This is a genomic window from Streptomyces sp. NPDC047453, assembly GCF_040643155.1.
Taxonomy (GTDB): Bacteria; Actinomycetota; Actinomycetes; order Streptomycetales; family Streptomycetaceae; genus Streptomyces.
This window is the reverse complement of the sequence record NZ_JBEYTS010000015.1, coordinates 116,619-160,299: the sequence shown is the minus strand read 5'-3', so window position 1 is coordinate 160,299 and position 43,681 is coordinate 116,619. Positions and strand designations below refer to the sequence as shown.

Sequence of the window (43,681 nt, the reverse complement as noted above, 5' to 3'; positions counted from 1 at the left end):
GTTGATAGGCCGGATCTGGAAGCACCGTGAGGTGTGGAGGTGACCGGTACTAATAGGCCGAGGGCTTGTCCTCAGTTGCTCGCGTCCACTGTGTTGGTTCTGAAACCACGAACAACCCCACGCATTCGTGTGTGGTGCGGTTGATTGTTTCATAGTGTTTCGGTGGTCATAGCGTGAGGGAAACGCCCGGTTACATTCCGAACCCGGAAGCTAAGCCTTACAGCGCCGATGGTACTGCAGGGGGGACCCTGTGGGAGAGTAGGACGCCGCCGAACTACCTTTAGAGCTCCGGCTCCTGGGAAAACAACCCGGGAGCCGGAGCTTTTTTGCGTTGGGGTAAAGTCAGGAGGCATCGTCGGTATCTTTCCCACAGGAGGCCCCCGGGTGGAGGTCCAGGAGACCCGTGTCCAGACGGACCGGGTCCTCACCATCCCGAATATCCTCAGCATGGCTCGGCTCGTCGGCGTACCCCTCTTCCTGTGGCTGATCCTCCGGCCGGAGTTCGGTGGCCCCAAGAGTGACGGCTGGGCACTGCTGGTGCTGGCGTTGAGCGGGGTCAGCGACTACCTCGACGGCAAGCTCGCACGCCGGTGGAACCAGGTGAGCAGCCTCGGCCGGCTACTCGACCCGGCCGCCGACCGGCTCTATGTTCTCTCCACCCTCCTCGGTCTCACCTGGCGTGAGATTCTGCCGCTGTGGCTGACCGCTCTGCTTGTGGCACGCGAATTGATGCTCCTGGTGGCCGTGGGCGTCCTCAGACGGCACGGCTACCCGCCGCCGCAGGTGAACTTCCTGGGGAAGGCGGCGACGTTCAACCTGATGTATGCGTTCCCCTTGTTGCTGCTCAGTGACGGCAGCGGATGGATCGCGTCACTCGCGGCCATTTTCGGATGGGCGTTCGCAGGTTGGGGTACAACGCTCTATTGGTGGGCAGGAGTCCTCTACGTGGTACAAGTCCGCCGTCTGGTCCGTGCGGACGCCATGGCCGACTGAGTTCCCATCATCGAGGCAACTGCGGGGACTCCGATGGCCCGCCTGGGAAAAGTGCGGGACAATCAGGATGGGTGCAGTCGGCTAGATCGTCGTCTCTTGGAGGAGGACGCTTCCGACATGAAGGCCGTCGTGATGGCCGGAGGCGAAGGCACGCGCCTTCGACCGATGACCTCGAGCATGCCCAAGCCGCTCCTGCCGGTGGCCAACCGGCCGATCATGGAGCATGTGCTGCGGCTGCTCAAAAGGCATGGGCTGAATGAGACCGTCGTCACAGTCCAGTTCCTGGCCTCGTTGGTCAAGAACTACTTTGGTGATGGTGAAGAGCTCGGAATGGAGCTCACCTATGCCAACGAGGAGAAGCCACTCGGAACCGCCGGAAGCGTCAAGAACGCCGAGGAGGCGTTGAAGGACGACGCGTTTCTCGTCATCTCCGGTGATGCCCTGACCGACTTCGACCTCACCCGGCTGATTGAATTCCACAAGGAAAAGGGCGCGATGGTGACCGTGTGTCTCACGCGCGTGCCCAATCCGCTGGAATTCGGTATCACCATCGTCGACGAAGAGGGCAAGGTCGAGCGCTTCCTGGAGAAGCCGACCTGGGGCCAGGTCTTCTCCGACACCGTGAACACGGGCATCTACGTGATGGAGCCCGAGGTGTTCAACTATGTCGACCCCGACGTTCCGGTCGACTGGTCCGGCGATGTCTTCCCGCAGCTGATGAAGGAAGGCAAGCCCATTTACGGCTACATCGCCGAGGGCTACTGGGAGGACGTCGGCACCCACGAGAGCTATGTGAAGGCGCAGGCCGACGTCCTGGAGGGCAAGGTCGACGTCGAGATCGACGGCTTCGAGATCTCCCCGGGAGTCTGGGTCGCCGAGGGCGCCGAGGTGCACCCCGACGCCGCGCTGCGCGGGCCGCTCTACATCGGTGACTACGCCAAGGTGGAGGCCGGCGCCGAGATCCGCGAGCACACCGTCGTCGGCTCCAACGTCGTCGTGAAGAGCGGAGCCTTCCTGCACAAGGCCGTCGTGCACGACAATGTGTACATAGGCCAGCACAGCAACCTGCGCGGCTGTGTCGTCGGCAAGAACACCGACATCATGCGCGCGGCGCGGATCGAGGACGGCGCGGTCATCGGAGACGAGTGCCTGATCGGTGAAGAATCGATCGTGCAGGGCAACGTCCGGGTGTACCCGTTCAAGACCATCGAGGCCGGCGCCTTCGTCAACACCTCGGTCATCTGGGAGTCGCGGGGCCAGGCTCACCTCTTCGGTGCCCGCGGAGTGTCCGGGATCCTGAACGTGGAGATCACCCCGGAACTCGCCGTACGGCTCGCCGGCGCCTACGCGACCACGCTCAAGAAGGGGTCCACGGTCACCACGGCCCGCGACCACTCCCGGGGTGCCCGCGCGCTCAAGCGAGCGGTCATCTCGGCTCTCCAGGCCAGCGCCATCGACGTACGGGACCTGGAGAACGTACCGCTGCCGGTCGCGCGGCAGCAGACCGCGCGGGGCAGCGCAGGCGGCATCATGATCCGGACCACGCCCGGGGTGCCCGACTCGGTCGACATCATGTTCTTCGACGGACAGGGCGCCGACCTGTCCCAGGGCAGCCAGCGCAAGCTGGACCGGGTCTTCGCGCGCCAGGAGTACCGGCGTGCGTTCCCGGGCGAGATCGGTGACCTGTACTTCCCGTCCAGCGTCTTCGACTCGTACACGGGGTCGTTGCTGCGCAACGTCGACACCACCGGGATCGCCGAGTCGGGGCTCAAGGTCGTCGTGGACGCCTCGAACGGCAGCGCCGGACTCGTGCTGCCCAGCCTGCTCGGCAAGCTCGGGGTGGACTCGCTGACGATCAACCCCGGGCTGAACGAGGCCCGGCCGACGGAGACCGCCGACATTCGGCGTTCGGGTCTGGTGCGGCTCGGCGAGATCGTGGCGTCCTCCGGGGCCGCCTTCGGTGTGCGGTTCGACCCGGTGGGCGAGCGGCTGTCGCTCGTCGACGAGAGGGGCCGCATCATCGAGGACGACCGGGCGCTGCTGGTGATGCTCGACCTCATCGCAGCCGAGCGGCGCAGCGGCCGGGTGGCGCTGCCCGTCACGACCACGCGCATCGCCGAGCAGGTGGCCGCCTACCACGGCACCCAGGTGGAGTGGACGACGACCTCGCCCGACGACCTCACACGGGTCGGCGGCGAGGAAGGGACGATCTTCGGCGGCGACGGCAAGGGCGGGTTCATCGTCCCGGAGTTCAGCAGCGTCTACGACGGCACGGCGGCCTTCGTGCGGCTCATCGGGCTGGTCGCGCGCACTCAGCTCACCCTGAGCCAGATCGACGCCCGGATTCCGCGTGCGCACGTCCTCAAGCGCGACCTGGCGACGCCGTGGGCCGTCAAGGGCCTGGTGATGCGCCGGGTCGTCGAGGCGGCCGGAGACCGCTTCGTGGACACCACGGACGGTGTGCGGGTGGTGGAGACCGACGGCCGCTGGGTGATGGTCCTGCCCGACCCGGCCGAGGCGGTCACCCATCTGTGGGCCGAGGGGCCCGACGACGCCTCCGCTCAGACGCTGCTGGACGAGTGGGCGGCGGTCGTGGACAGCGCCGGCCGGTAGAACGCCGGCCGCTGGAACAGGGCGTCGGCCGGTAAAACGGACAGCACGCGCGCGTGCCGGACAAGTGTTCCCCAAGGGGGCCTGTCCGGCACGCCGGTGGGGCCATTCGGAGGTCACGGCCACGTCGTGCGACGATGTGCGGCATGCCGCAGCAACCCCCCATTCGGAGCAACCCCGCGCGGCCCTCCCGACCGGACGCCTCCATGTCGTTGATCACCAACGTCATGGACCACAGCCTCGACGACGGTTATGCCGAGGCCGCCGCTCGGAAGAAGGCCGTGGGTGAGAGAGGCATGCCGAAAACCGTCCGGGCGAAGCTCGGTCTGGCGGGCGGGCTGGTGCTGGCCGGGCTCGTGGTGACCGTGGGAGCGGCACAGGCGCGTGTGGCGGCCCCGGTCGTCGCCAAGGAGCGCCAGGAGCTGATCGATCGCATCGACAAGGAGACCGCGGCGGCCGACGAGCTCGAGGGCACCGTCGACAAGCTGCGGGACGACGTGAACGCGCGGCAGCGCCAAGCGCTGCGGCACACCGGTGGCAACCCGCAGGCCGACCTGGTGAGCATGCTGGCGGGCGCCAGCGAGGTGTACGGCCCCGGTATGAGGCTCGTGGTGGACGACGCCAAGGAGGCCGGCACGGGCGGCGGCGGCAATCCGCGCGGGGCGTCGGGTTTCTCCGACACGGGCCGGGTGCGTGACCGGGACATGCAGCGGGTGGTGAACGGGCTGTGGCAGTCGGGCGCCGAGGCGGTCTCCATCAACGGGCAGCGGCTGACGGCCCTGTCGGCGATCAGGGCCGCGGGTGACGCGATACTGGTCGACAACAAGCCGCTGGTGCCGCCGTACACGGTGCTCGCCGTGGGGGACGGGAAGGGGCTGAGCGCCCGGTTCCAGGACAGCTCCGACGGGCTGTACCTCCAGGCCCTGAAGGACAACTACGGCATCCGGACCGGCATCTCCGTGGAGAGCGACCTCCGGCTGGCCGCCGCACCGAGTGTGATCGTACGTACAGCACAGCCGAGCACTGAGAAGGGCACATCGTGATCGCCGTACTGGGCCTCGTCGTGGGAGTGGTGGCCGGCCTGTTGGTCCGGCCGGAGGTTCCGGCGGTCGTCGAGCCTTATCTGCCGATCGCCGTCGTCGCGGCGCTGGACGCCGTCTTCGGTGGCCTGCGGGCCATGCTGGACGGCATCTTCGACGACAAGGTCTTCGTCGTGTCGTTCCTGTCCAACGTGGTCGTGGCCGCGCTGATCGTCTTCCTCGGCGACAAGTTGGGCGTGGGCGCCCAGCTGTCCACGGGTGTCGTGGTCGTCCTCGGCATCCGCATCTTCTCCAATGCCGCGGCGATCCGACGGCACGTGTTCCGAGCGTGAGAGTCATGACCCACCAGGACGAACAGCCCGGGAACGGGCAGCAGGACACACAGCCCGAGCAGCAGCGGCTGCGCCAGGAGTTGCCCGAGGAGGTGCCCGCGCAGGCGGCCGCCGGTGAGGGCCCGAGCGCCGAGGCGAGTTCCGAGCCCGCGCTGACCGGTCGCCAGCGGCTGGCCCAGGGGCTGTGGCCGCCGCGCTTCACCCGGGCCCAACTCGTTGTCGCGCTGCTGCTGTTCGGCCTCGGCTTCGGACTCGCCGTCCAGGTCGCCTCCAACAGCAGCGGCGACAACGCGCTGCGCGGCGCCCGGCAGGAGGATCTCGTTCGCATCCTCGATGAACTGGACGACCGTACTCAGCGTCTTGAAGACGAGAAGCAGGGTCTGGAGAAGCAGCGCCAGGAGCTGGAGAACAGCTCGGACCAGGCCGAGGAGGCCCGCAGGCAGACGGCCGAGAAGGAGAAGCAACTCGGCATCCTCGCGGGCACGGTGGCCGCGCAGGGACCAGGCATCACGGTGACGATCGAGGACACGAAGAGGACGGTCCGGGCGGACATGCTGCTCGACGCGATACAGGAGCTGCGCGCGGCCGGTGCGGAGGCGATCGAGGTGAACGGTGTACGCGTGGTGGCGAACACTTATCTCACCAACGCCGCCAAGAGCGTGGACGTCGACGGGAACAAGATCAACGCCCCGTATCGTTTCAAGGTCATCGGCAAGCCGCAGGACCTCGAACCGGCGCTCAACATTCCTGGAGGCGTGGTGCAGACCCTGGAGAAGGAGCAGGCCACCGTGACCATCGACCGTTCGGACAAGATCGTCGTGGACGCCTTGCGGGCGGCGAAGAGGCCTGACTACGCTCGGTCGTCCTCGCGGTGAACCGGCGGTGCATGGCGGTCGTCCGGCAGGGGCATGAGGTTGCGGGGGGTCGGCGCACCGATTGGGTGGTGCGTGGTGGAAACTGTCTGGTGGATACGGACGTTGTGAAGATGTCCGGGTCGACCGGTGTATGCAGTCAGGGTTCGTCCTGCCCCACGGGCGGGTCTGTTTCGGTCAAGGGGAATCGCCCGTGAAGTTGTTTGCGAAGTTGTTCGGCAAGAGCGCGCGAGAGGGCGGCGAGAACGCGACGGCCCGTCATCGCGCACAGCCTGACGCCGAGGGTCGGCGTCCGCTGTTCAGGGACCAGGTGGCCGGTCAGGACGCGTCGTCGGTTGACCCTGCCCAGTCGGGCGGCATAGGTTTCGGGCAACCGTCGACCTCAGGTACGGCTGGAGGGTTTGCCGCCGGCCCGTACGCGTCCGATGCCCCCGCGGGGCAGCCGCGGCAGGAGGATCCGTCCATGTCGGCCCTGGTGTGTACGAGGTGCGGTAACCGCAACGCGGAGAACAGCCGCTTCTGTTCCAACTGCGGTGCGCCGCTGCGGCCCGGTGCGACGCCGGAGCGCTCGTCGGAGACGACCTCGACGATCTCCATCTCCGGTCTCGAGGCGTACGACGCCGAGGCCACCGGCCAGACGCCGATGCTGTCTCCGGAGGCGCAGGCGGCCGTCGACGCGCTGCCGCTGGGCTCGGCCCTGCTGGTGGTGCGCCGCGGCCCGAACTCCGGCAGCCGCTTCCTCCTGGACGGCGAGCTGACCACGGCGGGGCGTCATCCGCAGAGCGACATCTTCCTGGACGACGTGACGGTCTCGCGTCGCCATGTGGAGTTCCGCCGCAGCCCGGACGGCTCGTTCACGGTGGCCGACGTCGGCAGTCTGAACGGCACGTACGTCAACCGGGAGCCGATCGACCAGGTCGCTCTGTCCAACGGTGACGAGGTGCAGATCGGCAAGTACCGGCTGGTCTTCTACTCGAGCCGGCAGGGCGTCTGACCTGTCAGGGAAGGTCCATGCGTCAATCACCGAGCGGCGGCGCCGGGCACGGCGCCGCCGCCACGGACAGTGGGCTGAAGAGCATCGGCACGGTGCTGAACGTGCTGCGCGACGAGTTCCCCGAGGTCACCGTCTCCAAGATCCGTTTCCTGGAGTCGGAAGGGCTCGTCGAGCCGCGGCGCACCCCCTCGGGGTACCGCAAGTTCAGCACCGGCGACGTCGAGCGGCTGGCCCTGGTCCTGCGGATGCAGCGGGACCACTACCTGCCGTTGAAGGTGATCCGCGAGTACCTGGACGCGATGGAGCGCGGCGAGGCGGTCCACCTGCCGGCGGTCGGCCGGCAGCGTGAGGGCGCGGCCGTACCGGCATCGGCAGAGGCGCCAGTGGCCCGGATCGAGCGGGCCGAGCTGCTCGTCGCCGTCGGTATCGAGGAGGGGGAGCTGCAGGAGTGGGAGTCGTACGGGCTGCTCACTCCGTTGGCGGACGGGGCCTACGGCGCCGAGGCGGTGACCGTGGCCTCGCTCGTGTCCGAGCTGGGGCGTTTCGGGATCGAGCCCCGGCATCTGCGCGTGATGAAGGCGGCCGCCGACCGGGAGGCCGGGCTCGTCGAGCAGGTGGTGGCCCCGCTCAAGCGGCATCGCAACCCGCAGACCAGGGCACATGCGGAGGCCCGCGCCAAGGAGCTCGCGGAGCTCACGGTCCGGCTGCACACGGTGCTCGTCCAGACCGCGCTGGGGGTGCGGCTGCCGTGAGCGGGCCCAGGGAGGCGGCTGGATCCTCCTCCCATGCCCGGCCCGACTACCCAAACGGTCGGGGCACCGCCTAGGGTTGCTGTGTGAACGAGCTCGATGTCGTAGGTGTCCGGGTCGAGATGCCCTCCAACCAGCCGATCGTGCTCCTGCGTGAAGTGGGAGGCGACCGTTACCTCCCCATCTGGATCGGGCCAGGGGAGGCGACGGCGATCGCCTTCGCCCAACAGGGCATGGCCCCTGCGCGACCGCTGACCCACGACCTGTTCAAGGACGTGCTGGAAGCGGTCGGCCAGGAACTCACGGAAGTGCGCATCACGGACCTGCGTGAAGGCGTCTTCTACGCCGAGCTGGTGTTCGCCAGCGGTGTCGAGGTGAGCGCCCGGCCGTCCGATGCCATAGCGCTGGCCCTGCGTACCGGGACGCCGATCTTCGGCAGCGACACGGTGCTCGACGACGCGGGCATCGCGATCCCGGACGAGCAGGAGGACGAGGTGGAGAAGTTCCGCGAGTTCCTCGACCAGATCTCGCCTGAGGACTTCGGCACCAGCAGCCAGTGAAGCGCCCGCAGGGGCCACGGGAGACGGTCCTGCGGCCTCCCTCCGTGGCATTCGGATAGCCTTTCCCAGCGATGGGGTACGCGAAACCACTCTTAGGGTGATTATCACTCGGCGTGCCGAGTGTGGCGATCGTTGACGCACCCCTGGTGACTGCCTACCGTCGAGGAGGCAGGTCAAGGACGGAGGTCGGCGTGAGAAGCAGCGGCGACGGTACGGCTGGGGGTGCCCCCGGACGCAATGCCGGGGGAAGCGGTCCGTACCCTCCCCCGAGCTCTCGGCTCCGACCGAGCGGGGGGTATCCCCCTGTCAGGGGCGTGGCCGGTCGTGCTCCGCAGCGACCGACGGCGGTGCCGAGCAGCGGAGGGGCGGCGGCCATGGCGACCGAGCAGATCGGCTACCGCGGTCCGACGGCCTGCGCGGCCGCGGGCATCACCTACCGGCAACTGGACTACTGGGCGCGCACCGGGCTGGTCGAGCCGAGCGTGCGTCCCGCCCACGGGTCCGGCACCCAGCGTCTCTACAGCTTCCGGGACGTCGTCGTCCTGAAGATCGTCAAGCGGTTCCTCGACACCGGCGTGTCGCTGCAGAACATCCGTAGCGCCGTCCAGCATCTGCGCGAGTGCGGTCTGCGTGACCTGGAGCGCATGACGCTGATGAGCGATGGTGCCACGGTGTACGAGTGCACGTCGCCCGACGAGGTGCACGCCCTGCTCCAGGGGGGCCAGGGAATCTTCGGCATCGCCGTCGGTGTGGTGTGGCGCGATGTGGAGAGCGCGCTGTCGCAGTTGCACGGTGAGCGCATCGACACCGGGGAGACGCTCGTGGGGCACAACCCGGGCGACGAGCTCGCCCGGCGGCGCAACCGGGCCGTCTGAGCCGCCCCTCGGCCGGCTTCGGTCGTTTCGGCCACCGACCTGGTCCCATCGGCCCGATCAGCCCGCTCGGCCCCCGGACCGGCTTCGAGAGCCCGTACGGGTGCCGCCGGAACCGGGGCATTGTCAGTGGCGTGGTGCAGCATCGTAGATGTGAGAACCGCACCCACGATCCTCCATCTCGACATGGATGCCTTCTTCGCCTCCGCGGAGCAGGCGTCCAAGCCGAGTCTGCGCGGGAAGGCCGTGGTCGTGGGCGGGCTGGGGCCGCGCGGGGTGGTGGCCACGGCGTCGTACGAGGCGCGCGTCTTCGGCGTCCACTCCGCGATGCCCATGGCCCAGGCGAGGCGGCTGGCGCCGAACGCCGCGTACCTCGTGCCGCGCTTCGCCTTCTACCGCTCCATCAGCGAGCGGGTGATGGGCCTTCTGCGGGCGCTGTCGCCCCTGGTGGAGCCGCTGAGCCTGGATGAGGCGTTCGTGGACCTGGAGGCCGGGGGAGCCGCCTGGGACGCGGAGTCAGCCCGGCTGGCGGGGACGAAGCTGCGTGCCGACATCCGGACCGTCACGGGGCTCACGGGGTCCGTGGGGCTGGCCACCGCCAAGATGCTCGCCAAGATCGGCTCCGAGCAGGCCAAGCCCGACGGGCTGGTGCTCATCGAGCCCGGCACCGAGCGGGCCCTGCTCGGTCCGCTGTCCGTGCGGACCCTGCCGGGGGTGGGCCCGGCCACGGGCGACCATCTGCGGCGGGCCGGGATCCACACCGTCGAGGAGATCGCCGAGGCCGGCGAGGACGAGCTCGTACGGCTGCTCGGCAAAGCGCACGGGCACGCGCTGTACGCGATGGCGCTGGCCCACGACGAGCGTCCCGTCGTCGCCGAGCGCGAGACGAAGTCGGTGTCCGTCGAGGACACCTACGACGTGGACATCCACGACCGCGTCCGGGTGGCCCTGGAGGTGCAGCGACTGGCCGACCGGTGCGTGCGGCGGCTGCGCGGGGCCGGTCTGTCGGGGCGCACCATCGTGCTGAAGGTGCGCCGCTACGACTTCTCCACCCTGACCCGCTCCGAGACCTTGCGGGGACCCACCGACGACCCCGCGGTGATACGGGAGGCGGCCGCCCGGCTGCTGGACTCCGTGGACACCACCGGCGGCGTACGGCTGCTCGGCGTAGGCGTGTCCGGGCTCGCCGACTACACCCAGGAGGACCTGTTCGCGCAGGCCGCGGGCGCGCAGGCGGAGGGCCCGGCCGAGGAGCGGCCGGAGGAACCCGCCGAGCGGCAGCCGGCACCCACCGAGCGGCGGTGGCCGGCGGGCCACGACGTACGGCACGCCGGATACGGCCACGGATGGGTGCAGGGCAGCGGCCTCGGCCGCGTCACCGTGCGCTTCGAGACCCCCGACTCCGCGCCGGGCCGGGTACGCACCTTCCTCATGGACGACCCGGACCTGGAGCCGGCCGAGCCCCTTCCTCTGGTTCCTTCGGTACCTCCGGTCCCGCCGGCTCAGCTCTCGTCCGGGCCCGAGCCGGAGCCTGCCAGCTTGCCGAAGTGGTGGTCCGGAACGGTCGGCGGAGGGGCCACGTCGAGGCCGTAGTGGTGGTAGAGCTGCAGTTCCTGCTCCGGGGACAGATGGCGGCCCACGCCGAAGTCGGGGGCCTCCTTGATCAGTGCGCGGTCGAAGGGGACGCGCAGGGCGCCCTCGACCAGTTCGCTGGGCTCCAGGGGGACGAAGGCGTCCCGGGAGAACAAGCCGGTGCGTATGGCCGCCCACTCCGGCACACCGGTCGCGTCGTCGAGGTAGACCTCGTCCACCGTGCCGATCTTGTGGCCGCTGCGGTCGAACGCCTTGCGGCCGATCAGGTTGCGCGGATCGATCTCCGTCTGCACTGTCCCTCCACGTGGTCGCAACTCATCCGTAACCACTACAAAAGAGCACATTCAGCATGGCGGCCACTCGAAGACCCGTGCGGCCGGCCCGCTGGTACTCTGGCAACGGCTGCTGACCCCGTGCGGGAGAGCCCTCCGGCACCACCGGGGGCGCCGAAGGAGCAAATCCTCCCCGGAATCTCTCAGGCCCACGTACCGCACGGACGAGGTCACTCTGGAAAGCAGAGCGGTTGTCGACGGCTTCCGCTCTCACCGACGGTGAAAACCGGGAGCCCTCGGGCGGCCCGGTGAAGCTCTCAGGTTGAGATGACAGAGGGGGAGGCCGTCGGGGCACCCGTGCCGGGGTGTCCCTCGAAGGTCGTGTCAGACCAGGAGGCCTCCGCAATGACCGCCCAGCGCATTCCGCTCTCCGAGCTCGAACAGGGCATCCCCTTCGAACAGCGCCACATCGGGCCCGACCAGGAGGCGCGGGCCAAGATGCTCGCGCAGGTCGGCTACGGCTCGCTCGACGAGCTCACCGCCGCCGCGGTGCCCGATGTGATCAAGAACGCCGACGCGCTCGACCTGCCCGGCGCCCGCACCGAGGCCGAGGTGCTGGCCGAGCTGCGCTCCCTCGCCGACCGCAACCAGGTCCTCGGCTCGATGATCGGACTCGGCTACTACGGGACCTTCACCCCGCCGGTCATCCTGCGCAACGTCATGGAGAACCCGGCCTGGTACACCGCCTACACCCCCTACCAGCCGGAGATCTCCCAGGGCCGCCTCGAGGCGCTGCTGAACTTCCAGACCGTGGTCGCCGACCTGACCGGTCTGCCGACCTCCGGCGCGTCGCTGCTCGACGAGGGCACCGCCGCCGCCGAGGCCATGGCGCTGTCCCGGCGCATGGGCAAGAACAAGAAGGGCCTGTTCCTGGTCGACGCGGACGCGCTGCCGCAGACCATCGCCGTCATCGAGACCCGCGCCGAGCCGACCGGCGTCGAGGTCGTCGTCGCCGACCTGGGCGCGGGCATCCCCGCCGAGATCGCCGAGCGCGAGATCAACGGCGTGCTCCTGCAGTACCCGGGCGCCTCCGGCGCCGTGCGCGACCTGAAGCCCGTCATCGACCAGGCGCACGAGCTGGGCGCCCTGGTCACCGTCGCCGCCGACCTGCTCGCGCTCACCCTGCTGAAGTCGCCCGGCGAGCTCGGCGCGGACATCGCCGTCGGCACCACCCAGCGCTTCGGTGTGCCGATGGGCTTCGGCGGCCCGCACGCCGGCTACATGGCGGTGCGCGAGAAGTTCGCGCGCAGCCTGCCCGGCCGCCTGGTCGGCGTCTCCGTCGACGCCGACGGCAACAAGGCCTACCGCCTCGCCCTGCAGACCCGTGAGCAGCACATCCGCCGCGAGAAGGCCACCAGCAACATCTGCACCGCCCAGGTGCTGCTCGCCGTCATGGCAGGCATGTACGCGGTCTACCACGGCCCCGAGGGCCTGCGGGACATCGCGCTGCGCACCCACCGCTACGCCACGGTCCTCGCCGAGGGCCTCGAGGCCGGCGGCTTCGAGGTCGTGCACGGCGCGTACTTCGACACCCTGACCGTCAAGGCCGAGGGGCGTGCCGCCGAGGTCGTCGCCGCGGCCCGCGAGGGCGGCGTGAACCTGCGCCTGGTCGACGCCGACCACGTCTCGGTCGCCTGCGACGAGACCACCACCCGGGACCGGCTGCGCGCCGTGTGGGCCGCCTTCGGCGTCGGGGGCGACATCGAGGCGCTGGACGCCGCCGCCGAGGACGCGCTGCCCGAGGCGCTGCTGCGCGACGACGCCTACCTCACCCACCCGGTCTTCCACCAGTACCGGTCCGAGACCGCGATGCTGCGCTACCTGCGCCGGCTGTCCGACCGCGACTACGCGCTCGACCGCGGCATGATCCCGCTGGGCTCGTGCACCATGAAGCTCAACGCGACGACCGAGATGGAGCCGGTCACCTGGCCGGAGTTCGGGCAGCTGCACCCCTTCGTGCCCGCCGAGCAGGCGCAGGGCTACCTCACCCTCATCCGCGAGCTGGAGGAACGTCTCGCCGAGGTCACCGGCTACGACAAGGTCTCCCTTCAGCCGAACGCCGGTTCCCAGGGCGAGCTGGCCGGTCTGCTCGCCGTGCGCGGCTACCACCGTGCCAACGGCGACGAGCAGCGCACCATCTGCCTCATCCCGTCCTCCGCGCACGGCACCAACGCCGCCAGCGCCGTGATGGCCGGCATGAAGGTCGTCGTCGTCAAGACCTCCGAGGACGGCGAGATCGACGTCGAGGACCTGCGGGCGAAGATCGAGCAGTACCGCGAGCAGCTGGCCGTGCTGATGATCACCTACCCGTCCACGCACGGCGTGTTCGAGGAGCACGTCGCCGACATCTGCGCGCAGGTCCACGAGGCCGGCGGCCAGGTGTACGTCGACGGCGCCAACCTCAACGCCCTGGTGGGCCTCGCCAAGCCGGGCCACTTCGGCGGCGACGTCTCCCACCTGAACCTGCACAAGACGTTCTGCATCCCGCACGGCGGCGGCGGTCCCGGCGTCGGCCCGGTCGGTGTGCGCTCCCACCTGGCGCCGTACCTGCCCAACCACCCGCTCCAGCCCGACGCCGGTCCCGAGACCGGAGTCGGCCCGATCTCGGCCGCGCCGTGGGGCTCGGCCGGCATCCTGCCGATCTCCTGGGCCTACGTCCGCCTGATGGGCGGCGAGGGCCTCAAGCGGGCCACGCAGGTCGCCGTGCTCAGCGCCAACTACGTCGCCAAGCGCCTCGAGCCGCACTACCCGGTGCTCTACACCGGTCCCGGCGGCCTGGTCGCCCACGAGTGCATCATCGACCTGCGCCCGCTGACCAAGGCGACCGGGGTGAGCGTGGACGACGTGGCCAAGCGGCTGATCGACTACGGCTTCCACGCGCCGACGATGTCGTTCCCGGTGGCCGGCACGCTGATGATCGAGCCGACCGAGTCCGAGGACCTGGCCGAGCTGGACCGGTTCTGCGATGCCATGATCGCGATCCGCGCCGAGATCGAGAAGGTCGGTTCCGGCCAGTGGCCGGCGGACGACAACCCGCTGTACGGCGCCCCGCACACCGCCGCCGCTCTCGGCGGGGAGTGGCAGCACGGCTACACCCGTGAGGAGGCCGTCTTCCCGGCCGGGGTCTCGGTGGCCGACAAGTACTGGCCGCCGGTGCGCCGGATCGACCAGGCCTTCGGCGACCGCAACCTCGTCTGCTCCTGCCCGCCGCTGGACGCGTACGAGGACTGATCGAGCGGCTTATGGGGCTCCCGTCCGATCCGGGCGGGAGCCCCAGGGCTTTTCCCGGCGTGTCACACGGTGGCCAGGGAGACCTCGGTCGACTTGATCAGGGCCGTGACGCGCGTACCCGCCGCCAGGCCGAGTTCCGTGGCGGCGTCCCTGGTGATCGCGGCGGTCAGCTCGCCGCCCTCCACCTCGACCCGGACGGACGCCATGGCCGCGCCCAGGGCGATCCCGGTGACGGTGCCCGGCAGCCGGTTGCGGATGGACAGGCCCTCGACCGGCCCGGTCGCCAGGGACACCTCCGTCGACTTCACCAGGGCGCGCACGGCGCTGCCCACGGTCAGACGCAGGTCCTCGACGGCGTCCCTGGTGATCGCGGACGTGAGCTGTCCGCCTCCGTCCAGGCGCACGTGAACGAGGGCCATCGCCTCGCCTTGGGTGACGGTGGTGACCGTGCCGGGCAACTGGTTGCGCATGCTCAGGCTCATGGGCGTGCCTCGCGGTGGGTGGGTGACGTGGTGATCACCACCGTAGGGCGGCCGGTGCCTCAGGCCGGGTAGGCGTGGGTCTGCGCCGCCTTGACCGTCGCCCAGACCACCGCGCCCGGGTGCAGTTCCAGCTCGGCGGCCGCGACCGTGGTCAGGTCCGCGGTGAGGGCGAGTTCGCCGGTCAGGTCGGCGCGGATCTGGTCGCCATGGGTCTCAAGGCCGGCGACCTCGCAGCGCCACAGGTTGCGCGCGCTGGAGCCCGAGGGGCGGTCCCGGTGGAGAGTGACCGCGCTCGGCGGGAAGGCCACGAAGACCTCTCCTGTCAGGTCCTCGGTGGTGGTGATGGCGGGACCGGCCGCGAGGCGGACGCAGTGGCCCTCCGCCTCACCTCGGTAGAGGTTCAGGCCCACGAGCTGCGCGACGTAGTCGGTGCGCGGGTGGCGGGCGATCTCCGACGGGGTGCCCTCCTGGACGACACGGCCGTGCTCGACGACGACCAGCCGGTCGGCCAGCACCATCGCGTCCAGCGGGTCATGGGTGACCAGGACGGCGACGGCCTCGAACTCGGCGAGGTGCCGGCGCAGCTGGGCGCGGACCTCCAGCCGGGTGCGGGCGTCGAGCGCGGCGAGCGGTTCGTCGAGCAGCAGCAGCCGGGGCCCGGTGGCCAGGGCGCGGGCCAGAGCCACGCGCTGCGCCTGGCCGCCGGAGAGGCGGCGGGGCTTGGCACCGGTGTGGTCGGCCAGTCCCATCCGGTCCAGCCACCGCGCGGCCTGCGCGCGGGCCTCGGCCTTGGACGCGCCCCGGCAGCGCGGCCCGAACGCCACGTTGTCCAGGGCCGACAGGTGCGGGAACAGCAGGTAGTCCTGGAAGACCACGCCGACCGGGCGTGCCTCGGGCGGCGTGCGGTCCAGCGCGGCGCCGTCCAGGCGCAGATGGCCGTCGGTGAGCGGGACCAGGCCCGCCAGCGCGCGCAGAGCCGTCGTCTTCCCGGCGCCGTTCGGGCCGAGCAGTGCCACCACGTCGCCGGGGGCGGCGGTGAGCGCGACGTCGAGGCGGAAGCCGCCGCGGCCGACGACGAGGCGGGCGTCCAGGCCCTCCCCGGGAACGCCCTCGGCGCGTACGCCGGCGGTGGTCCGGTCGATGTCGGTCATGAGGTGAACGTCCTGGATACGAGGCGGGTCGGGATCGGCGGCGGATTCATCAGGAGGCCGTCATCCAACGGTCCCGCAGACCCGCCAGTACGGCGATCGACACCGCGAGCAGCACCAGGCTCAGGGCGATCGCCGCCGCCGGGTCGTTCTGCAGGGCCAGGTAGACGGCCAGCGGCATGGTCTGCGTACGGCCGGGGAAGTTGCCGGCGAAGGTGATCGTCGCGCCGAACTCGCCGAGTGCCCGCGCCCAGGCGAGCACGGCGCCCGCGGCGATGCCCGGCGCGATCAGCGGCAGGGTGACCCGGCGGAACGCGGTGAAGCGGGAGGCGCCGAGCGTGGTGGCCGCCTCCTCATAGCGCGGGTCGGCGGCCCGCAGTGTGCCCTCGACGCTGATCACGAGGAACGGCATGGCCACGAACGCCTCCGCGACCACCACCCCGGCCGTGGTGAACGGCAGCGTGATGCCGAACCAGGAGTCCAGCCACTGCCCGACGACACCGTTGCGCCCCAGGGCCAGCAGCAGGGCCACACCGCCCACGACCGGGGGCAGCACGAGCGGCAGCGTGACCAGCGCGCGGACGAATCCGCGTCCGGGGAAGTCCGTACGGGCCAGCAGCCAGGCCAGCGGGACGCCGAGCACCAGGCTCACGGCGGTGGCGGCGGTGGCGCTGACCAGGGACAACTGGAGCGCCTGCCACACCTCGGCGCTGGTCAGCTGGGCCGGCAGGCTGCGCCAGGGGGCCCGGATCAGCAGCGCGATCAGCGGCAGCAGCAGGAAGGCCAGGCCGACCAGGGCGGGGACCAGCAGGGGCAGCGGGGCCCTGCCTAGCGCGCGGCCGCGCCGCGACCCGTTCGTCCGGGTCACGGCGCGGGCCTCGTCGATCTCGGTCACGGCTTCAGGAACCCGGCCCCGGTCAGGACCTTCTGGCCCTCGGCCGACGTCACCAGTTCGACGAACGCCTTGGCCGCAGTGGCGTTGGGCGCGTTCTTGAGCAGGGTGATCGGGTAGTCGTTGACGGCCTCGGCCGACTCGGAGAACTCCACGCCCTGGACCCTGCCGGCGGCGGCCTTCACATCGGTCTTGTAGACGAGGGCCGCGTCGGCCTCCTTCAGCTCGACCTTGGTCAGGGCGCTCTTGACGTCCTGCTCGTAGGAGACCGGGGTCAGCTTGAGGTGGCTCGCGTCCAGTACCTTCTGGGCGGCGGCGCCGCAGGGCACGGTCCGGTCGCACAGGACGACCTTCAGGCCGGGCCCGGTGAGGTCCTTCAGCGAGGAGATCTTGGCCGGGTTGCCCGGCGCGGTCGCGATCTCGAGTTGGTTGCGGACGAAGGTGACCGGGGTGCCGGCCGCGTCCTCCTTGTCGGTCACGATCGCCATGGTCTTGGTGCTGGCGGCGGCGAACACGTCGGCGGGGGCACCGGAGGTGATGCTCGCGGCGAGGCTGTCGCTGCCGCCGAAGTTGAAGGTGACCTTGGTGCCCGGGTGCTGCTGCTCGAACTGCTTGCCGAGCGTGGTGAAGCTCTCCTTCAGCGAGGCGGCGGCGAAGACGGCCACGGTGCCGGACAGCTTCGGCGCGGCGGCCTCCGACGTGCCGGACCCGGCCGAGGACGAGTCGTCGGAGGACGAGGAGGAGCAGGCGCTGAGAGCCAGCAACGCCGCGGCCGCCGCCACTCCCGACTTCAGCACCCTGGTCCGTCGCGTGGAACGGGTCATCTCGGTTCTACTCCTCTGGCTCTGCACGGAAGAAGCTGTCGCGCCCTGCCACGACCGCTCACACGGCCGTGCCGCGATCATACTGCCGCAATTGCCAGGTGTAAGGGCCTCGTTGCATTGCACGAGCTGGCGATACGTGACGCATGACTTGCATGTGCGTTTGTACAGGGCGGCCGTTCGGGTACGGACACTCAGGAGGTGGTGCCCGTGAGGCCCGCGGAGCTCGACCTGACCGGCGACCTCGCCCGCCCGGCCCGGCTGACCGTGCGGGATCTGCTCGGGTGGCCGCAGCACGGGGTGGGAGTCGCCTTCGACTGCGCCACCAGAGGAGTGCGGCACCACCGGTTCACCGGACCGCGCCAGTACGACGTGCTGTCCGCGGCGGGGCCCGGTTTCGACCCGGCCCGGCGCAAGGACCGGCTGCGCTTCCTGATCGCGGTCACGGCCGCCGACGGGCATCACGGGCCGCCGACGGGCATCACGCGCTGCTGTCGTGGGCCGAGATCGATCCCGACTTCGCCGACGCTCCGGTCCTGCTCGCGGTGACCATCGACGGCTCCCGGCTCGACGGCGCCGGCCCCCAGCTGGTCCTGCCGCAGGACCGCTGCGGCGCGCGGTACGTCAGCGGTGTCCGGGCGATACGCGTGGACGGCGGCTGTCGCGCGCGTACCCGGGTGTGAGGCGGTTCTGCTACGTGCGGTCGATGTGCACGTTCGTCGACTTCACGCGGGCGGTGGCCTCCATGCCGACCTCCAGACCCAGTTCCTCCACGGCCTCCCGGGTCAGCAGGGAGACGAGGCGGTGCGGTCCCGCCTGGATCTCGACCTGGGCGGCGACGTCGCCGAGTTTGATGGCGGTCACGATGCCGGCGAAGGCGTTGCGGGCCGACGTGTACGAGGGGCCTTCCTCGCCGCCGCCGGTCCGGGCCAGCTCGACCGAGAACGCGGCGAGGTCCCGGCCGTCGATGAGCCGGCGTCCGCTGTCGTCGCGGTGGGTGGCCATCCGGCCCGCGTCCGCCCAGCGGCGCGCGGTGTCCGGGCTGACGCCGAGCAGCCGGGCCGCCTGCCCGATCGTGTAGGACTGCATGCCGGTCACGATAGAGCCGCGCACGGCGTGGGGCTGACCTGGGGGTGGGCCGTTCGCGGGCGCGGCTCAGCCGGTGTGCACCCGCGGCCGCTTGGCGCGGTCCGGCTCCGCCTCGCGCAGCACCTCGCGCGTGACCGGCGCGACCTCGCCCAGGCCGAAGAGGAAGAACCGCAGGAAGTTGGCGAACGGGTTGCCCTCGGTCCACTCGAAGTAGATGTGCGGGGTGCGGCCGGTCATCTCCCGGACGTGGAGCAGGAGCGCGGCCAGGGCGTTCGGGACGGCCGCGGACTCCAGGGCGAGCACGCGGTACCGGTCGTGCCTGACCTCGCCGTGCACGGTCAGGCCGGCCTCGAACTCCGAGGGGTCGGTGACCGTCACCTCGACGAAGACGAAGTCCTCCGTGAGCGGGATGTCGCTGTCGCTGCGGATCTGCTCGATCTTGTCGCGGTACTCGGACTTGGCCTGCCGCTCGGGCTCCTTGGCGATGAAGCGGATCTTGCGGCTGGCGATGTCTCTGACGAACCGTTCCGCCATGGCGTCCAGCGTCACGTTCGTCACCCGCAGTTCGAAGGAGCGCGCGAGCCGCGACAGCAGCGAGACCAGGATGATCCCGGCGATGAAGCAGGCGCCGATCTTCACACCGTCGGGACGCTCGATGACGTTGACGACGGTCGTGTACAGGAACACGGCCGAGATGACCCCGAACGCGATGGTCCATTTGCGCTGGCCGGCCCTGCGGGCGGCGATGGTCACCGCGATCGCCGCGGAGCTGATCAGCACGAGCACGCCCGTGGCGTACGCGCCGCCCTGCTTGTCGACGTTGGCGTCGAAGATCCAGGTGACCAGGAAGCCGATCAGGGTGAAGACGATGACCATCGGGCGGACCGCCCGCGCCCAGTGCGGGGCCATTCCGTAGCGGGGCAGGTACCGCGGCATCAGGTTGAGCAGCCCGGCCATCGCGGAGGCGCCCGCGAACCACAGGATCAGGATGGTCGAGACGTCGTAGACGGTGCCGAAGGTGTTGCCGAGGTACTCGTGCGCCAGATAGGCCAGAGCACGGCCGTTGGCCTGGCCGCCGGCCTTGAACTCCGGCGCCGGGATCAGCAGCGTGGTGATGAAGCTGGTGGCGATCAGGAAGCAGCTCATGATCAGCGCGGCCGTGGTGAGCAGTTTCCTGGTGTCCCGGATCCGGCCGGTGGGCCGCTCCTCGGTGTCGTCCGGGTTGCCCCGCACGTGCGGCATGACGGCGACGCCGGTCTCGAAGCCGGACAGGCCGAGTGCGAGCTTGGGGAAGACGAGCAGGGCCACGCCGACCATGAGGAAGACATTGCCGTGCTGGGCGGTCAGCGCGCTGGTCCAGTCGGTGACCACATGGCCGGCGGTCAGGGCGTGCCACAGACCGACGGCCACCACGACGGCGTTCAGCGCAAGATAGATCCCGACCAGGACGAAGGCGACGCCGATCGCCTCCACGAAGCCCTTGAGGAAGACCGCGCCGAGCAGCGCGATGAGCAGCAGCGTGATCAGCATCTGGTGGCTGTGGAGCGCGGCCGTCAGGTGCGGGTTCTCCACCAGGTGGGTCGAGGCGTCCGCGGCCGACAGCGTCATGGTGATCAGGAAGTCGGTGGCGGCGAAGCCGAGCAGGGTCAGCACGAACAGCTTGCCCTGCCAGAACGACAGCAGCCGCTCCAGCATCGCGATCGAGCCCGCGCCGTGCGGGCTCTCCGCCGCCACCCTGCGGTACACCGGCAGGGCACCCGCGAGGGTGACGACGACCAGCACGAGGGTGGCGATCGGCGACAGCAGCCCGGCCGCCAGCGCCGCGATGCCCGGCTGGTATCCGAGCGTGGAGAAGTAGTCCACGCCGGTCAGGCACATCACCCTCCACCACCGCTGTCCCTTGTGCGGGGGCTCCGGCAGGGCGTGCGGGGCCTGCTGAATGCCCTTGCCCATGTCGGACAGGCCCTCCAGCATCCAGGCGCGCAGACGACTGGGAGGGTGCTCGGTGGTCGCCATGCCCCTGCTCCTGAGGTGTGGCTCGCGTGCGGACCGGGCCGTCACGCGGACGGGTCACCAGGGTATGCGGAGAGTAACGCAGGGGCAGACGAGTACCCGGGTGAGCAGGCGTCAATCTTCTGTCAAGAGCGGCCGTGACGACCCCGACGTCACTTCATGACCAGCGGACACGCAGGCTTCACCGCACCTTCGGCCATCCGGGGGAGACACGGCGGCGGAGCCCGGGGCGGACACCCAGCGTCATGACTCCAGTCCCGAGACCCGGAACACCGCCAGTGCGGTCTCCCGGTCCACCTGCTCGGAGATGTCGCGCAGCTCGTCCGTCCCGCACTGGAGCCTGCCCGTCGCCACACAGTGCCGGGCGTCCTCGTCGAGGCGGTACCAGACGTCGGGATGGTCCACCAGGACCTCGGGATCCAGCTCCACCCTCCCGCCGAGCGAGTCCAGCAGCACCAGCCGCCGGCAGACACCGTCGACCGCGCGCACCGACACCAGCAGGTCGGTACGGACCAGGCGGCTGCGCAGCAGCGACCGGGAGGCGATCCAGCCCCGGCCGGCGCGGACGCGGGGTGGGCACAGCACCACGAAGAGCAGCACCGCGAGCATGAACCAGAGGACCCCGCGCCACCAGGTGAGGCTGCCCGTGCCCCAGTCGATCAGGAGCAACAGGGCGAGCAGCGCCACGGAGCAGCCGACCGAGGTGCGCAGCTCCCGCGCCCACGGATGGGTGCGGGCCTCGTGGCCGGGTTCCCGCTTCACCGGATCGGTGCCGGCTCGCTCGTCGTCGCGGTGTCCCATGTGCTCGACGTTAGAGCCCGCCGAGGGCTTCGGCACCTGCCCTTGACACCCCCCTGACGCGGCCGGGCCGGTTCTTGACGACACTCCGCCGACACGGCCGGGTGGCGCGTCGTCAGGGGTCCGTCAAGGGTGGGTGTGCCGCCGTATGAGAGCCGTCAACGGTGGTCGGAATCGGGCAGAGGAGGTCGTTTCCTCGAATCGTCGATGTCCGTTCGTCTCTCATTCCAGGAGTTCGCGATGGCCGATGTGGCCTTCGTCGTCGTCACGCTCGCGGTGTTCGCGCTCGTGGCCCTCGCCGTCAAGGGGGTGACGAAGCTGTGACCGCCGAGAACGTCGTCGGCCTGGTCGTGGCCGTCGCCCTGCTGGGCTATCTCGTCCTCGCCCTGATCTTCCCGGAGAGGTTCTGAGCAGCGTATGAGTCCCGTACTCGCCGGAGTGCTCCAGTTGCTCGCTCTCATGGCCGCGCTGGCGCTCGCCTACGTACCGCTGGGCACCTACATGGCCGGCGTCTACCGCGCGCAGCGCCACTTGCGGGTCGAGAGATGGATCTACCGGGCCGTCGGCGCGGATCCGGACGCGGAGATGCGCTGGCCCGCGTACATCCGCGCCGTGCTCGCCTTCTCCCTGGCCGGTGTCCTCTTCCTGTACCTGCTCCAGCGGATCCAGGGCGTGCTGCCGCTCTCGCTCGGCTTCCGGTCCGTCGGCCCCGCCCAGGCCTTCAACACCGCCGCGTCCTTCGTCACCAACACCAACTGGCAGTCGTACGCGGGCGAGCAGACCATGGGGCACGTGGTGCAGACCGCCGGTCTCGCCGTGCAGAACTTCGCCTCCGCCGCCGTCGGCATGGCGGTGGCCGTGGCCCTGGTGCGCGGCTTCGCCAGGTCCCGCACCGGTGAACTGGGCAACTTCTGGGCCGACCTGGTGCGCGGCACCGTGCGCATCCTCCTCCCGCTGGCCGCGGTCGCCGCGGTCGTGCTGGTGGCCTGCGGGGTGATCCAGAACTTCTCCGGGATCCACGAGGTCGGCCAGTTCTTCGGCGGCGCGCAGCAGTGGAACGGCGGCGCGGTGGCCTCCCAGGAGGCCATCAAGGAACTGGGCACCAACGGCGGCGGCTACTTCAACGCCAACAGCGCCCACCCCTTCGAGAACCCGACCCCGTTCTCCAACCTCTTCGAGACCTTCCTGATCCTGGTGATCCCCTTCGCCCTGACCCGGACGTTCGGCGTCATGGTCGGCTCGGTTCGGCAGGGCTACGCGATCCTCGCGGCGATGGCCACCATCTGGCTCGCCTTCGTCTCTCTGATGATGTGGAGCGAGTTCGCCCACCACGAAGGCGCGCTGCGGATCGCGGGCGGCGCGATGGAGGGCAAGGAGGTCCGGTTCGGCATCGGCGCCTCCTCGATCTTCGCGGCGTCGACCACGCTCACCTCGACCGGCGCCGTCGACGCCGCGCACTCCTCGCTCACCGGGTTCGGCGGCGGGATCGCGATGCTCGGCATGATGCTCGGCGAGATCGCGCCCGGCGGAGTCGGCTCCGGCCTGTACGGCATCCTGATCATGGCCGTCATCGCGGTCTTCATCGCCGGTCTGATGGTCGGGCGCACACCCGAGTACCTGGGCAAGAAGATCGGCTCCCGGGAGATCAAGCTGGCCGCCGTCTACATCCTGATCACCCCGGCGCTGGTGCTGGTGTTCAGTGCCTTCTCGATGGCCCTGCCGACCCCGCCGCACTCGGCGCTCAACCCGGGCGCGCACCGATTCTCCGAAGTGCTCTACGCCTACACCTCGGCCGCGAACAACAACGGCTCGGCCTTCGCCGGCCTGAACGCCAACACCGACTGGTTCAACACCACGACCGGGCTCGCCATGCTGCTCGGCCGCTTCCTGCCCATGGTGTTCGTCCTCGCCCTGGCCGGCTCCCTGGGCGCGCAGCAGCCGGTGCCGGTCACCGCGGGCACCCTGCGCACCGAGAAACCGCTGTTCACCGGCATGTTGGTGGGCGCCGTCCTGATCGTCGTCGGTCTGACGTACTTCCCGGCCCTCGCACTGGGCCCGCTCGCCGAGGGGCTGGCGTGATGACCACTTCCACACAGAACCACGAGGACTCCATGTCCGCAGTCACCAGGACCCGGGCACCGCACAGCGACGTGCCCACCGGGCACCCGTCCGGCCCAAGCCGGGTCGGTGCCGGTCTCTTCGACGCCCGGCAGCTGGTCAGGTCGCTGCCCGACGCCTTCCGCAAGCTCGATCCACGGGTGATGGTCAAGTCACCGGTGATGTTCGTGGTGTGGATCGGCTCGCTGCTGACCACCGCCTTCTCCCTCACCAGGCCGGGCGACTGGTTCGGCTGGGCGATCAGCGCCTGGCTGTGGCTGACCGTCGTCTTCGCCAACCTCGCCGAAGCGGTCGCCGAGGGCCGTGGCAAGGCGCAGGCGGAGACCCTGCGCCGGGCCAAGACCGACACCGTGGCGCACCGGGTGGACGGGACCGAGGTCCCCGGCACCGAGCTGCACGTCGGCGACCTCGTCGTGTGCGAGGCGGGCGACGTCATCCCCGGCGACGGGGACGTCGTCGAGGGCGTCGCCTCGGTCGACGAGTCGGCCATCACCGGCGAGTCGGCGCCCGTGATCCGCGAGTCCGGCGGCGACCGGTCCGCGGTGACCGGGGGCACCAGGGTGCTGTCCGACCGTATCGTCATCAAGATCACCACCAAGCCCGGTGAGACCTTCATCGACCGGATGATCGGCCTCGTCGAGGGCGCCGCCCGGCAGAAGACGCCCAACGAGATCGCGCTGAACATCCTGCTCGCCTCGCTGACGATCGTCTTCCTCCTCGCCTGCGCCACACTGCCGCCGTTCGCCGACTACGCGGGCACGCACCTGACCATGGTGGTGCTGGTCGCGCTGCTGGTCTGCCTGATCCCGACGACGATCGGCGCGTTGCTGTCGGCCATCGGCATCGCGGGCATGGACCGGCTGGTCCAGCGCAATGTGCTGGCGATGTCGGGACGGGCGGTGGAGGCCGCCGGCGACGTGTCGACGCTGCTGCTGGACAAGACCGGCACGATCACCCTCGGCAACCGCCGGGCGGCGGAGTTCGTCCCGGTGCGCGGTACCACCGCCGCCGAACTGGCGGACGCCGCCCAGCTCTCCTCGCTGGCCGACGAGACGCCCGAGGGCCGCTCCGTGGTGGTGCTGGCCAAGGAGAAGTACGGGCTGCGCGAGCGGCACCAGGGCGAACTGGCCGGAGCCGAGTGGATCGCGTTCACCGCCCAGACCCGGATGTCCGGCGTGGACGTGGACGGCCGCAGGATCCGCAAGGGCGCGACGGGATCCGTCATCGCCTGGGTCGAGGAGCAGGACGGGCGGATCGCCGAGGACGCCGACCGCCTCTCGAAGGAGATCTCCGCGGCCGGCGGCACGCCGCTGCTGGTCGCCGCGCAGGACCAGGACGGCGCCCGGGTCCTGGGCGTCATCCACCTCAAGGACGTGGTCAAGGACGGCATGCGGGAACGCTTCGCCGAACTGCGCCGGATGGGCATCAAAACCGTCATGATCACGGGCGACAACCCGCTGACCGCCCGGGCGATCGCGGACGAGGCCGGTGTCGACGACTTCCTCGCCGAGGCCACGCCCGAGGACAAGATGGCCTTGATCAGGCGCGAGCAGAGCGGCGGCAAGCTGGTCGCGATGACCGGTGACGGCACCAACGACGCGCCCGCGCTGGCCCAGGCCGACGTCGGCGTGGCGATGAACACCGGTACGTCGGCCGCCAAGGAGGCCGGCAACATGGTCGACCTCGACTCCGACCCGACCAAGCTGATCGAGATCGTCGAGATCGGCAAGCAGCTCCTGATCACCCGCGGCGCGCTCACGACGTTCTCCATCGCCAACGACGTGGCGAAGTACTTCGCGATCATCCCGGCCCTGTTCGCCGCGGTCTACCCGGGTCTGGACAAGCTGAACATCATGCAGCTGTCCTCTCCGGACTCGGCGATCCTGTCCGCGGTCGTCTTCAACGCGCTGGTCATCATCGCGCTGGTGCCGCTCGCCCTGCGGGGTGTGCGCTACCGGCCGACGAGCGCGGACCGGATGCTCCGCCGCAACCTCGCCGTCTACGGCCTCGGCGGGCTGATCGCGCCCTTCGTCGGGATCAAGCTCATCGACCTGATCATCTCCCTGATTCCCGGGATCGGCTGACGCACATGAACCAGTCCTTCGCGAACACCGGCCGTCTGCTGGCGGCGGGCCTGCGGGCACTGCTCGCGCTGACCCTGCTCACCGGCGTCGTCTACCCGCTCGTAGTCACGGGCGTGGCCCAGGCCTTCCTCGGGCACAGGGCGAACGGCTCGGAGGTCAGGGAGAGCGGCAGGGTCGTGGGCTCCTCCCTGATCGGGCAACAGCACTACGGCCTCGACTACTTCCAGCCGCGCCCGGCTGCCGGGCTGGGCACGAACACCCTGAACACCCAGTACAAGCTGATCCTCTCCGGCGCCACCAACCTCGCCGCCGACAACCCCAAGCTGGTCAAGGCCATCGAGCAGGCCCGGGCCGAGGTGGTCAGGGTCAACTCCACGTCCGACTACAAGGTGAAGCCCTCCCAGGTTCCGGCCGACGCCGTGACCTCCTCGGGTTCCGGTCTGGATCCGGACATCTCCCCGGCGTACGCGCTGCTCCAGGCGCACCGGGTGGCGGAGCGCAACCACGTGTCCGTGGCGCGGGTCGAGCACCTGGTGCGGGAGCACACCGAGAGCCGCACCCTCGGCTTCATCGGCGAGCCGCGGGTGAACGTCCTCCAACTCAACGTCGCGCTCAGGGAACTGACCACGGGCCGCTGACGGCGCGCCCGCGCCCCGCGCACCCTTGTCGCCTTCCGGAGCCGCACCTACAGTGCGGCTCCGGAAGGTTCGCCGTCAGAGGCGAAAGTTTCGGGGATTCAGCGAGGGGTGACGGGAAGTGAAGGGACCGACCGCCGTGCGGACGTACGAGAACCCCGTGATCGGAGGCTTCCACCCCGATCCCAGCGTGTGCCGGGTGGGTGAGGACCACTACCTGGTGTGCTCCAGCTTCGAGTACTTCCCCGGGGTCCCGCTGTTCCACAGCCGCGACCTGGTGCACTGGCGGCAGATCGGCAACGTGCTGGACCGGCCGGGGCAGTTGGAGCTGCCCGACGACCTGCCCGCCTCCGCCGGCATCTACGCCCCGACGATCCGCCACCACGACGGCCGCTTCTACGTGATCACCACCAACGTCGCGGCCGGGGGCACCTTCCTGGTCAGCGCCGAGGATCCGCGGGGGCCCTGGTCGGACCCGGTCTGGATCGACCTCCCCGGGATCGACCCCGACCTCGCCTGGGACGACGACGGCTCCTGCTGGTGCGCCGTCGCCGGGGTGCGGGTGGCCCGGATCGACCCGGCGACCGGCAAGGTCCTGGAAGGGCCGCTGCCGGCCTGGTCGGGGACGGGGCTTCAGCACCCGGAGGCGCCGCACCTGTACCGGATCGGCGCCTGGTGGTACCTCATGCTGGCCGAGGGCGGCACCGGGCACGGCCACGGCGTCTCGATCGCCCGCGCCCGCTCCCCGCGCGGCCCCTGGGAACCCGCTCCGGACAACCCGGTCCTCTCCCACCGCGGCACCGACCTGCCCGTCCAGTGCACGGGCCACGCCGACCTGGTGCAGGCGGCCGACGGCACCTGGTGGATGGTGCTGCTCGGCACCCGCCCCGGGGGATGGTTCCCGGAGTTCCACGTGCTCGGCAGGGAGACCTTCCTGACCCCGGTGGAGTGGGTGGACGGGTGGCCGCGGGTCGGCCCGGTGCGCGAGCGGCATCCGGCGCCCGCGGCCTGGCACCCCCTGCCGCCGCAGCTCGACAGGGACGACTTCGACGCGCCGTCCCTGGCGCCGGTCTGGATCTCCCCGCGCAGCAGGCCGGAGGGCACCTGGTCGCTGAGCGAACACCCCGGCCGGCTGACGCTGCACGCGACCGGCGACAGCCTCGACCGGCCCGGCCACACCTTCGTCGGACGCCGACAGCAGCACCCCGACTGCCGGGTGGCCGCGCGCGTCGAGGCGGGCTCGGGCCGGGCCGGCCTGTCCGTCCGGCTGGACGAGGCGCACCACTACGACGTGGAGATCGGCAGGGGAGTGGTGGGCGTGGTCGCCCGGATCGGGCCGCTGCGGCAGCGGATCGCGGAGCACCCGGTGCCGCCCGGACCGCTCACCCTGGTCGTGGACATCCGCACGGACGACGTGCCTCCGCCCACGGTCACGGCTCCGGACCGGCCCGCCACCGGCGTGCGGGCGGCGACCGGGGTCCGCGCGGCCGGCCCGGACGTGATCGCCTTCTCGGCCGAGGGCCCGGCGGGCACGCTGGCGCTGGCCGAACTCGACGGGCGCTATCTGTCCACCCAGGTCGCGGCCGGCTTCACCGGGCGGGTGATCGGCATGTACGTCACCGAGGGCAGCGCGGCCTTCGACTGGTTCGACTACCAGCCGCGGCGTCCGCGCCGACCCGTCGGCGGCTGACCGCCGGCGGTCCGGTGCACCGTCGGTGGCGGGAGGCGCCCGGACCTACACCGTGACGGGCGGCTCCCGGGACGGCGACGGTGTCACCGGCCGGTCACCGAGAGTTGTCGGCCCCGGACACGCGTCGGGGCCGGTCCGCGCGGGCGTGCGCGCCGGCCCCTGGTGATCCGCGGGCGGTTCGCCGAAGCCGCCCGGTGGTGCTCAGGCGGCGGTCACCACCCGGTCGGCGCCCAGCGGGCGGTGCGGGGCGATGATCTGGCCGTCCGGCAGGAGCTCACCGGTGTCCTCGAAGAACAGGACGCCGTTGCACAGCAGGCTCCAGCCCTGCTCCGGGTGGTGCGCCACGAGACGGGCGGATTCCCGGTCGGCGGAGTCGGCTGTCGGGCACGGTGGCTGGTGCTGGCACATTGATGGGATCTTTCGCTCTGTCGTGTGGTCGCTGTCGGCTGTCGTACGTGTCCCGCGGCTGATGGTGTTCTCCATGGCCGCCCCCCGTTGTCGAGTCGGTCCGAAACCAGTGTTCCCCCACGGGCCTGATTCCGCAGGGATTTCGCAGCACCGCTTCTCACCGGTTGGAGACGCGTCACACGCGCGAGCGGTTCATCCCGACAGCACCGCCTCTTCGGATGGTTCGCACTGGCCGGATGGGGCTAGTCCGATGTGACCCCCCGTCGCGAACGCTGGTCGTGCGAGCGGATGTCGCCACGTACGAGTGCCTTCGGCGGCTGAACGGCCGAACGGCGTCGTACCCCGCCGCCGGGGATCCCGGCAGCGGGGTACGACGCCGATCGGCGGGCGGGCGGTCAGGCGGGGGAGCCCAGGAGCCGGATCGGGGTCACCCGGTGGGTGAGGACCGGGAGAAGGTCGGCGACCGGGTGCGGAAGGTGGGCCGCGATACCGGGCGGGGCCGGCGCGAGCGGCACGAGCAGGTCGGTGGCGGCGGGATGGCCGGTGGCGCCGTCGTCGGAGAGGTCGCCGTGCAGCCACAGCGTGAGCATGTACAGGCTGGGTATGGACAGCAGTCGCGGCTGGTACGGCTGGCTCAGGGCCTCCGCCTGGCGCAACGCGCGCTCGGTGGAGGCGACGTAGGGGCCCTCGAAGAAGTGCGAGAAGGTCCAGCCGTCGGGGGTCAGGATGGTCTCGGCCGCCGCCACCGCGTGGTCGCCGCTGCGGATCAGGAAGCGCCATCCGGCCAGCCTGGTCGCGGAGATTCCCTCGGGGGTGATTTGGTCCAGGACGTGCACCGGCAACGGAAGCTCGGGGGTCGCGGGCTCCTGGGCGGATCGCAGTGCGGGGGACCCGGCCTCGCGGACCGCGGTGGGGGAACCGAGTGCCGTGAGGACGGAGCGCAGGGCGGGCGCGGGAGCCGGGGGTACATGCAGCGGCATGGTGGGTCGCCTCTCATTCGACAGGCACGGTGGCGCGAGGGCGGGCTGGGTGCGGACGGCGTTGTCAGCTCTCAGGGCAGGAGCAGGCTGGGGCCGGGCTCTGGTGAGCGAGGGGTGCGGCGCGGCCTGCCTCACGGGCTCCTGACAGGGTTCAGGGCTGTGGGCGCCAACTTCTGCTGTGGTGCAGAGTTTATACGACAAATGTTCAGGTGGTGTTTCGCCTAGCTGTTTTCGACGTGAACGGCAAGAGCCTATTCGGCCGGAGTCGATCGGGAATCATCCCTGCTCCACGTCAGCCGTATCGCGATGACCTCGGGTTGTGCCCGCACGGCGGTCGGCCTGATCGTGTCGGCGTTTTTCACGAGTTTCGTGGGGTACTCGAAACTGCTGGCTGCCGCATGCCCCGTGAATGTGCCTCCGGTCACACAGGACCAGAGTAGTCGGTGCGGGGCGGGAGCGGGACGTTATCGATCGCGTTGGCGGGGCATCATCCCTCCTGACCGGGACCCCGGCGGCCGGATCTTCGGTCCGCCTTGCGAGGAGGGACGCTGCGATGGGGGAGAAGGTCGTCGCCGGCCAGTTGGACCTGTCGGACCGGAACCGCTACCGCGACAAGCTGCGGCGGTGCCTGACGGGGCTGGAGCGGTTGCTGGAAGAGAAGCGGTTCGACCGGCCGAAGAACCTCATGGGGCTGGAGATCGAATTGAATCTGGTCGGCCCCGACGGCATGCCGAAAATGCTGAATGCACAAGTTCTCGAGCGCATCGCCAGCCGTGACTTCCAAACAGAACTCGCCATGTTCAATCTGGAAGTCAACATTGCCCCACACCGCCTGGGTGGCCGGGTATTCGACCAGCTCGCCGAGGAGCTGCGGACATCACTGGCATATGCCGACCGGAAAGCCGGTGAGGTGGACGCCGGAATAGCGATGATCGGCATTCTGCCCACCCTCGGCCGGGACGACCTGGTGTCCTCCAATCTCTCCGACGTCGACCGCTACGTGCTGCTGAACGATCAGATCGTGGCGGCCCGCGGAGAGGACTTCACCCTCGACATCGACGGCGTGGAACATCTCACCTGCACCTCGAAGTCCATCGCGCCCGAGGCCGCCTGCACCTCCGTGCAACTGCACCTCCAGGTCACCCCGGGCCGTTTCGCGGACGTGTGGAACGCGGCAGAGGCCGCCTGCGCCGCGCAGATAGCCGTCGGCGCCAACTCGCCCTTCCTCTTCGGGCGCGAGCTGTGGCGGGAGTCGCGGCCGCCGCTGTTCCAGCAGTCCACCGACACCCGCCCGCCCGAGCTCCAGGCCCAGGGAGTGAGGCCGCGCACCTGGTTCGGCGAACGGTGGATCTCCTCGGCGTACGACCTCTTCGAGGAGAACCTGCGCTACTTCCCGGCCCTGCTGCCGATCTGCGACGGCGAGGACCCCCTCGACGTGCTGGAGTCGGGCGGCGTGCCCAAGCTGGCCGAGCTGGTCCTGCACAACGGCACCGTCTACCGCTGGAACCGCCCGGTCTACGACGTCGCGGACGGCGTGCCGCACCTGCGCGTGGAGAACCGGGTGCTGCCCGCCGGACCCACCGTCACCGATGTGATCGCCAACGCGGCCTTCTACTACGGCCTCGTGCGCGCCCTGGCCGAGGAGCCCCGGCCGGTGTGGAACCGGCTGCCCTTCGAGGCCGCGGCCGCCAACTTCGACGCCGCCTGCCGGCACGGCATCCACGCCCGGTTCACCTGGCCCCGGCGCGGACGCCACTCGGGCACGGCCGAGATCGACGCCGTCACTCTCGTCCGTGACGAACTGCTGCCGCTCGCGGAGACCGGACTGAGGGCCTGGGGCGTGGAGCGCGCCGACCGGGACCTGTATCTGGGCGTGATCGAGGAGCGGTGCCGGCGCCGGACCAACGGCGCGGAGTGGCAGGCCGCCACCTTCCATCAGGCGCTGGAGCAGGGGATGGGCCGGGAAGCCGCCCTGGCCGCCACCACCCGGCGCTACCGCGAGCTGACGAAGTTCGGCGAGCCGGTCCACACCTGGCCGATCGGCCTGCCGGAACCGGTCCCGGCCGGCTAGTGCTGTCCCGCGACGGCCTGCGGTTCCCTGTGCCTTGAACCGCGGACGCGCCCGGCCGGCCGTGCCGCCTCGCCGTAGGCGGGGGGCACTCGTGCCCGCCGGGGAGGGATCGGGCAAGCTGTGACGTCCCACGACGGTGGCGCCGCGTGCGCACCCGTGCCTGAATCCGGCCGTACCCGTGCGACGGGCCGGCGCGCCCCGTGGTGGGACGACCGAACTGGAGGCAGGTGTGCTGGCGGAGTCACAGCCGGTGGGCGACTCTCAACCGCAGGAGCGGCCGTCGCGGCGGATCCTCCGCGACGAGACACTGCTCGTCCTCGGGCTCTCGCTCGGGGCGAGCGGGGTGTCCGCGCTGATCAGCTTTGTCGGGTCGGTCACCAAACCCGGTGGGCTCAAGGACCAGGCCGCCATGCTCAACGCCTCCGCCGCCCCGGGCCGTCCTTGGCTCGACCTCGCCTGGCAGCTGTTCGGGATCGCCACGGCCCTGATCCCCGTGGCCCTCGTCGCCCACTTCCTGCTGCGCGAGGGGCGGAGCCTGCGCGCGCTCGGCTTCGACCGCACCCGCCCCTGGCCGGACCTCGGCCGCGGGGCGCTGGTCGCGGCGGTGATCGGCAGCACCGGCATCGCCTTCTACCTGGCAGCCCGCGCGTTCGGCTTCAACCTCACCGTGGTGCCCGAGGCGCTGCCCGCCGTGTGGTGGAAGTTCCCGGTGCTGATCCTGTCGGCGCTGCAGAACGCCGTCCTCGAAGAGGTCATCGTCGTCGGCTATCTGCTGCGCCGGCTCGGGCAGTTGGGCTGGACCCCGGGGTCCGCGCTGGTGGCCAGTTCCGTACTGCGCGGCTCGTACCACCTCTATCAGGGCGTCGGCGGCTTCGTCGGCAACATGGTGATGGGCGTGGTCTTCGTCTGGCTGTACCGGCGGTGGGGCCGGGTCGGCCCGCTCGTCGTGGCGCACTCCCTGCTCGACATCGGCGCGTTCGTGGGCTACGCCCTGCTGGCCGGGAAGGTGGGCTGGCTGCCGACGGCGTGAGCGGCACGGGGAACTTGCCAGGGGGCGTACGACAGTGTCGTACGCCCCCTCGGCGTTCCTAGTGCTGCGACCGGAAAGGTTCACCGGGTCGCAAACCTTTCCGGTCACAGCACTAGACGAGCAGGTCGCCCTCGATGACGGTGACCGCGTGGCCGGTGAGCAGGGTGCGGTCGCCGCGCAGGCCGGTGCGTACGAGGCCGGAGCGGGCGGAGGCCTGGAGCCCGGTGAGGTCGGGGCGGCCGAGGCGTTCGGACCAGTAGGGGGCCAGGGCCGTGTGGGCGCTGCCGGTGACCGGGTCCTCGTCGATGCCGACGTTGGGGAAGAAGCACCGGGAGACGAAGTCGTAGCCGCGGGCGGGGTCCTCGGCGCGGGCGGTGGCGATGATGCCGCGCGCGGAGTAGGCGGCGAGGGCCTTGTGGTCGGGGGCGAGGCCGCGGACGGTCTTCTCGTCGGCCAGCTCCAGGACCAGGTCGCCGACGTTGGCCCCGGTGTCGTAGGCGGTGCGGGGCTCGGCACCCAGGGCCCGGGCGACCCTGTCGGGCACGTCCACCGCGGTGAGCGGGGCGGTCGGGAAGTCCAGGGTGATCGCGCCGTCGCCGGCGGGGTCGGCAATGAGCACACCACTCCGGGTGGCGAAGCGCACGGGCCCCTCGTGGGCGCCCGTCGTACGCAGGACATGGGCGGTGGCGAGGGTGGCGTGACCGCACATCGCGACCTCGGTGGTGGGCGTGAACCAGCGCAGCGCCCAGTCGGCCTCGCCGCCCTCCGGCAGCCGGTGGGCGAACGCCGTCTCGGCGTGGTTGACCTCCAGCGCCACCTGCTGGAGCCAGTCGTCCTCGGGAAAGGCGTCCAGCAGCAGCACCCCTGCGGGGTTGCCGGCGAACGGGCGGTCGGTGAAGGCGTCGACGATTCGAATCCGCATGCCCAGACGGTAAGGGCTCCGGCGAGCGGCGAACCAAGGCCAATCCGGGGCCGGCGGCCTTGGGGCAGGGGAAGCCGCAGTTCGGAGAGGGTGGCCAAGCGAGCTATTCCGATATATCGTTGAAGCAACGTGACAGATCGACGATGGAATGGAGTGGTTGCGATGCGTACCCATGGATTCGAGCACGGGCACCGGCAGGGCGGTCCCCGGCGCGGCCGCGGCGGTTTCGAGGAGCGCCGGGCGGCCTTCGGACCTTTCGGCCCGGGCGGACCGGGTTTCGGTCCCGGCTTCGGACCGGGTTTCGGCCCGGGGCACTGGGGCGGGCGAGGGCGCGGCGGACCGCGCGGCCGGGCCCGGCGCGGTGATGTGCGGGCCTCGATCCTGGCCCTGCTGAAGGACCGCCCCATGCACGGCTACGAGATGATCCAGGAGATCGCCGAGCGCAGCGGCGGCGCGTGGAAGCCCAGCCCCGGCTCGGTCTATCCCACCCTCCAGCTGCTGGAGGACGAGGGCCTGATCGTCAGTGAGAGCGAAGGCGGCAAGAAGCTGTTCTCGCTCACCGAGGCGGGCCGTACCGCCGCCGACGAGGGGCCGGACGCGCCCTGGGAGGAGGCCTCGCGCGGAGTCGACTGGGAGGCCCTCGGCGAGATCCGGCAGGCCGGCTTCGGTCTGATGGAGGCCTTCGGCCAGGTATGGAAGACAGGCAGCAAGGAGCAGCGCGAGAAGGCGCTCGCCGTCATCAACGAGGCCCGCAAGAAGCTGTACCTGATCCTCGCCGACGAGGACTGACGGTGGCCGCGGGGCCCGGAACCCAGCCGCGCCCTCCGCGCCGGGGAGCCGCAGACGTCCCGCGCGCCTGTGTGCTCCCCGGGGAGGCGCTGTGCGGATGCTTCCCGATCTCATCCGTAAGGAGGAGATTCCGTCCGCCCGGGTCCACTTCCCGTGGGACGCCGAAATGCTTCCCGCCGGGGATGACCGGAGCCGGAGAGGCTGGTGAGCTGGACGATGTGCAATCCCGTGTTCCCCGGCAGCCGCCCCCCGGGCAGGATGCCCTCCGTCCGGACGACGACGCCCGGCTCAGCGCCGAGCTGGCGGCGGCGGTCGCCGGTGCCCGCAGAAGGGCCGTCCGGGACGGGGACCGGCAGATCGACACCGCCCATCTGCTGCACGCGCTTCTGGAGTCCGACCCCGAGGTGCGCGCCGTGTTCGACGGCGGACCGCAGATCGCCCGGCTGCTCGGCTACCTCGTGCAGCGCAGCATCGGATACGGCCTTCGCTGGCAGAGCACCGTCGAGGACTCCGGCGCCGTGCCCGTGGTGACGGAGGCCGACGGCCTCTCACCGATGGCCTTCGCCGCCCTGGAGTACGCCTGCGAGCGCGCCGCCCGGCGCGGCGACGACCTGGCGCGCGGCCTCGACCTGCTCGCGGCGATCGTCGTGGACCCGCAGACGCGCGCCGTCGAGGTGCTCACCCGCGCGGCGATCAACGCGGGAGAGCTTGCCGCGCGGCTCGACAACGATGCCAAGGACTGTCCGGGGGAGTACGCCGTGGACGGCGGGCCCGCCTGCTGAGGGGGATGGGAGGGTCGGCCGGGGCGGGCGTGCCGGCGAGGTGTACCAGGCCTTTTGTTCGTTATGCCCGGTGATGGCCCCGTCCAGGCGGTGAGACAGGTGCCATCGAAGATGACGCTCATGTCATCGCCTGTCATCATGTGCCGGTGCGTACGTCTCAGATCAGTCAGGGCCGCCCCGGCAAGGGTGTCGGGCTCGGTCTCGCGCTCCTGTCCGCGGTCGCCTTCGGCGGTTCCGGTGTCGCGGCCAAGCCGCTGATCGAGGCGGGCCTCGACCCGCTGCACGTGGTGTGGCTGCGCGCCACCGGGGCGGCCCTGGTCATGCTGCCGCTCGCCGTACGCCACCGCGCGCTGCTGCGCAGCCGCCCTGCCCTGCTCGCCGGGTTCGGCCTGCTCGCCGTCGCCGGCGTCCAGGCCTGCTACTTCGCCGCGCTCTCCCGGATACCCGTCGGGGTCGCCCTGCTCATCGAGTACCTGGCGCCCGCCCTGGTGCTCGGCTGGGTCCGGTTCGTGCAACGGCGACCGGTCACCCGGGCCGCCGCCTTCGGCGTGGTCCTCGCGGCGGGCGGACTCGCCTGTGTCGTCGAGGTGTGGTCCGGCCTGAGCTTCGACGTCCTCGGACTGTTGCTCGCGCTCGGCGCGGCCTGCTGCCAGGTCGGCTACTTCGTGCTGTCCGACCAGGGCGGCGACGCGGGCGACGCGGCCCCGAACCCGCTCGGCGTCATCGCCTACGGACTGCTGATCGGCGCCGCCGTCCTGACCGTCGTGGCACGCCCCTGGAGCATGGACTGGTCGGTGCTCGCGCACAGCGCGGACATGAACGGCACGTCGGTCCCGGCCGTTGCCCTGCTGCTGTGGATCGTACTGGTCGCCACGGTCCTGGCGTACGTCACCGGGGTGCTCTCCGTGCGGCGGCTCTCGCCGCAGGTCGCCGGCGTGGTGGCATGCCTGGAGGCGGTCATCGCGACCGTGCTGGCCTGGGTGCTGCTCGGTGAGCGCCTCTCGGCGCCGCAGGTCGTCGGTGGCGCGGTCGTCCTGCTCGGCGCGTTCATCGCGCAGTCCTCCACGCCGTCGAAGGGCTCGGCGGAGCCGGTGGCGAGCGGTGGGGCGGAAAGGGAGTTGTCGGCCCGGGGAAGGGCGGCCTAGGGTACGGATCATGCATTCGGACGCACTCGTTCTTCCGCCTCCGGCCGCCTGAGGCGGGCCCTCCGGTGAGCGCGCCCGGCGATGAGCCGGGCCGAACGGTGCTGCCCGCAGAGGAAGTCCGCACGATCCCGACCGACGGGGTCGTGCCTCCCGAACTTCTGCACCTCTGCGGAGACGACTCATGTCCCATGCTTCTCTTGGCCTGCCCGTCGGGCGTGGCCTGCTCTATCTGATCGTCGCCGGTGCCGCCTGGGGCACCGCCGGCGCGGCCGCCTCGCTGGTCCACCGGACCAGCGACATCGGGCCGGTCACCCTCTCCTTCTGGCGCTGTGCCATCGGCTTCGTCCTGCTGCTCGCCGCGCGCCTGCTGCGCCCGCGCGTGCGGCCGGCCGTGCCCGTGCCGCTCGGCGGCAGGCTGCTGCGGGCCGGTGCCACCGGCGTCGGCCTCGCCGTGTTCCAGACGGCCTACTTCGCCGCGGTCGCGGCCACCGGACTGGCCGTGGCGACCGTCGTCACTCTCGGCGCCGGGCCCGTCCTCATCGCGCTCGGCGCCCGCCTGACGATGGGCGAACGGCTCGGCCGGGCCGGCCTGACCGCCGTCGCCGGGGCGCTGGCCGGTCTTGGGGTGCTGGTGCTGGGCAGCGGCGGTGCCGCCGTACGGCCGTGGGGCGTGCTGCTCGCCCTGCTCTCGGCGGCCGGCTACTGCGTGATGACGCTGCTCACCCGATGGTGGGGCCGCGACGGCGGAGCCGACCACTCCGGTTCGACCCTCGGGGCGTTCGCGGTCACCAGCCTGTGCCTGCTGCCGTTCGCGCTGCGGGAAGGGCTGGTGCCGCACACCGACGACCCCGTACGGGTGCTGTGGCTGCTGGCGTACATCGCCTCGGTCCCGACGGCCCTGGCCTACGCGCTCTACTTCGCGGGCGCGGCCGTCGTCCGGTCGGCCACGGTCTCGGTGATCATGCTGCTGGAGCCGGTCAGCGCGGCGGTGCTGGCCATCGCCCTGCTGGGCGAACGCCTCACGGCGGCGACCCTCGTCGGCACCGCACTGATGCTCGGCTCGGTCGCCGGCCTCGCCCTGACGGAGGCGCGCGGAGCACGAACGACGGCGAAGGAACCGGCGCTCGCATGACACCGGACGGGCCCGGACCGGGGGCCCGTTACCGGGTCGGCCCGCCGGGCCGTTACCGGGCGGGGCCCGTTCGGTCCTGGCCGGGAAGGGGCCGTTCGGTCGTCTCCGGGGCGCGTCACCCGGGGCGCCACCGGCAGGGGGCCGTTGCTGTCACGGGGGCGGTTGCGTCGGGCGTTTCCGGGCGGGGCCCGCATGCCTGTCGTCGGGACGGGTTTGCCGGGCCGACGCGGGGAGGGGCCTGTCCGGCGTCACCGGGGGGTGCTCGCTCGGTCGTTGCCGTGGCGGGTGTGCTGGGCCGTTACCGGCGGGATCCGCACGCCTGTCATCGGGGTGGGCCCGCGAGGTCGTCGTCGGGAAGGGCCCGCCCGCTGTCGCGAGGGCGGGTCCGTCGGGCGTTACCGGAGCGGGCCGCCCGGCCACCGTCGGGCGGGCCCACCCGTTCAATTCGCGCCCCTTGCACAGCAGAGGTTCCCTGGCAGCCGCGTCGTGGGGACCGTCCCAATCCGCGAATGCCGTCGCGACACGGTCCTGGACCTGTGGGCCGCACCGGAGGCGAACTCGAAGGTGCTCGCCTCGCCGTGCCCGGCGATGACGGGTGGCTGGTCGAAGTCGTGGGCGGACAGCCATCGTTGCCACTCGGCGTCCTCGCGGGGCGCGTCTCACGGGTAGGTCGGCGTCACAATGCCGTGAGATAGCCGGGAAGCTCGGTGCCGGGGGCCAGGTCGGGGTCGGCGAGCGGGGTGCCGTACTCCCTGCGGACCGGGACCACGCCGGCCCAGTGCGGCAGGGAGAGGTCCTCGGGCTCGTCGTTCACGCCGCCGACGCGCAGCTTGGCGGAGACCTCGTCCAGGTCCAGGCGGAGCACGGCGGTCGCGGCCAACTCCTTGGTGTTGGCGGGGCGGGAGTCGGCCGACCGGCCCGGCACCACGTGGTCGACCAGGGCGTCCAGCGCCAGACGCTTCTCCTCGGGGTCGGTGACCTGGTGGGCGGTGCCGTGCACCACCACCGAGCGGTAGTTGATCGAGTGGTGGAAGGCGGAGCGGGCCAGGACCAGGCCGTCGACATGGGTGACTGTCAGGCAGACCGGCAGCCCGGGGTCGGTCCTGCCGGCCATCCGCAGCGGGCGCGAGCCCGTCGAGCCGTGCACGTAGAGCCGCTCGCCGACCCGGGCGTACAGCGTCGGCAGCACCACGGGCGCGCCCTCGCGGACGAAGCCGAGGTGGCAGACGTAGCCCTCGTCGAGTATCGCGTGCACCAGTTCCCCGTCGTACGACGCCCGGTCGGCGGAGCGGGTGGGAACGGTGCGGTCGGTCGGGGCGTAGGCGGCGGGCGGCGACGTCGGCGGCTGGGTCTCCTGCATTGCGTGCTCCATTGCATTAGTGCATAATCTGCTTTGTGCTAGGAGAGTATCGGATCGAGGGGCGACGCGCAGCCGAGATCGCGGCGAGTATCGAGCGCGCGGTGGGCTCCGGGGACCTGGAACCGGGTCAACCGCTGCCGCCCATGCGGGAGTTGGCGGCCCAGCTCGGGGTGAACCCCAATACCGTGGCGGCCGCGTACCGGACCCTGCGCGAGCGTGGGGTCATCGAGACCGCCGGGCGCCGCGGCAGCCGGGTGAGGCCCGCGCCCGCCACGACCGGGCGGGACCTTGTCCGAGTGGACGTGCCCGAGGGCGTGCGCGACATGTCGAGCGGCAACCCGGATCCGGCGCTGCTGCCGCCGCTGGCACCCGCGTTCGCGGCGGCCGCCGCGCTGGCCGACCGTGAGCCGGTGCTCTACGGGGACGTGGCCGTGGAGCCGGAGCTGGCCCGGATCGCCCGTGCCGCGCTGGACGCCGACGGGGTGCCGGACGGTCCGCTCGCCGTCCTCTCCGGTTCCCTCGACGGGGTGGAGCGCGTCCTCGCCGCCCATCTCAGGCCCGGCGACACCGTCGCCGTCGAGGATCCCGGGTGGGGCCGCACCCTGGACCTCGTCCCCGCCCTCGGACTGCGCACGGCGCCGGTGGGGGTGGACGACGAGGGCCCGCGCGCCGACGACGTGCGCCGCGCCCTCACGGACGGCGCCCGCGCGCTGATCGTCACGGCCCGCGCGCAGAACCCGACCGGCGCCGCGGTCGGCGCCACGCGCGCGCGTGCCCTGCGGGCCGTCCTCCGGGAACATCCAGAGACACTGCTGATCGAGGACGACCACGGCCACGGCATCGTGGACCTGCCCCCGCACCCGCTCGCCGGCGCCACCGGGCACTGGGCCTTTCTGCGCTCGGTCGCCAAGGCGTACGGCCCCGACCTGCGGCTCGCCGTGCTCACCGGGGACGAGACCACGGTCGACCGGGTGCACGGCCGGCAGCGCCTCGGGCCCGGGTGGGTGAGCCGCCTGCTCCAGCGCGCCGTGGTACGGCTGTGGTCGGACGGAGCCCTCGACTCGGACGCGGTGGCCGCGTCCTACCGGCGGCGGCGCGACCTGCTGACCGGCGCGCTGGCCGACCGCGGCGTCGCGGCCCACGGGCGCAGCGGGATGAACGTATGGGTGCCCGTGCCGGACGAGACCGGCGTCGTCGCGAGCCTGCTGCACGCCGGCTGGGCCGTCGCCCCCGGCGCCCGCTACCGGCTCGCCGCCCCGCCCGGCATCCGGATCACCGTCTCCGCCCTGCGGGACGAGGAGACCGAGCGGCTCGCGGACGCGGTGGCGACGGCCCTGCGTCCGGGGCCCGCGCGGAGTTACGTCTAGTGCCGTGCCGGGCGTCGCGAGCCGGCAAACCTTTCCGGTCACAGCACCAGGGCCGACCCGAGGCGTCCGGTCCTCCCGGTCCTACGCCGTCGTGGCCGGCTCCGGGCGGGAGGGCGGCTCGGGCGTCTTCGGGGCGGAGGCCGGCGCCTGGTCCGGCCGGGGCGCGCCGGGCCCGGCGGACGTGCCACGGCTCTTCGGCCGGGCCTGGGTCAGCGCCGCGCCCGCCAGGACGATCACCGCGCCGACCGGGGTCGACCAGGTGAGGGTCTCGCCCAGCACGGCGACACCGGCGGCGGTGGCGATCACCGGGACGAAGTACGTGACCATCTGGGCCGTGGTCGGCCCGACCTCCGCGACCAGGCCGTACTGGACGAGCATCGCGAAGCCGGTGCCCAGCGCGCCCAGAGCGGCGATCGCGAGCAGCGGCATGACGGGCAGATGGTCCGGAGCGCTGGTGAACAGCGGTGTGACGACGGCCAGTTGCACCGTGGCCAGCAGCAACTGACCGCCGGTCAGTGACAGGTGGGACTCAGTGGAACCCGCCAGGGTGCGCCGTACGTAGATCCAGCCGACCGGGTAGCTCAGCGAGGCCAGCAGCGCCATCGCCGTGCCGCCGGCGTCCAGTCCGTGGAAGCCCTGCCAGGCGCCGAGCACCGTCAGCACGCCGAGGAAGCCCAGCCCGAGGCCCGCGACCCGGAGCCGGGTCGGGCGGTCCTCGGAGAGGGCGACGAGGGACAGGGCCATGCCCCACAGCGGCGAGGTCGCGTTGCAGATCCCCGCGAGGGTGGAGGGGATCGTCAGCTCCGAGTACGCGAAGAGCGAGAACGGCAGCGCGTTGAGGAAGAACGCCGCGACCGCCAGATGCCCCCAGGTCCGCGCACCGCGCGGCAGCCGCTCCCGCTTCACCGCCATCGCCACCGCGAGCACCGCCGTGCCGAACACCAGCCGCCCCAGCGTCACCTGGAACGGGGCGAAGCCGTCCGTGCCCACCTTCATGAACAGGAAGCTGAAGCCCCAGACCAGCGAAAGGAAGGCGAAACGGATCCGCCAGTGCACGGGACGGCGGGCCGGTCGGGCCGGGCCGGACGGGGACTGCGGGGAGGCGGGCGAGGTGCTGCTCATGGTCGTACGATGCACGCCCACGACCTCGTAGCACAATCGAGAATTCGCGTGCGATATCTCGTAGCATCGCTTACATGTTGAATCTGGAGCGCCTGCGCACGCTGGACGCCCTCGCACGGCACGGCTCGGTCAGCGGAGCCGCGGAGGGGATGCACGTGACGACGTCGGCCGTCTCCCAGCAGATGGCCAAGCTGGAACGGGAGGTGGGCCAGCAGCTCCTCGCCAAGAACGGCCGGGGAGTGCGGCTCACGGACGCCGGACGGCTGCTCGCCGAGCACGCGACGCGCATCCTGTCCCAGGTCGAGCTCGCGCAGGCCGATCTGGAGGCGCAGCGCGGACAGGTGGTCGGCGAGCTGCGGCTCGGCGCGTTCCCGACCGCCGCGCGCGGGCTGTTCCCGGCCGCCCTGTCCCATCTGCGCGAACGGCACCCGAGCCTGCGGGTCCACACCGCGGAGATGGAGCCGGCCGCGGCCGTGCGCGCCGTGCTGCGCGGCGACGTGGACCTGTCCGTCGTCCTCGACTGGTACAACAAGCCGCTGCCCGTGCCGGACGGACTCAGCCGGGCCGCGATCCTCGACGACCCCGCCGATGTGGCACTGCCCGCCGCGCACCCCTGCGCCGACCGCACCGAGGTCGACCTGGAGGACTTCGCGGACGACGACTGGGTCGCCTGGGGCGAGGCCGAGTTCTGCGACGAGTGGCTGCTGGACACCCTGCGCTCCAAGGGCGTCGAACCACGTATCGCGCACCGCGCCGAGGAGCACGCCACCCAGCTCGCCCTGGTCGCCGCCGGCCTCGGCGTGTGCGTGGCTCCCCGGCTCGGGCGCGGGCCGCTGCCCGCCGGGGTGCGGACCGTCCCGGTGCGACAGGTGGTCCGGCGGCACGTCTACGCCGTCTGGCGCGCCGACGCCGACCGCCGGCCCTCCGTCCGCGCGGCCGTCGACGCCCTGCGGACGGTGGGCGCGCGGATCGGCTGAGACGCCGCCGACGGGCCTACACCGAGCCCAGCTTGCGGAAGTCCCAGGAGACGATCTTCTCCGGGGTCAGCCGCAGCCACGCGTGCCGGCCGTCGTGCGGCATCTCCTCCAGACCGAAGTTCTTGCGGGCGAACAGCGTCTCGGGCAGGTCGAGTTCGGCGCACAGCTCCCCGGTGCGCGGTGCCTCGCCCACGACCTCCGCCGTGCCGGACAGCTCCGCGCCCCGCAGTTGTTCGTACTCCTCGCCGATGTCGACGACCACGGCCACCCGCGGATCGCGGCGCAGATGGGGCCAGCGCCTGCTGCGCACCACGGAGTAGAGCCACAGCGAGGTGCCGTCCCAGACGAACCACAGGGCGCTCGCATGCGGAGCGCCGCCGGGCGACACGGTGGCGACCCGGCAGGTGCGCTGGGTGGTCAGGAACTCGTCCAGCTCGCCCGGCGTCATCATGATCTTCCGGCCCCGGCGCTGGGTGACGGTCATGCGGCCCTCTCTCTTCTCCCACGCGCGGGGGGCACCCTCCTACGGCCCCCCGCCGCAACCCGCCCCACCCTCAGCGGGTGTCAGGCGAGCCTGATCTCCCCGTCCGCGACCGAGATGTCCTTGGCGGGCAGCGGCTTCAGGGCCGGGCCCTTCTTGACGCTGCCGTCGGCGGCGGAGAACTCGCTCTGGTGGCACGGGCAGACGATCACGCCATTGGCAATCCGGTTCACCGCGCAGCCCTGGTGGGTGCAGGTGGAGGAGAAGGCCTTGAACTCGCCCTTCGCCGGCTGCGTGACCACCACGCCCTGAGTGCCGAAGACCTTGCCGCCGCCCTCGGGGATGTCGGAGGTCTTCGCGAGCACGGTGCCGCCGGAGCCCGCCGCGGCGCCGTCGCCGCCCGAACCGCCGGTCGTCTGGGACCCGTTCTGGGTGGTGGACGCACCGGAGCCGGACTTGTCCTCCGATCCGCACGCGGTCAGCGCGGCGGCGAGCCCCGCCGCGCCCACCGCCGCCACCACCGTGCGGCGGGCCGGTGCCCCCTGGGGGTGAAGCGATTCGCTGGTCATGCCGACGTTCCCCTTTCGATACGGGTTTCACGCTGGTTCCGCGCGGGTTCCAGGCAGAGCCTCCTGGCCCGTCCAGGGGTACGGGCGGCGGGCAGCCGGTGTTCAGATCGGGTCCGGACCCCGGCCGGCGGGCGAACCGGACGGCCGCGGGACGCCCGGCACCGCACCGGTAAAGTGGGGCGGTGCTCAAGGAAGTCATCGCGACCCGCTACATCACTCCGCTGCGCGAGGGCGGCTCGCTGCCGGGGCTCGTCGAGGCCGACGACTTCGGGACGTACGTCCTGAAGTTCACCGGTGCCGGGCAGGGCCGCAAGACGCTCGTCGCCGAGGTGGTCTGCGGGGAACTCGCCCGCCGGCTGGGACTGCGGGTGCCCGGGCTGGTCACGGTCGACCTCGATCCGGTGCTGGGACTCGGTGAACCCGAAGAGCAGGTGCAGGAACTGCTCAGGTCCAGCGGCGGCACCAACCTCGGCATGGACTTCCTCTCCGGAGCGCTCGGTTTCGACCCGCTCGCCTTCCCGGTGGACGCCGAGGAGGCGGGTCGGATCGTCTGGTTCGACGCCCTGGTGAACAACGTCGACCGTTCCTGGCGCAACCC

40 protein-coding genes, 1 rRNA gene, 1 pseudogene and 1 riboswitch (1 of these 43 running past the window's edge) are annotated in these 43,681 nt (G+C 71.3%); of the genes and pseudogenes, 27 read left to right on the top strand and 15 right to left on the bottom strand.

All coding sequences use genetic code 11. The features are described from left to right. Nucleotides 1-158: 158 nt before the first annotated feature. The 11 genes from rrf to ABZ818_RS16770 all read left to right on the top strand — a co-directional run bounded on the left by rrf (nucleotide 159) and on the right by ABZ818_RS16770 (nucleotide 10,615). A 5S ribosomal RNA gene (gene rrf, locus ABZ818_RS16820) occupies nucleotides 159-275 on the top strand. A 109-nt stretch (nucleotides 276-384) separates the two neighbouring features. Continuing rightward, entirely contained in the window at nucleotides 385-993 is a 609-nt protein-coding gene (locus tag ABZ818_RS16815) for a CDP-alcohol phosphatidyltransferase family protein (protein WP_100567216.1), read from the top strand. A gap of 117 nt (nucleotides 994-1,110) precedes the next feature. Next, the gene (locus tag ABZ818_RS16810) at nucleotides 1,111-3,606 is read left to right on the top strand and encodes a mannose-1-phosphate guanyltransferase (RefSeq protein ID WP_361414901.1); all 2,496 of its coding nucleotides are present in this window, start codon (nucleotides 1,111-1,113) and stop codon (nucleotides 3,604-3,606) included. A gap of 143 nt (nucleotides 3,607-3,749) precedes the next feature. After that, nucleotides 3,750-4,646 carry a DUF881 domain-containing protein gene (locus tag ABZ818_RS16805; RefSeq protein ID WP_361414899.1) on the top strand — a complete coding sequence of 299 codons (897 nt, stop codon included), beginning with the start codon at nucleotides 3,750-3,752 and terminating at the stop codon, nucleotides 4,644-4,646. Continuing rightward, entirely contained in the window at nucleotides 4,643-4,975 is a 333-nt protein-coding gene (locus ABZ818_RS16800; RefSeq protein ID WP_003988855.1) for a small basic family protein, read from the top strand. Before ABZ818_RS16805 ends, ABZ818_RS16800 begins: the two co-directional genes overlap by 4 nt. 5 nt (nucleotides 4,976-4,980) lie before the next feature. Next, nucleotides 4,981-5,850, top strand: coding sequence for a DUF881 domain-containing protein (locus ABZ818_RS16795; RefSeq protein ID WP_361414897.1), 870 nt, complete (start codon nucleotides 4,981-4,983; stop codon nucleotides 5,848-5,850). A 130-nt stretch (nucleotides 5,851-5,980) separates the two neighbouring features. Continuing rightward, nucleotides 5,981-6,841: an FHA domain-containing protein gene (locus ABZ818_RS16790; protein ID WP_361414895.1), complete on the top strand. Its 861-nt coding sequence runs from the start codon at nucleotides 5,981-5,983 to the stop codon at nucleotides 6,839-6,841. 17 nt (nucleotides 6,842-6,858) lie between these two features. Further along, entirely contained in the window at nucleotides 6,859-7,593 is a 735-nt protein-coding gene (locus tag ABZ818_RS16785) for a MerR family transcriptional regulator (RefSeq protein WP_361414893.1), read from the top strand. An 83-nt stretch (nucleotides 7,594-7,676) separates the two neighbouring features. Then, on the top strand, nucleotides 7,677-8,150 hold the full coding sequence (locus ABZ818_RS16780) for a bifunctional nuclease family protein (protein WP_037684412.1): 474 nt from the start codon (nucleotides 7,677-7,679) through the stop codon (nucleotides 8,148-8,150). Between the two features lie 191 nt (nucleotides 8,151-8,341). Beyond that, nucleotides 8,342-9,025, top strand: a complete 684-nt coding sequence (locus ABZ818_RS16775) for a MerR family transcriptional regulator (protein ID WP_361414891.1) — start codon at nucleotides 8,342-8,344, stop codon at nucleotides 9,023-9,025. Nucleotides 9,026-9,175: 150 nt separating this feature from the next. After that, nucleotides 9,176-10,615, top strand: coding sequence for a DNA polymerase IV (locus tag ABZ818_RS16770; RefSeq protein ID WP_361414889.1), 1,440 nt, complete (start codon nucleotides 9,176-9,178; stop codon nucleotides 10,613-10,615). On the opposite strand, the gene ABZ818_RS16765 is transcribed toward ABZ818_RS16770, so the two are convergent. Next, entirely contained in the window at nucleotides 10,525-10,908 is a 384-nt protein-coding gene (locus tag ABZ818_RS16765; RefSeq protein ID WP_361414887.1) for a PRC-barrel domain-containing protein, read from the bottom strand. The genes ABZ818_RS16770 and ABZ818_RS16765 overlap by 91 nt on opposite strands. A gap of 113 nt (nucleotides 10,909-11,021) precedes the next feature. Further along, a riboswitch (glycine riboswitch) is annotated at nucleotides 11,022-11,116 on the top strand. Nucleotides 11,117-11,292: 176 nt separating this feature from the next. Between ABZ818_RS16765 and gcvP the strand changes: the two genes are divergently transcribed. Then, nucleotides 11,293-14,178 carry an aminomethyl-transferring glycine dehydrogenase gene (gene gcvP / locus ABZ818_RS16760; protein ID WP_361414885.1) on the top strand — a complete coding sequence of 962 codons (2,886 nt, stop codon included), beginning with the start codon at nucleotides 11,293-11,295 and terminating at the stop codon, nucleotides 14,176-14,178. Between the two features lie 62 nt (nucleotides 14,179-14,240). On the opposite strand, the gene ABZ818_RS16755 is transcribed toward gcvP, so the two are convergent. From ABZ818_RS16755 to modA, 4 genes are read right to left on the bottom strand one after another with little or no spacing between them, the layout of a single operon-like run. Then, complete coding sequence (locus ABZ818_RS16755; RefSeq protein ID WP_361414883.1) at nucleotides 14,241-14,660, bottom strand: TOBE domain-containing protein; 420 nt, start codon at nucleotides 14,658-14,660, stop codon at nucleotides 14,241-14,243. A gap of 59 nt (nucleotides 14,661-14,719) precedes the next feature. Then, nucleotides 14,720-15,811, bottom strand: coding sequence for an ABC transporter ATP-binding protein (locus ABZ818_RS16750; RefSeq protein ID WP_361414881.1), 1,092 nt, complete (start codon nucleotides 15,809-15,811; stop codon nucleotides 14,720-14,722). Between the two features lie 49 nt (nucleotides 15,812-15,860). Further along, nucleotides 15,861-16,676: a molybdate ABC transporter permease subunit gene (gene modB / locus ABZ818_RS16745; RefSeq protein ID WP_361414913.1), complete on the bottom strand. Its 816-nt coding sequence runs from the start codon at nucleotides 16,674-16,676 to the stop codon at nucleotides 15,861-15,863. 23 nt (nucleotides 16,677-16,699) lie between these two features. After that, a complete protein-coding gene (gene modA, locus ABZ818_RS16740) occupies nucleotides 16,700-17,524 on the bottom strand; it encodes a molybdate ABC transporter substrate-binding protein (RefSeq protein ID WP_361414879.1) in 825 nt (274 codons plus the stop codon). 207 nt (nucleotides 17,525-17,731) lie between these two features. Between modA and ABZ818_RS16735 the strand changes: the two are divergent. Further along, nucleotides 17,732-18,204: pseudogene (locus ABZ818_RS16735) on the top strand (molybdopterin-dependent oxidoreductase). A gap of 10 nt (nucleotides 18,205-18,214) precedes the next feature. On the opposite strand, the gene ABZ818_RS16730 reads toward ABZ818_RS16735, so the two are convergent. The 3 genes from ABZ818_RS16730 to ABZ818_RS16720 form a co-directional block, all read right to left on the bottom strand. Then, nucleotides 18,215-18,610, bottom strand: a complete 396-nt coding sequence (locus ABZ818_RS16730; protein ID WP_141362976.1) for a helix-turn-helix transcriptional regulator — start codon at nucleotides 18,608-18,610, stop codon at nucleotides 18,215-18,217. A gap of 66 nt (nucleotides 18,611-18,676) precedes the next feature. Continuing rightward, entirely contained in the window at nucleotides 18,677-20,626 is a 1,950-nt protein-coding gene (locus ABZ818_RS16725) for an amino acid transporter (protein WP_361414877.1), read from the bottom strand. A 240-nt stretch (nucleotides 20,627-20,866) separates the two neighbouring features. Continuing rightward, entirely contained in the window at nucleotides 20,867-21,424 is a 558-nt protein-coding gene (locus ABZ818_RS16720; protein ID WP_361414875.1) for a hypothetical protein, read from the bottom strand. Between the two features lie 317 nt (nucleotides 21,425-21,741). On the opposite strand from ABZ818_RS16720, the gene kdpF reads away from it, so the two are divergent. The 5 genes from kdpF to ABZ818_RS16695 all read left to right on the top strand — a co-directional run bounded on the left by kdpF (nucleotide 21,742) and on the right by ABZ818_RS16695 (nucleotide 27,948). Then, nucleotides 21,742-21,831 carry a K(+)-transporting ATPase subunit F gene (gene kdpF, locus ABZ818_RS16715; protein ID WP_009326374.1) on the top strand — a complete coding sequence of 30 codons (90 nt, stop codon included), beginning with the start codon at nucleotides 21,742-21,744 and terminating at the stop codon, nucleotides 21,829-21,831. A gap of 7 nt (nucleotides 21,832-21,838) precedes the next feature. After that, nucleotides 21,839-23,500 (top strand): potassium-transporting ATPase subunit KdpA, encoded by a 1,662-nt coding sequence (gene kdpA, locus ABZ818_RS16710; RefSeq protein WP_361414872.1) that lies wholly within the window; start codon nucleotides 21,839-21,841, stop codon nucleotides 23,498-23,500. Continuing rightward, nucleotides 23,500-25,623 (top strand): potassium-transporting ATPase subunit KdpB, encoded by a 2,124-nt coding sequence (kdpB, locus tag ABZ818_RS16705; RefSeq protein ID WP_361414870.1) that lies wholly within the window; start codon nucleotides 23,500-23,502, stop codon nucleotides 25,621-25,623. The genes kdpA and kdpB overlap by 1 nt, the downstream gene beginning before the upstream one ends. A 5-nt stretch (nucleotides 25,624-25,628) precedes the next feature. Beyond that, nucleotides 25,629-26,261, top strand: a complete 633-nt coding sequence (gene kdpC / locus ABZ818_RS16700; protein WP_361414868.1) for a potassium-transporting ATPase subunit KdpC — start codon at nucleotides 25,629-25,631, stop codon at nucleotides 26,259-26,261. A gap of 136 nt (nucleotides 26,262-26,397) precedes the next feature. Then, nucleotides 26,398-27,948, top strand: coding sequence for a glycoside hydrolase family 43 protein (locus ABZ818_RS16695; protein ID WP_361414911.1), 1,551 nt, complete (start codon nucleotides 26,398-26,400; stop codon nucleotides 27,946-27,948). Between the two features lie 201 nt (nucleotides 27,949-28,149). Here the strand turns inward: ABZ818_RS16695 and ABZ818_RS16690 are convergent, their stop codons facing one another. Further along, the gene (locus ABZ818_RS16690; RefSeq protein ID WP_361414866.1) at nucleotides 28,150-28,356 is read right to left on the bottom strand and encodes a DUF5999 family protein; all 207 of its coding nucleotides are present in this window, start codon (nucleotides 28,354-28,356) and stop codon (nucleotides 28,150-28,152) included. A 395-nt stretch (nucleotides 28,357-28,751) separates the two neighbouring features. Beyond that, a complete protein-coding gene (locus ABZ818_RS16685; protein WP_361414864.1) occupies nucleotides 28,752-29,336 on the bottom strand; it encodes a hypothetical protein in 585 nt (194 codons plus the stop codon). Nucleotides 29,337-29,889: 553 nt separating this feature from the next. Here ABZ818_RS16685 and ABZ818_RS16680 point away from each other — a divergent pair. After that, complete coding sequence (locus ABZ818_RS16680) at nucleotides 29,890-31,407, top strand: glutamate--cysteine ligase (RefSeq protein ID WP_361414862.1); 1,518 nt, start codon at nucleotides 29,890-29,892, stop codon at nucleotides 31,405-31,407. A 229-nt stretch (nucleotides 31,408-31,636) separates the two neighbouring features. Further along, on the top strand, nucleotides 31,637-32,437 hold the full coding sequence (locus tag ABZ818_RS16675) for a type II CAAX endopeptidase family protein (RefSeq protein WP_361414860.1): 801 nt from the start codon (nucleotides 31,637-31,639) through the stop codon (nucleotides 32,435-32,437). 112 nt (nucleotides 32,438-32,549) lie between these two features. Here the strand turns inward: ABZ818_RS16675 and ABZ818_RS16670 are convergent, their stop codons facing one another. Further along, entirely contained in the window at nucleotides 32,550-33,359 is an 810-nt protein-coding gene (locus ABZ818_RS16670; protein WP_361414858.1) for a PhzF family phenazine biosynthesis protein, read from the bottom strand. Nucleotides 33,360-33,521: 162 nt separating this feature from the next. On the opposite strand from ABZ818_RS16670, the gene ABZ818_RS16665 reads away from it, so the two are divergent. The 4 genes from ABZ818_RS16665 (at nucleotide 33,522) to ABZ818_RS16650 (ending at nucleotide 37,207) form a co-directional block, all read left to right on the top strand. Next, complete coding sequence (locus ABZ818_RS16665) at nucleotides 33,522-34,148, top strand: PadR family transcriptional regulator (RefSeq protein ID WP_361414856.1); 627 nt, start codon at nucleotides 33,522-33,524, stop codon at nucleotides 34,146-34,148. Nucleotides 34,149-34,366: 218 nt separating this feature from the next. Next, nucleotides 34,367-34,930, top strand: coding sequence for a Clp protease N-terminal domain-containing protein (locus tag ABZ818_RS16660; RefSeq protein ID WP_361414854.1), 564 nt, complete (start codon nucleotides 34,367-34,369; stop codon nucleotides 34,928-34,930). 140 nt (nucleotides 34,931-35,070) lie between these two features. Next, nucleotides 35,071-36,075 carry an EamA family transporter gene (locus tag ABZ818_RS16655; RefSeq protein WP_361414852.1) on the top strand — a complete coding sequence of 335 codons (1,005 nt, stop codon included), beginning with the start codon at nucleotides 35,071-35,073 and terminating at the stop codon, nucleotides 36,073-36,075. A gap of 181 nt (nucleotides 36,076-36,256) precedes the next feature. Continuing rightward, nucleotides 36,257-37,207, top strand: coding sequence for an EamA family transporter (locus tag ABZ818_RS16650; protein WP_361414850.1), 951 nt, complete (start codon nucleotides 36,257-36,259; stop codon nucleotides 37,205-37,207). A gap of 676 nt (nucleotides 37,208-37,883) precedes the next feature. On the opposite strand, the gene ABZ818_RS16645 is transcribed toward ABZ818_RS16650, so the two are convergent. Next, a complete protein-coding gene (locus tag ABZ818_RS16645) occupies nucleotides 37,884-38,567 on the bottom strand; it encodes a pyridoxamine 5'-phosphate oxidase family protein (RefSeq protein WP_361414849.1) in 684 nt (227 codons plus the stop codon). Between the two features lie 35 nt (nucleotides 38,568-38,602). Here ABZ818_RS16645 and ABZ818_RS16640 point away from each other — a divergent pair, with 35 nt between their 5' ends. Then, entirely contained in the window at nucleotides 38,603-39,934 is a 1,332-nt protein-coding gene (locus ABZ818_RS16640; protein WP_361414847.1) for an aminotransferase class I/II-fold pyridoxal phosphate-dependent enzyme, read from the top strand. Nucleotides 39,935-40,015: 81 nt separating this feature from the next. On the opposite strand, the gene ABZ818_RS16635 is transcribed toward ABZ818_RS16640, so the two are convergent. Beyond that, complete coding sequence (locus ABZ818_RS16635; RefSeq protein WP_361414845.1) at nucleotides 40,016-41,056, bottom strand: DMT family transporter; 1,041 nt, start codon at nucleotides 41,054-41,056, stop codon at nucleotides 40,016-40,018. Between the two features lie 74 nt (nucleotides 41,057-41,130). Here ABZ818_RS16635 and ABZ818_RS16630 point away from each other — a divergent pair, with 74 nt between their 5' ends. Further along, nucleotides 41,131-42,033, top strand: a complete 903-nt coding sequence (locus ABZ818_RS16630) for a LysR family transcriptional regulator (RefSeq protein ID WP_361414843.1) — start codon at nucleotides 41,131-41,133, stop codon at nucleotides 42,031-42,033. A gap of 16 nt (nucleotides 42,034-42,049) precedes the next feature. Here ABZ818_RS16630 and ABZ818_RS16625 read toward each other — a convergent pair whose 3' ends face one another. Together ABZ818_RS16625 and ABZ818_RS16620 are read right to left on the bottom strand one after the other, a co-directional pair. Then, nucleotides 42,050-42,517 (bottom strand): pyridoxamine 5'-phosphate oxidase family protein, encoded by a 468-nt coding sequence (locus ABZ818_RS16625; RefSeq protein WP_361414841.1) that lies wholly within the window; start codon nucleotides 42,515-42,517, stop codon nucleotides 42,050-42,052. Nucleotides 42,518-42,597: 80 nt separating this feature from the next. Continuing rightward, nucleotides 42,598-43,083 carry a Rieske (2Fe-2S) protein gene (locus tag ABZ818_RS16620; RefSeq protein WP_361414839.1) on the bottom strand — a complete coding sequence of 162 codons (486 nt, stop codon included), beginning with the start codon at nucleotides 43,081-43,083 and terminating at the stop codon, nucleotides 42,598-42,600. Nucleotides 43,084-43,265: 182 nt separating this feature from the next. Between ABZ818_RS16620 and ABZ818_RS16615 the strand changes: the two genes are divergently transcribed. Continuing rightward, nucleotides 43,266-43,681 carry the 5' portion of a HipA family kinase gene (locus tag ABZ818_RS16615; protein ID WP_361414837.1) on the top strand. It continues 349 nt past the right edge of the window, so only the first 416 of its 765 coding nucleotides appear in the window; the start codon lies at nucleotides 43,266-43,268; its stop codon lies off the right edge, out of view.

What these genes read in the sequence shown, in the direction of transcription:
- ABZ818_RS16810 (WP_361414901.1), top strand. Translation starts at nt 1,111, where the DNA reads ATGAAGGCCGTCGTGATGGCCGGAGGCGAAGGCACGCGCCTTCGACCG.
- ABZ818_RS16805 (WP_361414899.1), top strand. Translation starts at nt 3,750, where the DNA reads ATGCCGCAGCAACCCCCCATTCGGAGCAACCCCGCGCGGCCCTCCCGA.
- ABZ818_RS16795 (WP_361414897.1), top strand. Translation starts at nt 4,981, where the DNA reads ATGACCCACCAGGACGAACAGCCCGGGAACGGGCAGCAGGACACACAG.
- ABZ818_RS16790 (WP_361414895.1), top strand. Translation starts at nt 5,981, where the DNA reads ATGCAGTCAGGGTTCGTCCTGCCCCACGGGCGGGTCTGTTTCGGTCAA.
- ABZ818_RS16785 (WP_361414893.1), top strand. Translation starts at nt 6,859, where the DNA reads ATGCGTCAATCACCGAGCGGCGGCGCCGGGCACGGCGCCGCCGCCACG.
- gcvP (WP_361414885.1), top strand. Translation starts at nt 11,293, where the DNA reads ATGACCGCCCAGCGCATTCCGCTCTCCGAGCTCGAACAGGGCATCCCC.
- ABZ818_RS16755 (WP_361414883.1), bottom strand. Translation starts at nt 14,660, where the DNA reads ATGAGCCTGAGCATGCGCAACCAGTTGCCCGGCACGGTCACCACCGTC.
- ABZ818_RS16750 (WP_361414881.1), bottom strand. Translation starts at nt 15,811, where the DNA reads ATGACCGACATCGACCGGACCACCGCCGGCGTACGCGCCGAGGGCGTT.
- modA (WP_361414879.1), bottom strand. Translation starts at nt 17,524, where the DNA reads ATGACCCGTTCCACGCGACGGACCAGGGTGCTGAAGTCGGGAGTGGCG.
- ABZ818_RS16730 (WP_141362976.1), bottom strand. Translation starts at nt 18,610, where the DNA reads ATGCAGTCCTACACGATCGGGCAGGCGGCCCGGCTGCTCGGCGTCAGC.
- ABZ818_RS16725 (WP_361414877.1), bottom strand. Translation starts at nt 20,626, where the DNA reads ATGGCGACCACCGAGCACCCTCCCAGTCGTCTGCGCGCCTGGATGCTG.
- ABZ818_RS16720 (WP_361414875.1), bottom strand. Translation starts at nt 21,424, where the DNA reads ATGGGACACCGCGACGACGAGCGAGCCGGCACCGATCCGGTGAAGCGG.
- kdpA (WP_361414872.1), top strand. Translation starts at nt 21,839, where the DNA reads ATGAGTCCCGTACTCGCCGGAGTGCTCCAGTTGCTCGCTCTCATGGCC.
- kdpB (WP_361414870.1), top strand. Translation starts at nt 23,500, where the DNA reads ATGACCACTTCCACACAGAACCACGAGGACTCCATGTCCGCAGTCACC.
- kdpC (WP_361414868.1), top strand. Translation starts at nt 25,629, where the DNA reads ATGAACCAGTCCTTCGCGAACACCGGCCGTCTGCTGGCGGCGGGCCTG.
- ABZ818_RS16690 (WP_361414866.1), bottom strand. Translation starts at nt 28,356, where the DNA reads ATGTGCCAGCACCAGCCACCGTGCCCGACAGCCGACTCCGCCGACCGG.
- ABZ818_RS16685 (WP_361414864.1), bottom strand. Translation starts at nt 29,336, where the DNA reads ATGCCGCTGCATGTACCCCCGGCTCCCGCGCCCGCCCTGCGCTCCGTC.
- ABZ818_RS16680 (WP_361414862.1), top strand. Translation starts at nt 29,890, where the DNA reads ATGGGGGAGAAGGTCGTCGCCGGCCAGTTGGACCTGTCGGACCGGAAC.
- ABZ818_RS16670 (WP_361414858.1), bottom strand. Translation starts at nt 33,359, where the DNA reads ATGCGGATTCGAATCGTCGACGCCTTCACCGACCGCCCGTTCGCCGGC.
- ABZ818_RS16665 (WP_361414856.1), top strand. Translation starts at nt 33,522, where the DNA reads ATGCGTACCCATGGATTCGAGCACGGGCACCGGCAGGGCGGTCCCCGG.
- ABZ818_RS16650 (WP_361414850.1), top strand. Translation starts at nt 36,257, where the DNA reads ATGTCCCATGCTTCTCTTGGCCTGCCCGTCGGGCGTGGCCTGCTCTAT.
- ABZ818_RS16645 (WP_361414849.1), bottom strand. Translation starts at nt 38,567, where the DNA reads ATGCAGGAGACCCAGCCGCCGACGTCGCCGCCCGCCGCCTACGCCCCG.
- ABZ818_RS16635 (WP_361414845.1), bottom strand. Translation starts at nt 41,056, where the DNA reads ATGAGCAGCACCTCGCCCGCCTCCCCGCAGTCCCCGTCCGGCCCGGCC.
- ABZ818_RS16630 (WP_361414843.1), top strand. Translation starts at nt 41,131, where the DNA reads ATGTTGAATCTGGAGCGCCTGCGCACGCTGGACGCCCTCGCACGGCAC.
- ABZ818_RS16625 (WP_361414841.1), bottom strand. Translation starts at nt 42,517, where the DNA reads ATGACCGTCACCCAGCGCCGGGGCCGGAAGATCATGATGACGCCGGGC.
- ABZ818_RS16620 (WP_361414839.1), bottom strand. Translation starts at nt 43,083, where the DNA reads ATGACCAGCGAATCGCTTCACCCCCAGGGGGCACCGGCCCGCCGCACG.